Source organism: Stenotrophomonas sp. NPDC077461, from assembly GCF_049545475.1.
In the GTDB taxonomy this organism is placed as follows: Bacteria; Pseudomonadota; Gammaproteobacteria; order Xanthomonadales; family Xanthomonadaceae; genus Stenotrophomonas; species Stenotrophomonas nematodicola.
The window spans coordinates 56517-111164 of the sequence record NZ_JBMWDO010000013.1 but is presented as its reverse complement, the minus strand read 5'-3'; the positions used below and the strand labels follow the sequence as shown (position 1 = coordinate 111164).

Sequence of the window (54648 nt, the reverse complement as noted above, 5' to 3'; positions counted from 1 at the left end):
CTGACCAGCGCCAGGACTGGCTCAAGGCCAACCCCATCGTCGAGCCGCCCGCCGCGCCCAGAAAGCCCTGAGCGCCGCGCCGCCGGGCCATGCTCAGCCGGCGGCGTCCGCGCCCTGCCAGCGGGTTCTGGCCTGCAGTTCGTCGGTCCAGTCGAAGGCGATTGCACCGTCCTTGAGGAACAGCGCGACGAAGTTGTACAGGTTGCGCGCGTACATCTCGCTGGCGTGCACGGCCCCCTGGCTGGCCAGGTTGAGCGGACCGTCGACGGTGATGCCGTCCAGGTCGATGGTCTGCCCCGGCACGGTCGCTTCGCAGTTGCCGCCGGTCTCGGCGGCCAGGTCCACCACCACGCTGCCCGGCTTCATGCCGCGCACCATCGCGGTGCTGAGGATCCGCGGTGCAGGGCGACCCGGCACGGCCGCCGTGCACACCACGACGTCCACCAGGCGCAGATGGTCGCCGAGCCGGCGCTGCTGTTCGGCCCGCTCGTCCTCGGTCAGCGCGCGGGCATAGCCGCCTTCACCGGCGGCGCTGACTCCCAGGTCAAGGAATTTGCCGCCCAGCGATTCGATCTGCTCGCGGGTTTCCGGGCGCACATCGAACCCTTCGACCTGCGCGCCGAGCCGGCGCGCGGTGGCGATCGCCTGCAGTCCGGCCACACCGGCGCCCACCACCAGCACCCGCGAGGGGCGGATGGTGCCGGCGGCCGTGGTCAGCATCGGGAAGAAGCGCGGCGCGCGCTGGGCCGCGATCAACATGGCCTTGTAGCCCGCCATGCCGGCCTGCGAACTGAGCACGTCCATCGACTGCGCGCGCGTGGTGCGCGGCAGACGCTCCAACGGAAAGGCATGCAGCGCGCGCGATTGGATGGTCGCCGCACGGCCTGCGTCAGCCTGCGGGTAAAGCATGCCCACCAGGGTGGCGCCGGTCTTGAGCTGGGCCCACTGGGCCGGGGATGGCGGCTGCACGCACAGCACGATATCGGCCGTGGACAGGCCGCCGGCGTCGGCCACCTGCGCGCCGGCGTCCAGATACGCCGCATCCGGGAAACCGGCCGCCTGTCCGGCACCGGCCTCAAAACGAACGGTCGCGCCGAGCGCAGCCAGCTTGCGCGCCGTCTCCGGCGTCATTGCCACGCGCCGTTCCCCCGGCGCGCCTTCCTTGACCACCAACACCTCGACAGCCATGCCTGTCCCCGTCGTTCAGCGGATAGTGCCGTGATCGTAACCTGATCGGTGGGCGCCGGGTCGGCCTAGTGGACGGTGGCGTTCTTGGTGTCCAGGCGGTCGATCACGCCCTGCATGGCGCTGTCGAAGGCGCCATCGTCGATATGCGCGCGCAGGCGGCCCAGCCGCACCATCACCGCCAGTTCTTCCGGCGAGGCCACGCAGAAGCGCACGCCGCGGCGGTTGACGAACAGCAGACGCGAGGAGATCGGGCTGACCCAGGACAGCTTGCCGGCCTGCACCTTGCCGTCCTTGTCGACGAAGTCCAGCCAACTGCCGATCTCCATGCCGCGGAAGCGGTCGGCATCGGCGTTGTCGAAGTCGCTGACATCCACCTTGCTGCCCAGCTCCACCGCCGGGGCTTCCTGCGCGGGCGGTGCCGGCAGCACCACCTGCGGCAGTTCCGGCAGCGCGCGCTCCAGTTCCGGGCGCGATTCGGCGATGCCCTGCAACGTGTCATGCAACGCGTCGATGGCGCTGGTGGCGGCATCGGCGTGCACGCCCACACTGGCAAACACCTTGCGCAGCGCCGGGTGCCAGGCCTGCAGCCAGGGCTTGCCGACGATCTTGCGGCGCGCTTCGGCCACCTCTTCCAGCAGCCCGTCGGCCAGGGCCAGCGCCTCACCCACCGACGCGCCGTCTTCTCCTTCGCGCAGCACACTCAAGGTGAGGTGGTGCTGCCACGGCTGGCGCAGGAACTCGCCGATGGCCTGCGGCAGGGTGGCATCGGCAATGCGACGGTCCAGTTCGGCGGCCGCCCGGGTGCGCGCCATTTCCAGCTTTTCCTGACCGCGCTGGGTCTCGGCCGCACGCCGCTCGGCGATTTCGATCCGGCGCCGATGCTGGGCCAGGAAATCGCGGAATTCTTCTTCCAGCGTAAGGAAGATGGCGAGGTTCTCGTTGAACTCGGCCACCAGCCGCTCGATGATCTCCTCGACCTTGCCCATCAGCACGCGCTCGGCCTGGCTTTCGCCGGTATTGCCTTCGCACGCTTCGGCCAGCGAGTTGAGCAGCTTGCGCGCCGGGTGGGTCTTCTGCACGAACATGCGGCGGTCGAGCATGGCGACCTTCACGAACGGCACCACCAGCCGACCGATCAGCTCGCGCGAGCGACCTTCCAGGTCGCGCTCGTCCAGCATCACATCAAACAGCATGCCGACCAGGTCGATCGCGTCCTCGTCCTGCGGGTCCAGCCGGGCCTGGCCCGGGTCGACACCGAGGCGCGTGGCACCGGACAGCACTTCGCTCTTCAGGCGCTGGGCCAGCGATTCGCCGTCCTCGCCGATCGCCGCGCGCAGGGTGGCGCTGGGCGTGGCCTGGAGCAGCGACAGCACCGACATCATTTCGCGTTGGCTGAGCGGACGCTGCTGGCCCACCGCCACACTCGCGGCGGAGGTGGCGTCTTCGCGCACATGGCGGGTCTGCTGCAGCAGTTCATGCAGCGCTTCCAGCAACATGCCCTGGTTGCCGCTCAGACCCTCGGCGCCGTCCGCACCGCCGGCATGGCTGCTGGCGCCGTGCGAGGACTGCATGCGGCCACGGCTTTCGGCCCAGCGGTCGGCAAACCGCCTGGCCCAGGCCGGCGCGGTCGCGTCGTCATTGCCGTGCTGCGCCGTGTCCAGCGCGTCGACCAGTTCGTCCAGCTCGTCGCGCGGCGTCGGCGGGCGCGGGGCCGGGCGACGCGGCGCGGCCATCTGCGGCATCACGCCGGCAGCGGCCAGTTGTTCGTCCACTTTTTCGTAGCGCTTGCCGATCGGGGCGTGCAGGTCGCGCTCGCACAATTTGATCAGCACCAGCCGCACTTCCGGGGCCAGCTCACAGCCGGCGAAGGCCTCGTGGATGGCCACACCGATGTGTTCCGGGCTGATCGGGTTGGTGTCCGCGTTCAGCTCCAGGCCCCCGGCAATCATGCCCAGGCGGCGGTCCAGACGGGCCAGCACCGGCTTCCAGTCGCGCAGCAGCACGGTGGCGAAATTGCGCACGGCCAGCCGCGATTCCAGCACGTGCTCGGGCACCAGGCTCAGGCCGTCCTCGATCTGACCGGCCAGCGTGGCCTCGGCCGACAGGGGCTCGCCCTGCTCCAGCGCCGACCAGGCGCGGGCCAGATGGGTGCGGAAGCCGACCACGATGTCGTCGCGGCGGCGGCGCAGTTCGCGCATGCCGTCCAGGAACAGCAGCTGCGACGCGCCTGCGGTGCCGGCACGGTCGAACAGCACATCGTCAAAGCGCGCCAGTACGGTCGCGAACGACTCGGCCAGCGCGGGCAGCGCCGCGTCGCGCGCAAGCGTCAGCAGCGCGGCGTTGCGACCCGGATGGCCCGTAGCAGTGGGCGTGGCGATCATGCGAAAAGGCTCCCCACCCTCGCAGGCACTCTAAGCAGCGTGAATACAGCCGACGCAGGTACACCCCATGCACCCGCATACGGATCGTAGGCCGGCCGGCCGGTAGCGGACAGTGAAGCAGTCCTCACTTCATACCTCATGACCGGGGCGCCGGCAGGCCTTGTATCGTACGGGGAGCGGTCGCGGGAAGCGAGTACAGCCACGTGAACGACTTCCGTTAATTAGGTGATGTTCATCACGTTTTGTCGCAAATTGCACCGAGAACGCCCAAAGCCGTGTCACAAACTGCCGCGACTATACTGAGAGGCCCGTGAAAGCCGATCGAGATCCCATGCTGCTTCCCGCTGCGCTGCAGGCGCTGGACATGCGCCGTTCCGTCCCCGCCCGACACCTGGGCGAGCCCGGGCCGGACCCGCAGACGCTGGCGCGGATGCTCGCCTCGGCGGTGCGGGTGCCCGATCACGGCAAGCTGGTGCCGTTCCGCTTCCTGCGGATCACTGGCGATGCACGTCACACTCTGGGCACCTTCCTGGCCGAACGCAGCCGCGAGCGCGACCCCAACGTGGCCCAGGCCCAGCTGGAGAAAGACCGTCAGCGGTTCTCGCACGCCCCGCTGGTCATTGTGGTGGTCACCCGCCACACGCCCAGCCCCAAGGTGCCCGCGCAGGAACAGCTGATGACCGCCGGCTGCGTCTGCTTTGCCCTGCTGCAGGCCGCGCAGGCGTTCGGCTTCGGCGCCCAGTGGCTGACGGCCTGGATGGCCTTCGACCCGGCCGTCCATGCCCACCTGGGGCTGGCCGACAACGAGGGCATCGCCGGTTTCATCCATATCGGCACGCCGAAGACCGAGGTGCCCGAGCGCGACCGTCCGGACCCGGCCGCCCTGCTGCAGGACTGGAATGGCTGAGATGAGCGTTCCGTCCCCCGTGGTGGCACCGCGCCCGCCGCTGTATCTGGTGGATGCCAGTCTGTATGTGTTCCGCGCCTGGCACTCGATGCCCGACGAATTCCAGGACCAGCAGGGCTGGCCGACCAATGCCGTGCACGGTTTTGCCCGCTTCCTGCTCGACCTGCTTGAACGCGAACGCCCGCGGCATATCGCCATTGCCTTCGACGAGGCGCTGGACAGCTGTTTCCGGCACCGCCTGTATGCCGCCTACAAGGCCAACCGCGACCCGGCACCGGATGCGCTGCGCCGCCAGTTCGCGCACTGCAAGGCGCTGTGCGTGGCGCTTGGGCTGGCGGTACTGGCCCACCATGAGTACGAAGCCGACGACCTGATCGGCAGCGCCCTGCACGCGCGCCGCGAGGCGGGCATGCGCGGGGTGATCGTCTCCGCCGACAAGGACCTGTCGCAGCTGCTGTTCGAGCACGACGAACAGTGGGACTACGCACGCAACCAGCGTTGGGGCATGGCCGGGGTCAAGGCCCGCCACGGCGTCCATGCCCACCAGATCGCCGATTACCTGGCGTTGTGCGGCGACGCGGTCGACAACATCCCCGGCGTGACCGGCGTGGGCGCCAAGTCCGCGGCGGTGCTGCTGGCCCACTTCGGCAGCCTGGACACGTTGTACGAACGCATCGACGAAGTGCCGTTCCTGCGCCTGCGTGGCGCCGCGCAGATGGCGGTGCGCCTGCGCGAGCAGCGTGAGCACGCCTTGTTGTGGCGGCAGTTGACCACCATCGCGCTGGATGCGCCGCTGGACGGCGGCCCTGCCGACTTCAGCCGGGTCAGCGCCGATGCGCAGATGCTGCAGGGCCTGTGCGATGCGCTGCGGTTCGGGCCACTGACCCGTCGCCGCCTGTTCGCCGCCGCCGGCCTGTCCGATTCCCCTTCCGTAGCCAGCGAGATCGCATGAGCCCCAACACGCAAGCCCCCAAGGTCGTCTACGAAGGCAAGTACCAGCGCATGGTCGTGCGCGGTACGTGGGAATACAGCGAGCGCACCCACGCCGGCGGCCTGGCCGCGATCATCATCGCCGTCACGCCCGAGGACAACGTGCTGTTCGTCGAACAGTTCCGGGTGCCGCTGCAGGCCAACACCATCGAGATGCCGGCCGGCCTGGTCGGCGACATCGACGCCGGCGAGTCGATCGAAGTCTCGGCGGTGCGCGAGCTGGAAGAAGAAACCGGCTGGACCGCCGCACATGCCGAGGTGCTGATGATCGGCCCGACCTCGTCGGGCGCGAGCAGCGAGCAGATCGCGTTCGTGCGCGCCACCGGCCTGCGTCGGGTCGGTGCCGGTGGTGGCGATGACAGCGAGGACATCACCGTGCACGAAGTCCCGCGCGCCCGCGCGGCGGCGTGGCTGGTCGAGAAAATGGGCCAGGGCTACGCATTGGACGCCAAGCTGTGGGCCGGGCTGTGGATGATCGAGCACCACCTGGACGGTACCCCGCGTGGCTGATGCGTTTGTCCCGCCGCTGCACGCCGCCACGCTGCTGGGACCCTCGGATCCCGCGCCGTTCACGGTGCACCCGGCCCGGGGCCGCTCGCCGTTCGTGTTGATTGCCGACCATGCCGGCCAGCAGGTGCCCGCGGCGCTGGCCGATCTGGGGCTGCCGCAGGCCGAGCTGGACCGGCACATCGGCTGGGACATCGGCATCGCCGGGGTCACCCGTGCCCTGGCGGGCCTGCTGGGTGCCTGGGCCATCGAGCAGACGTACTCGCGGCTGGTGATCGACTGCAACCGCCCGCCCGGCGCGCCGGGCCGGTTCGCGCCGGTCAGCGACCACACCGTGGTGCCCGGCAACCAGCGCCTGGACGCCGCCGCGCAGGAGGCTCGGGTACGCGAGATTTTCGACCCCTATCACCAGCGCATCAGCGCCGAGCTGGATGCGCGCTCTGTCGCCGGCACCCGGACGATTCTGATTGCCATGCACAGCTTCACTCCGGCAATGCAGGGCGTGGCGCGGCCGTGGCACGCCGGCGTGCTGTACCAGCGCGATGCGCGCTTCGCGCATGCACTGCTGCACGCGCTGCAGGCCGAGGGGGATCTGGTGGTGGGTGACAACCAGCCCTATGCGGTCAGCGACGCCACCGACTATGCGATCCCGGTGCATGCCGAAGCGCGTGGTCTGGCGCACGTGGAACTGGAAATCCGCCAGGACCTGATTGCCGACAGCGCCGGGCAGCTCGCCTGGGCGCAACGTCTGGCACGCGTCTTCAACCAGCTCGAACCCGCCTTCCGCTGACACCCGGCGCTGCTCCGCTCCGACAGCACCCCGCATTGCGCCCGTAGAGCCGGGCTCTGCCCGGCTGCTCTCCGTTCCGGCACCGAAAAACCCCGCATTGCGCCCGTAGAGCCGGGCTCTGCCCGGCTGCTCTCCGTTCCGGCGTCGGCAACCCCGCGCTTCGCGCGCCAGCCGACCAACGGTCGGCGCTACCCGGAAGCTGCGGCTACGCGGTAGCGCGTTGATCGGCCGGGTCTTCCTGCGGCCGCAGCCACAGCGCCACCGCGACGCCCAGCAGCGCAAAGGCGGCCGCGCCGTATTGCGCGTTCACCAGCCCCTGCAGTGCGTCCGGGCCGGTGCCCGCCGCCGATGCGCTGCGTCCGGCATTGGCCAGCATCACCAGCAGCGCCAGGCCCAGCGCGCCACCGATCTGCTGGGCAGTGGCCGCCATGCCGGAGGCCACGCCCTGCTGCGCAGCCGGCACGCCCTGCCCGGCCACAATCCACATCGCCGTCCAGGTCATGCCCTGCCCGAGGCTCAACACCACGATGCCCGGCAGCAGCGGCCAGTATGTCGCGCCATATGGCAGCGCGACCGCCACGGCCGCGATACCGATCGCGCCGGCCGCCATGCCCCGTGCCAGCACCTGGCGGGGCGAGCGACGGGCGAGCATGCGTTCGGTGATGCGGATGCCGACGGTGCACACCAGCGTCGGCGGCAGGAATGCCAGCCCCGCCTGCAGCGCGCTCCAGCCATAGCCATCCTGGTAGTACAGCGCCAGAAAGTAGTACTGCACGCCGAAGCTGCTCATGAACACGAACGTCAGCAGCATCGCGGCCCGCAGGCTGCGCAGACGCAGCAGGGCGAACTGCATCAACGGATCGCGGCTGCGCTGCTCGATCTGCACGAAGGCGACCAGCAGCACCACCGACAGCGCCAGGCAGCCCAGCGTGCGCGGCGCCAGCCAGCCCCACTCCGGCCCCTGCACCAGGGTGGTCACCATCAGGCTGCCGCCCAGGGTGACGGTGAGGCAGCCGGCCAGGTCGAACGAGCGCCCGGCCTGCGGCGCGGAGTCGCGCGGCAGCCACCACCCGCCCAGCAGCGCACAGGCGCTGGCGAACGGCACGATCACCAGCAGCACCGAGGCCCAACCGAAGCTCTGGGTGAGCACTCCGCCGAGCAGCGTGCCCAACGCCAGGCCACCGGCGCTGGCCATCGACCAGATCGCCAGCGCACGGTTGCGTGGCGCGCCCTCGGCGTACAGCGTGTTGATCAGCGACAACGTGGCCGGGAACAGCAACGCCGCGCCGATGCCCTGCACCGCCCGGGCCGCGATCAGCAGCCACGCACTGGTGCTGAAACCACCGACCAGCGAGGCCAGCGCGAACAGCGCCATGCCGAGCCGATAGACCCGGCGGCGCCCGAGCAGATCGGCCGCGCGGCCGCCAAGCAGCAGGCAGCCGCCGAAGGCCACGGTGTAACCGCTCACGATCCATTGCAGCTGCTGCGCATTGATCCGCAGCTGCACCCCCATCTCGTGCAGGGCCACAAAGATGATGGTCGCGTCGAGCGCGATGATCAGCTGGGCCATTGCCAGCAGGGTCAGCGCCAAGCGCGGCGGGAAGGAACGGGGAGCGTCGGTCATGCCAGTCGGTACGGGGGAAAGGCGGGCAGTCTCATTGATGACGCAAGACAAATAAACCCGGATACTTCGATTTCTGTCATGCATTTTCGCATCAATCGAGGGCGGACATGGATCTCAATGCGGTGCGCATGCTGGTACAGGTCGCCGAGGCGCGCAGTTTCACCCTCGCCGCCGGCCAGCTCGGGGTCAGCCAGTCGGGGCTGTCGCGCGCGATCAGTCGGCTGGAAGGCACGCTCGGTGTGCGCCTGCTCCACCGCAACACACGCAACGTCAGCCTGACCCCCGACGGGCAGCAGTTCGTGGCGCACTGCGCGCCCCTGCTGAGTGGCCTGGAGGATGCCGAGCGGCGCCTCGGCGACCGCCCGTGCACGCCGTCGGGCGTACTCAAAGTCACCGCCCCCTCGATGTTCGGTCGCAAAGTGCTGGTGCCGCTGGCCGGCCAGTTGATGGGTGCGCATCCGCACCTGCAGTTCGACCTGGTGCTCAACGACCGCCTGGTCGACCTGGTCGAGGAAGGCTTCGATGCCGCCCTGCGCACCGGCCCGATCAGCGACGTGCGCATGGTGGCGCGGCCGTTGCGGCCGTTGCACTGGGTGACGGTGGCCTCGCCGGCTTACCTGGCCCGGTGCGGTGCGCCGGCCACGGTGGACGATCTGCACGGGCATGGCTGCCTGGCGGTGCGCAACCTGCGCAGCGGGCGGCTGGTGGACTGGCAGTTCCGCGACGGCGACGGGCTGCGTGACGTCACCCCACCGGCGCGGATGGTGTTCGACAGTGGTGATCCGCTGGTCGAAGGCGCACTGGCCGGCGTCGGGATCGTGCAGGTGATGGACTTCGCGGTGGCCGATGCCCTGGCTGACGGCCGCCTGCAGCGCGTGCTGCAGCCTTTCGAGGGCCGCAGCCGCGCGTTGTCACTGGTGTACCCGCCGTCGCGGCAGGCCTCACCGAAGCTGAAGGTGCTGGCCGAGGCGCTGCTGGCCGGCCACTGGTAGCAGCAGCGCGTGCCGCCCCATCGATGAGGCGCATGCCCCACCGGTGGGATCGGCCGATCAGCCGGCGAAACGGTCGGTGGCGCGCACCAGCGCGTCCACATTCTCCGCTTCGAACGCCGAGTGGCCCGAGGCCGGGCTGATTTCCAGCGTCGATGCCGGCCACGCCTTGTGCAGCTCCCAGGCATTCTGCAGCGGGCACACCACGTCATAGCGCCCGTGCACGATCACGCCGGGAATATCGGCGATGCGGTGCGCGTCGCGCAGCAGTTGCTCTTCCACCTCGAAGAAGCCGCCGTTGACGAAGTAATGGTTCTCGATGCGGGCGAACGCCAGCGCGAACTGCGGGTCTTCATGGCTGTTCACGAAGTCGTCGTCCACGTGCAGAAAGCTGGTTGCCCCTTCCCACACGCTCCACGCCTTGGCGGCGGCCAGGCGGGTGGCTTCGTCGTCACTGGTCAGGCGGCGGTGGAAGGCCGAGATCAGGTCGTGGCGCTCCACGGCCGGAATCGGCTTGAGGTAGTGCTCCCACGCGTCCGGGAACAGGCGGTTGGCACCTTCCTGGTAGAACCACTCCAGCTCCCAGCGGCGCAGCATGAAGATGCCGCGCAGCACCAGTTCGGTCACGCGCTGCGGGTGGGTCTGGGCGTAGGCCAATGCCAGGGTGGAGCCCCAACTGCCGCCGAACACCTGCCAGCGATCCACCTTGAGGTGCTCGCGCAACGTCTCGATATCGGCCACCAGGTCCCAGGTGGTGTTGTCCACCAGGTCGGCGTGCGGCGTGGAACGGCCGGCACCGCGCTGGTCGAACAGGATGATGCGGTACTTGGCCGGGTCGTGGAACTGGCGCATTTTCTCGCTGCAGCCACCGCCCGGGCCACCATGCAGCATCACCACCGGCTTGCCGTCGGGGTTGCCGCACTGCTCGAAGTACAGCGTGTGGCGATCATCGACCTTCAGGCTGCCGACGTCGTAGGGGGTAATGGCGGGGTACAGCGTACGCATGACGGAACTCCGTTGTTGGGGACAGGCACGCACGGGCGGGTTCACCACTCGCGCGGGCTGATCAGGTCTTCGACATCCACATCGAACCCGTAGCTGCGCGCGATGAAATCGACATCGCTGCCGATGTTGTCGCGTGCCACGGATTCCAGTTCGCTGCCCTGCGCCTCGAATGCTTCGCCGAGCACGTTGAATTCAAGCGTGGCGGCGTGGGTCAGCGCGCACAGCGCCGCCGCATCGGCGGGCGGCTCGCGCTCGATGCGCTCGCACAGGCGCAGCAGGATCTGCCGGCCCTGTTCAACCAGGGGCGCGGGAAAATAGCTGTCCTGGCGCATGTCGTGCAGGAACGGGTGGGCCATAACCTTGGCATTGCGAAGCAGCATGGCGCGTCCTTTCGGGTGGAACGCCATTCTACCCACGGCATTGTTGCCGCCGGGTTCAAACCCCGCCGGGCAGACAGCCGCAGGTCACGCGCTCGCGCTGTTCGAGATCGCGGACGGTGGACACGTGATCGAAGCCAGCCTGTTCGAACAGCGCGCGGATCGCGTCGCCCTGATCCCAGCCATGTTCGATGAGCAGCCAGCCGCCGGGCATCAGGTGCGCGCCGGCGCCGGCGACGATCACGCGGATGTCGTCCAGACCATCGGCCCCGGATGCCAGCGCGCTGGCCGGTTCATGGCGCAGATCGCCCTGCAGCAGGTGCGGGTCGCCGCTGGCGATGTACGGCGGGTTGCTGGCGATCAGCGCAAAGCGCTGACCGGCCAACGGTGCATACCAGGACCCTGCGACGAACACCACGTTGTGCACGCCGTTCGCTGCGGCGTTGCGGCGCGCCATCTGAAGGGCCTCGGCGCTGGCGTCGGTGGCGGTGATGCGGGCGTGCGGCCGTTCGCTGGCCAGCGCCAGGGCGATCGCGCCGCTGCCGGTACCGAGGTCGGCCACCTCCAGGGCGGTCTCCCGCGGCAGCCGATCCAACGCCAGCTCGACCAGCAGCTCGGTTTCCGGGCGCGGAATCAGCGTGGCCGGGCTGACCGCCAGATCCAGCGTCCAGAAACCGCGTCGGCCAAGCAGGTAGGCAACCGGCTCGCCGGCCTGGCGGCGGGCCAGCAGGGCCTGGAAGGTCGCTACGGCGTCGGCGTCGAGCAGATCGGTGGCATGCGCGAACAGCCAGCCGCGCTCCCGCCCGAGCACATGCAGCAGCAGCAGTTCGGCCTCGTGCCGCCCCTCCACGCCGGGCAGGGTGGCGGCGGCTTCGGCCAGCAGCTGTCGAACGTCGCGCGGGGCGGCAGTCATGGCGGGGATCGTGCAGGAACGGGCGCGCAGTGTAGTGCACCGTCACCGCGCGCCTGCAGCCGGTGGCGACGCCGCCTCCCCGTGCGCCACAGGCGGGCTGACCGAGCGGTTCATTCAGGTTTCACCTTGGGCGGATACACGCGGGCTATGGCACCGATCAGCCGCGGCGGCGGCGATGTCATTGCGCTGCAATGCATTCGGGCGATATCGACCCGAGGGTTCATCTCTGGATCAGCTCATTTCGATAGACTATGTCTATCGTATAGATGCAATCAATGGATTGTCCTTATGGGAACGGAGCCGCTAACCTGTGCTGGTCGCTTCACCCACCCCTTCACCAAGAGGAACAACGATGTCGCTCATCAACACCCAGATCCAGCCGTTCGAAGCCAACGCCTACCAGAACGGCGAGTTCATCAAGGTCTCCGACAGCACCCTGAAGGGCCAGTGGTCCGTGCTGATCTTCATGCCGGCCGCGTTCACCTTCAACTGCCCGACCGAAATCGAAGACGCCGCCGACCATTACGCCGAGTTCCAGAAGGCCGGTGCCGAGGTGTACATCGTCACCACCGACACCCATTTCTCGCACAAGGTGTGGCACGAAACCTCGCCGGCCGTCGGCAAGGCCCAGTTCCCGCTGGTGGGTGACCCGACCCACGCCCTGACCAACGCCTTCGGCGTGCACATCCCGGAAGAAGGCCTGGCCCTGCGCGGCACCTTCATCATCAACCCGGAAGGCGTGATCAAGACCCTGGAGATCCACTCCAACGAGATCGCCCGTGACGTCTCCGAAACGCTGCGCAAGCTCAAGGCTGCCCAGTTCACCGCCGCCAACCCGAACCAGGTGTGCCCGGCCAAGTGGAAGGAAGGCGAGAAGACCCTGACCCCGTCGCTGGATCTGGTCGGCAAGATCTAAGCAACGCCTCATCCCCATTCCCGCTTCGACGGGAGTGGGGGTGAACCCAAGCCGGTGCCGCCACGCGCCCGCTTCGGTTCACCCCCCTGCTGCGCAGATGCACCTTCGGGGTTCGTCGACGCTGTCCCCTTGCCTGAATCAAGGAGTTTTTTCGATGTTGGATGCCAACCTCCAGTCCCAGCTCAAGACCTACCTGGAACGCGTCACCCGTCCGATCCAGATCACGGCCCACGTGGACGATGGCGCCAAGTCGCAGGAGATGCTGGAGCTGCTCAACACCCTGACCACCCTGTCGGCGCAGATCCAGCTGGACGTGCGCCGCGATGGCAGCGAGCGCACCCCCTCCTTCGCGCTGACCACCCCGGGCCAGGACATCCACCTGGCCTTCGCCGGGCTGCCGATGGGGCACGAGTTCACCTCGCTGGTGCTGGCCCTGCTGCAGGTGGGCGGACACCCGTCCAAGGCCACTGCCGAGCTGATCGAACAGGTGCGCAACCTGGACGGCGACTACCGCTTTGAAACCTATTTCTCGTTGTCCTGCCAGAACTGCCCGGACGTGGTGCAGGCGCTGAACCTGGCGGCGGTGCTCAATCCGCGCATCCAGCATGTGGCGATCGACGGCGCGCTGTTCCCGGCCGAGGTCGAGGCGCGTCAGATCATGTCCGTGCCCACCGTGTATCTCAATGGTGACGTGTTCGACCAGGGCCGCATGAGCCTGGAACAGATCGTGGCCAAGCTGGACACCGGCTCGGGCAAACGCGACGCCGAGAAGATCGCCGCCAAGGCGCCGTTCGACGTGCTGGTCGTCGGCGGTGGCCCGGCCGGTGCCGCAGCGGCGATCTACGCCGCGCGCAAGGGCATCCGGACCGGCGTGGCCGCCGAGCGTTTCGGTGGCCAGGTGCTGGATACGATGGCCATCGAGAACTTCATCTCGGTCAAGGAAACCGAAGGCCCCAAGCTCGCCGCCGCCCTGGAACAGCATGTGCGCGAGTACGAGGTGGACATCATGAACCTGCAGCGCGCCACCGCACTGGTGCCGGCCGGTGATGACGGCCTGGTCGAGGTCCAGCTGGAGAACGGCGCGTCGCTGAAGTCGCGCTCGGTGATCCTGTCCACCGGCGCACGGTGGCGCCAGATGAACGTGCCGGGCGAGGAGCAGTACCGCAACAAGGGCGTGGCGTATTGCCCGCACTGCGACGGTCCGCTGTTCAAGGGCAAGCGCGTGGCGGTGATCGGCGGCGGCAACTCCGGCGTCGAGGCGGCCATCGACCTGGCCGGCATCGTGTCGCATGTGACCCTTCTGGAATTTGATGACAAACTGCGCGCCGATGAGGTCCTGCAGCGGAAGCTGCGCAGCCTGGGCAACGTCACCATCATCACCAGCGCCCTGACCCAGGAAGTCCTGGGCGATGGGCAGAAGGTGAGTGGTCTGGTATATCAGGATCGTATCGGCGGCGATGCGCATCGGATCGAACTGGAAGGTATTTTCGTGCAGATCGGCCTGCTTCCCAACACCGAGTGGCTGAAGGACACCGTGGCGCTCTCTCCGCGCGGCGAAATCCTCATCGACGACCGTGGCCAGACCAGCGTTCCGGGCGTATTCGCAGCAGGAGATTGCACCACCGTTCCGTACAAGCAGATCGTCATCGCGATGGGGGCCGGCTCGACCGCCGCACTGAGCGCCTTCGATCACCTGATCCGCACCTCCGTTCCCAAGAGCAGCGGCGCTGTCGCCGAAGCTGCCTGATTTGCGTCGCTCCCGGCTGCATCGGGAGCGTCTTCTGCCCGCTGGGTAAACCACGCCATCACCCGGTCCATACCCCTAGAGGTCTAAGGATGAACCTACGTGATCTGAAGTATCTTGTGGCCCTGGCCGACCATCGCCACTTCGGCCGCGCCGCTGCCGCCTGTTTCGTCAGCCAACCCACGCTTTCCACCCAGATCCGCAAGCTGGAGGACGAGCTGGGGTTGCCACTGGTCGAGCGTGCGCCGCGAAAGGTCATGCTGACCCCGGCCGGCGTGGAAGCGGCAGCGCGTGCACGCACGATCGTTGCCGAAGTAGAGCAGATGAAAGAGGCTGCACGACGCAGCCGCGACCCTGAAGCGGGCACCGTTCGTCTGGGCATCTTCCCGACCCTTGGCCCGTACCTGTTGCCGCACGTCATCCCCAACATCCGCGAGCGCTTCCCGCACCTGGAACTGCTCCTGGTGGAAGAGAAAAGCGACGAGCTGCTGACCCGCCTGCGCGAAGGCAAGCTGGATGCCGCCCTGCTGGCGCTGCCGCTGGACGATGACCAGCTGCACGCCGAGTTCCTGTTCGAGGAACCGTTCCTGCTGGCGGTATCGGGCAAGCATCCGCTGGCACGGCGCCACCACCTGGATGTGCAGGAGCTGTCGGCGCAGAAGCTGCTGCTGCTCGAAGACGGCCACTGCCTGCGCGACCAGGCGCTGGCGGTGTGCCGCCTGTTCGGTGCCAACGAAAAATCCGAGTTCCGTGCCACCAGCCTGGAGACCCTGCGCCAGATGGTGGCCGCCGATGTGGGCATCACTCTGATGCCGACGCTGTCGGTCAAGCCGCCGGTACCGCGGTCGGAGAACATCCGCCTGCTGGATTTCAACGGCGACGACCGCCCCAGCCGTCGCATCGCGATGGCCTGGCGCCGCAGCTCGGCCATGAGCGGCTTCCTGGATCAGCTCGCCCAGCAGTTCAAGCGGTTGCCGCAGGAGCTGTTCACGCTGCAGGCCGGCGACAGCGGCGTGCTGCCGGCCGTCGTCCCGCAGCGGCCGGCCTGAGGCTGGCTGAACCACCCGACGGGCAGGTGGATCGGCACGGGTCGCATCCGCCTGCGATTGTCAGCACAATAGAACCAGGCGGCGCCAGCAGGCGCCGCCTTTTGCATGGGCCATTCACAAATACGCAAGGAGCTTCACCATGTCCACATCCAGCGGACTGCCGCCGTCGATCATTGTTTCCAGCCACGATATGGATCGCCTGGAAGCCATGCTTGACTCCCCCGCCGTCGGCCAGACGCCGGCCGCGCTCGCGCTTGCCCAGGAGCTCAACCGTGCCACGGTGGTGGCAGCGGACGCGATGCCCGCAGGCACCGTCATGATGCATTCGCGCGTGGAGTGCGAAGATGAGCTGCAGAACGAAAAGCACGTCCTGACGCTGGTCTACCCCCGCGAAGCCGACGTGGAACAGGGCAAGGTCTCGATCCTTGCGCCGGTGGGCACCGCCCTGCTGGGCCTGTCGGTCGGCCAGAGCATGGACTGGGATGCCCCGGGCGGCCGCAAGCTGCGCCTGCGCGTCACCGCCGTCCACAACCCGAATTCCTGAACCGCGCTGCGTTGCGCGCCGGTTCTTCCGTCCCCTCCAGGAGTGGCAATGAACACCGTTTCTCCGTCCAAACTCACCCAGCTGCGTGATCTCTCCGTCGTCGTGGCCGATACCGGCGACTACGAGGCGATCAAGCGCTTGAAGCCGGTCGACTGCACGACCAACCCGACGCTGGTGAAGAAGGCGCTGGACCTGCCGGTGTACGCGGACCTGATCGAACGCGAGCTGGCCTGGGGCCGTGAGCAGACCGGCGAGCGCGAGACCATCGTGCATGCCGTCGCCGACCGTCTCACCGTGGGCGTGGGCACGCTGCTGAGCACGCTGGTGCCGGGCCGGGTGTCGACCGAAGTCGATGCCGACCAGGCCCACGACACGGCGGCCACGGTGACCAAGGCACGCCAGTTCATCGCGATGTACGAGGCCGCCGGCGTGCCGCGCAGCAAGGTGCTGATCAAGATCGCCGCGACCTGGGCCGGCGTGGAAGCCGCGCGCCAGCTGCAGAGCGAAGGCATCGACTGCAACCTGACGCTGATCTTCAATCCGACCCAGGCGCTGGCCTGCAGCGAGGCCGGCGCGTTCCTGATTTCGCCGTTCGTCGGCCGCATCCTGGATTGGTACGTCGCCAACGGGCAGACCCCGGCCACGATCGACGACGATCCGGGCGTGGTGTTCGTGCGCGGCGTCTACGCCGAGTTCAAGCGCCGCGGCTCGCCGACGGTGGTGATGGGCGCGTCGTTCCGTTCGACGGCGCAGATCGAGGCACTGGCCGGGTGCGACCGCCTGACCATTTCGCCGGACCTGCTGGAGAAGCTGGACGCCGACCACGGCGACCTGCCGCGCAGGCTCGTCGCCGGCGCGGTCGAAGCGGTCACCGCGCCGCCGATCGACGCCACCCGGTTCGCGACCGACCTGGCCGCCGACCCGATGGCCACCGAGAAGCTGGCCGCCGGCATCGATGCGTTCGCCAAGGACCTGGAGGCACTGCGCCAGACGATCCGCGACCGGCTGTAAGCGGCATCGCGTCTCTGGGCGCCAGGGCGGGACGGATGCAGCACGTGCATCCGTCCCGTTTTCGTTTGCGGAGGCTTACGCCCCCACCCCGATCGGGCAGCTGACGCCGGTGCCGCCGATGCCGCAGTAGCCGTTCGGGTTCTTGGCCAGATACTGCTGGTGGTAGTCCTCGGCGTAGTAATACGCAGGGGCGGGAAAGACGATGTCGGTGGTGATCGCGCCAAACCCGGCCTCGGTCAGCCGCTGCTGGTAGGCGGCGCGGCTGGCCAGCGCCGCCTCGTGCTGGGTCTGGCTGGTGGCGTGGATCGCCGAACGGTACTGGGTGCCGGTGTCGTTGCCCTGGCGCATGCCCTGGGTCGGGTCGTGGTTCTCCCAGAACACCTGCAGCAGCTCAGGCAGGCTGATGATGGCGGGATCGAACACCACCTCCACGATCTCCGTGTGCCCGGTCAGGCCGGAACAGACCTCTTCGTAGGTCGGGTTCGGGGTCACTCCGCCGGCATAGCCCACCGAGGTGGAGTATACGCCCGGCAAGGTCCAGAACGTGCGCTCGGCCCCCCAGAAGCAGCCCATTGCCACGCGGATGCGCTGCAGGCCGGCAAAGCCGTCCTTGAGCGGGTGGCTGTTGACGTAGTGCTGGTTGTGCAGCGGCAGGGGATGCTCCCGGCCCGGCAGGGCCTCGTCCGGGCGCGGCAGGCGCTGTTTGAACGCGCCGATGCCCAACAGGCCCTTGGCAATTCCCAACATGGCGGTCTCCTAGGCCGGCAAGAGACCGGCGCTTTCGTCATCGTCGAATATGGGGTCGTGCTGCGGTCCGCCCAAGTCCAGGCCGGCCACGATCGCCTCGGCCTCCGGGCGGGCCAGGTCCGGTACGCAGACCCGCAGCACACCGAACAGCGGCAGCTCGCCCATGCCGCCCAGCAGCGATTCGCCGAACACGAAGGCCGGAATGCCGGCGTCCTCCAGGGCATGCTTGACCAGGTGGGCATCGAACAGGTTGTCGGCCTGGTAGATCACGTGCATGGGCGGGCTCCGGCGGGGTCGGCCCAGCATACCCCCGAGGGCTGAAGCCGTGCCGACCAACCGTCGGCACCTGCCGTTTAGCCTGTCGCCGTGCGACAGGCTAAACTGTTGGTCTTTCTGCCTTTCAGACTGCGACCGCGCATCATGTCCGAGCCTACCGCCGCCCCCACCGACGCCCTTCCGGAAACCCACGAAAAGCGGGATTTCATCCGTCAGATCGTCCGCGAGGACCTGGCCGCCGGCAAGCATGCCGCGATCAAGACGCGCTTCCCGCCCGAGCCCAACGGCTACCTGCACATCGGCCATGCCAAGTCGATCTGCCTGAACTTCGGCATTGCCGGTGAGTTCGGCGGCGTGTGCAACCTGCGTTTCGACGATACCAACCCGGCCAAGGAAGACCCCGAGTACGTGGCGGCGATCCAGGACGACGTGCGCTGGCTGGGCTTCGAGTGGAACGAGCTGCGCCACGCCTCGGACTACTTCGATGCGTACTACCTGGCCGCACAGAAGCTGATCCGCGACGGCAAGGCCTATGTGTGCGACCTGTCGGCCGAGGAAGTGCGCGCCTACCGCGGCACCCTGACCGAGCCGGGCCGCCCGTCGCCGTTCCGCGAGCGCAGCGTGGAAGAGAACCTGGACCTGTTCGCGCGCATGCGCGCCGGCGAGTTCCCGGACGGTGCGCGCACCGTGCGGGCCAAGATCGACATGGCCAGCGGCAACATCAACCTGCGCGACCCGGCGCTGTACCGGATCAAGCACGTCGAGCACCAGAACACCGGCAACGCTTGGCCGATCTACCCGATGTACGACTTCGCGCATGCGCTGGGCGACTCGCTCGAAGGCATCACCCACTCGCTGTGCACGCTGGAGTTCGAAGACCACCGCCCGCTGTACGACTGGTGCGTGGACAACGTGGACTTCGCGCACGACGACGCGCTGACCGCGCCGCTGGTGGAGCGCGGGCTGCCGCGCGAAGCGGCCAAGCCGCGCCAGATCGAATTCTCGCGCCTGAACATCAACTACACGGTGATGAGCAAGCGCAAGCTGATGGCGCTGGTCACCGAGCAGCTGGTCGATGGCTGGGAAGACCCGCGCATGCCGACCCTGCAGGGCCTGCGTCGCCGCGGTTACACCCCGGCCGCGATGCGCCTGTTCGCCGAACGGGTGGGCATCAGCAAGCAGAACTCGCTGATCGATTTCAGCGTGCTCGAAGGCGCTCTGCGTGAAGACCTCGACGGCGCCGCCGCGCGTCGCATGGCGGTGGTCGATCCGGTCAAGCTGGTACTGACCAACCTGCCGGAGGGCCACACCGAAACGCTGACCTTCTCCAACCACCCCAAGGACGAGGCCTTCGGTACCCGCGAGGTGCCGTTCGCGCGCGAGCTGTGGATCGAGCGCGAGGACTTCGCCGAGATTCCGCCGAAGGGCTGGAAGCGCCTGGTGCCGGGCGGCGAAGTGCGCCTGCGCGGTGCGGGCATCATCCGCTGCGACGAGGTGATCAAGGATGCCGACGGCGCCATCATCGAGCTGCGCGGCTGGCTGGACCCGGAATCGCGTCCGGGCATGGAAGGCGCCAACCGCAAGGTCAAGGGCACCATCCACTGGGTCAGCGCGGTGCACGCGGTGCCGGCGGAAATCCGCCTGTACGACCGCCTGTTCTCGGTCCCCAACCCGGACGACGAATCCGACGGCAAGACCTACCGCGATCACCTCAATCCGGCATCGCGCCGCACCGTTGCCGGCTATGTCGAACCGGCCGCGGCCAGCGCCGCTCCGGAGCAGTCCTTCCAGTTCGAGCGCACCGGCTACTTCGTTGCTGATCGCCGCGACCACACCGCGGCCACCCCGGTGTTCAACCGCAGCGTGACCCTGCGCGACACCTGGTCGGCGTAAGCCATCCGCGCCGGTGCCTGGCACCGGCCTCCGTCCAGCGGCGCCCTGCACCGGCAGGGCATCCGCCCCGGCATCCCCGCAACCGGCGCACCCTCGGCGCCGGCAGGCCCGTGGCCGCGTTCAGCGCGGACACGGCATCCCTACGCACGGCCCGATACACTGCCGCTGCTCCATCCCAGAAGAGGCCCACGCCCCGATGCTGTACGCGCAAGTCCACCTCACCCTGCCCGCCTGGATCCACGACCGGATCGATCTCAGCCGCGCCTATCCTGGCGATGCCGACAAGGTCGCGCTGGCGATCGAGCTGTCGCGCCTGAATGTCGAGGCGCAGACCGGCGGCCCGTTCGGCGCGGTGGTGTTCGGCCCGGACGACCGCGTCATCGCCGCCGGCGTCAACCGCGTGGTGCCGCACAACACCTCGCTGGCGCATGCCGAAAACATGGCCTACATGCTGGCCCAGCAGCGCCTGCAGACCCCGCGGTTGAACGACGTACTGAGCCCGGTCACGCTCGCCACGTCGTCCCAGCCCTGTTGCCAGTGCTATGGCGCGACCGTATGGGCCGGCATTGACCGCCTGCTGATCGGTGCCAGCGCACAGGATGTGGAAGAACTCACCGCGTTCGACGAAGGTCCACTGCCGGCAGACTGGGTGGGCGAGCTCAACCAGCGCGGCATCGAGGTTGTGCGCGACATCGAGCGCGACGCGGCACGCGCCGTGCTGCGCCAGTACGGGGAGACCAACGGTGCGCATTACTGACCGCCGCGCCTCGGGCGCGATTCGATGACCGGCCTGCTGTGTCTGTGCCGCCAGGGCTTCGAGCCTGAACTGGCCGCTGAACTGTCCGAGCGCGCCGCCCATGCGGGCATCGCCGGGTATGCGCGTACCCAGCGCAACGATGGCTACGTGCTGTTCGCCACCGGGGAAGGCGCCGCCCTGTCCAAGGCGTTGCCGTGGCGTTCGCTCATCTTCGCGCGGCAGAAGCTGGTGGTGCTGGCCGAGCTGCCGCAGCTGGACGCGGCCGACCGCATCACCCCGATCATGGCCGCGCTGCAGGGCCAGCAGCGGTTCGGTGACATGTGGGTGGAGCACCCGGATTCCGATGAAGGCAAGCCCTTGGCCGGCCTGGCCCGCGCGTTCGGCAATGCGCTGCGCCCCGCACTGCGCAAGGCCGGCCTGTTGACCGACAAGGCCAACACCGCACTGCCGCGCCTGCACATCGTGTTCGTGGACGGGCGCCATGCCTTTGTCTGCGTCGCCGACACCCGCGACAGCGCGCCGTGGGCGCTGGGCATCCCGCGCCTGAAACTGCTGCCCGATGCGCCCTCGCGCTCGGCACTGAAGCTGGATGAGGCGCTGCTCACCCTGATGACGCCGGAAGAGCGCGAGAAGCTGGTGGTGCCGGGCATGCGCGCGGCCGACCTTGGCGCCGCACCCGGCGGCTGGACCTGGGTGTTGACCCGCCAGCACGTCCACGTGATCAGCGTCGACAACGGCCCGCTGCGCGACCATGTGCTGGAGACCGGCCTGGTCGAGCACCTGCGCGCCGACGGCTTCCACTGGCAGCCGGAGACGCCGCTGGACTGGATGGTCTGCGACATGGTCGAACAACCGCGCCGGGTCGCCGAACGCATGGCCACCTGGTTCCGCGAGGGCTGGTGCCGGCATGCGATCTTCAACCTCAAGCTGCCGATGAAGAAGCGCTGGGACGAGACCCGCATGTGTCTGGAGCTGTTCCAGGCGCAGGCAGACAAGCCGCTGGTGGTGCGTGCCAAGCAGCTGTACCACGACCGCGAGGAAATCACGGTGCTGGCGTCGCCGTTGCGCTGACCCGCGCGGCGGCCCCCTTTTCTTGGAGATCGCGATGCGACGTCTTTCCAGCCTGGTCCTGTTTCTGTGGGTGCCAGGCGTAGTGTTTGCCCAGACCCCTGCTCCGCCGCCGGCCATCAGCGAACCGCTGCGCGACGTGCCGGTCAGCGTGCGCACCCAGCCGCTGGCACAGGGCAAGGTCACCCATCAGGTGACGCTGCCTGCGCCGGCCGGCGAGGCCGAGATCACCGTGCGGTCGGTGCAGCCGGTGGCCGTGATTGGCCAGTACCGGTTTGCTTTTCAGGCACTGGACAGCGATGGCGACGGTTTCATCAGCCGCGAGGAGGCACAGGCCAATCCCGCGCTGGCCGATGAATTCAGCGCCCTGGATGTAAAGCGTCGCGGCAAGCTCGACCGCGCCGACCTTGCCGGCTGGCTGGCCGACTAGGCCCCCGCTCACGCGGCCGGCGTCACACCCCGGCCGCGCGCTTCCAGAACATCGATACCAGTGGCGGCAGCTTGCCGGCACACCCCAGCGCGCGGCCGCGCGCCAGGGTGAGATGCATCTCATCGTTGGAGAACACCGTGTTGATGGCATCGAAGCCATAGGCGGCGACGGTGTTCTCGCTGCGTCGTTCGCGTGCCCACCGCTGCAGCCGGTGCGGCGACATCCCGTCCTGGCGGCGCTGCCGCGCATCGCGGAACAGGGCGCGCAGCGCGGCCACATCGCGCAGGCCCAGATTCACCCCCTGCCCGGCCAGCGGATGCACCACGTGTGCCGCATCGCCCAGTGCGAGGATGCGGCCGGTCATGTAGGCGGTCGCCAACTGGCGGCGCAACGGAAAGGCCACACGCCGCGAGGCCGGCTTCATCCGCCCGAGTCGACCGGCGAAGGCCGCAGTCAGTTCCTGCCCGAACGCCGCATCGTCCAAGGCCAGCACACGCTCGGCCTCTGCGTCGGGCAAGGTCCAGACGATCGAACTGCGGTGGGTACCGATCGGCAGTACGGCCAGCGGACCGGTCACCAGGAAACGCTGCCAGGCCGTGGCCTCGTTGTCGTGTTCGGTGTCCACATAGGCCACCACGCCGCGCTGGCCGTAGTCCTGGCGGGCGACCTCCAGCCCCGCCAGCCGGCGCAACGTGGACTCGGCGCCATCGGCGGCGATGGCCAGCGAAGACTCCAGGCGACGGCCGTCCTCCAGCCGCAGCCGCACGCCCTGTGCGTCCTGCTCCAGTGCTTCCACGCGCGCGGGACAGCACACCTCCACGCCAGCCGCCGGCAGCGCCGCCCACAGGCGGTCGACCAGCAGATCGTTCTCGACGATCCAGCCCAGTTGCGGCCGGCCGAGGCGATCGGCATCGAACCGCAGCTCGTCGCCACCGGCCGCGTCCCAGACCCGCATGCGCCGATAGGCACACGCCCGCGCACGGCTGACCGCTGGCCACACGCCCAGCGACTGGAGCAGCTGCGCGTTGTCGGGCGCAAACGCGTACACGCGCAGGTCCGGCTGCTGCGGCTGCCACTGTGCCGGCTCGCGTCCTTCGACCAGGGTCACCTCCAGCCCGGCATCGGCCAGCGCCAGCGCGCAGGTCGCCCCGACCACGCCGCCGCCCACCACGATCACATCGCGCGCACGCCGGCTCATGCGGCGCCCTCCCGGCACAGCGCCGGCACCTCGCCGCGGAACCCCATCGCGCCGCCGACCAGCATCGACTGCATCGGCGTGGCCTGCGCGGCCAGCAGGCCGAGGCTGCGCAACGGCCGCATCAACGGCGCCGGGTTGCTGGTCAGCCGGGCCAGCCCACCGGAGAAGGCGATGGTCTGCGCGCGGTCTTCCGCGCGGCGGGCCACGTGCGCGGCCAAGAGGGCATCGCTGCCCGGATCACCGGCAGCGCCCACCAGTTCGGCCAGGGTCAGCGCATCGCGCAGGCCCAGATTGAAGCCCTGCGCGCCGAGCGGGTGGATGGTCTGCGCGGCATTGCCCAGCAGCACCGCCCGCTCACCCACCAGCGACTGCGCCAGTACCTGGATCAGCGGGTAGGCGCTGCGCGGGCCGCTCTCCAGCAGCCGTCCGGCCCGCCAGCCGATCGCGTCCTGCAGGCGCTGCAGCCAGGCGGCATCGTCCAGCGCCAGTACCGCCTCGGCCTGCGCGCGGGCCACCCCGTGCACCGCACCGTAGTGGCGGTCGCCGCGCGGCAACAGCGCCGTGGGGCCGGTGTCGGTGAAACGCTCGTAGGCCGTGCCGTCCGGCGCGCGCGCCGCGCGTACCCGTGCGACGAACAGGGTCTGCTCGAAATCATGATCGTCCACGCCGATGCCCAGCGCGTCGCGGACGCCGCTGCGGGTGCCATCGGCGCCGACCACCAGCCGCGCCAGCAGGCAGCGCTCGCCGCCGTCATCGGCGATGAAGACCTGGCGGTGGCCGTCGACCGTTTCGCCAAGGCGGATGAAGCGGGCCGGCCGGTAGCGGGTCAGGCGGGTCAGTTCGTCCAGGCGGATTTCCAGCGCCTGGCCGAAATCACGCGCCACCACCACCTGACCGAACCACGGGCGCTGGTACTGCGCCGCCTCCATCTGCACGCGGCCGAAATCGCCCGCGCGGCTGACGTGGATGCGGGTGATCGCGCCGGTGCCGGTGGCCAGCCGCTGCATCACGCCCAATGCGGTCAACGCGTTGACCGTGGCGGCGGCAAAACTCAGGTTGCGCTGGTCGAACACGGCCGGCAGCGTCCCCGCAGGCGTAGCTTCCACCAGGCCGACGTCGCGTCCGGCGCGGTCCAGCGCGATGGCCAGACTGGCACCGACCAGCCCACCGCCTACGATCACCACATCATGTCGTTCACTCATGCCGCCATGATAAGCGGCCACTGCGGTCCGCGCCGCCCCGCCGTAGCGGCCATCGTGTCCGGTGCGCCCGGCCGGGCCGGGCGGGGGCTAGAATGGATGCTGAATCCCCTCCCGTCGCCGCCATGACCTCCACCGCTCAACGCGCCTTCGTCCTGTCCGTGCTCGTGCTGCTGATGGCGGCCACACGGGTCAATCATTTCGCCGCGACCCCGGATGCCTCATGGGCGGTGTTCTTCCTCGGCGGGTTCTACCTGCGCGCCTGGACGCGCTGGGCGTTCCCGCTGCTGATGGCGCTGGCCCTGCTGGTGGACGTACTGGTGATCCGCAGCGCCGGCATGGCCTACCTGCAGCACTACTGCGTCTCGCCGGGCACCTGGATGCTGCTGCCGGCCTACTTCGCACTGTGGGCCGGCGGCATGCTGCTGCGCCAGCACTATCGGGGCGCGAGCTGGGCGGCACTGGGCAAGGGCGCACTGCTGCTGGTGGCCGCAGTGGCGGTCTGCCACCTGTTTGCCCAAGGCGGTTTCTACTGGACCAGCGCCAACGTGTCCCAGCCGACCCTGGCCGGTTGGGCCAGCAACTACGGCGAGTGGTACCTGCCCTACCTGCGCACCGCCGCGATCTACGTCGGCCTGGCCGCGGCGCTGCAGCTGGCCACCGAACAGGTGGCCAAGCTGCTGCAGGCGCGCCGCGACATCCTGCACTGAGCGCCGGAGCCACCGTGGGCAATCGCCTTTCCCGCATCTATACGCGCACCGGTGACGATGGCAGCACCGGCCTGGGCGATGGCAGCCGCGTGCGCAAGGATGCCGCCCGGGTCCAGGCCTACGGCACCGTGGACGAGGCCAACTCGGCGCTGGGCGTGCTGCTGGCGGTTGCGCTGCCGGACGACGTACGCGCGTTGCTGACCACGATCCAGCACCAGCTGTTCGACCTCGGCGGCGAGCTGTGCATCCCCGGCCATGCCGCCATCCATGCCACCGACATCGAGGCGCTGGAGGCCCGGCTGGACCACTTCAATGCCGACCTGCCGGCCCTGAAGGAGTTCATTCTGCCCGCCGGTGGCGAGGCCGCCGCACGCTGCCACCTGGCCCGCACCATCGTGCGCCGTGCCGAGCGCGAGACGGTCACCCTGGCCGCCCTGGAACCGGTGCGCGTCGAAGCGATCGGCTACCTCAACCGCCTGTCGGACCTGCTGTTCGTGCTCGCGCGCGTGCTGGCGCGCGCCGATGGCCAGGGCGATGTGCTGTGGCGCCACGAGCGCCGGCACGCCTGAGCCCCTACCGGAACCCCTGCCCGCATGCTGGTTTTCACCCATCCCGCCTGTCTGCAACACGATCCCGGCCGTGGCCACCCCGAAAGCCCCCAACGCCTGCAAACGGTCCTGGACGCCCTGGAAGCGGCATTCCCCGACCAGCTCGACTGGCGCCAGGCCCCGCCGGCGAAGCTGGGTGAGCTGGCCCGGGTCCACGACAGCGCGCTGATCGACCTGGTCCTGCAGCCGCAGACCGAGCCGCTGCGCCTGCTCGACATGGACACCATGACCTCGCCAGGCTCGGCCAGTGCGGCCCTGCACGCGGCCGGGGCCGGCGTGGCCGCGGTCGATGCGGTGATGCTGGGCGCGGACCCGGTGGCCTTCTGCGCGGTCCGTCCGCCGGGCCACCACGCCACCGCGACCACCGCGATGGGCTTCTGCCTGTTCAACAACATCGCCATCGCCGCTGCGTATGCGCGCGACCGGTATGGGCTGGAACGCATCGCGATCATCGATTTCGACGTCCACCACGGCAACGGCACCCAGGACATCTTCATCGCCGACCCGGGGGTGGCCTACTACAGCACCCACCAGGCCGGGCTGTTCCCGAACTCCGGGCTGCGCCGCGACCGCGGGGCCGGCAACCTGCTCAACATCCTGCTGCCGCCAGGCAGCGGTGGCTTCCGCTTCCGCAATACCTGGGCCGACGAGATGCTGCCGGCGATCGACGATTTCCGCCCGCAGCTGCTGCTGATCTCGGCCGGCTTCGATGCGCACATGCGCGACCCCCAGGCCGACCTGATGCTGGAAACCGAAGATTTCGCCTGGATCACCACCGAGCTGCGTACCCTGGCGCGCCGCCACGGTGGCGGCCGGGTGGTGTCGATGCTGGAGGGCGGATACGACCTCCAGGCGCTGGCCGAATGCAGCGTGGCCCACGTCGGCGCGCTGCGCTGAGCCGGCGCAATCCGGGCCGGCGCTGAACCCGGACCCCTTGTCGCCAATCGCCTTCATTGCCCCTATGCAAGGGATGGGGCAAGCTACGGTCCGTTTTCGCCCGAATCCGATACCGCGTGCGCCGAGCCCTCCGCCTGCTGCCCCTCCCCCTCAGCATCGCCATCTGCCTGCCGGCCCTGGCCGACGAAAAGCCGGTGAGCTGGGGCCTGTGTCCGGCCACTGACGTGCTGCCCGTCTTCAACGATGCTCCCCAAGCCGACAAGGCCGCAGCCGCCACGCGCGACCAGCAGCCCACCGACATCGAGGGCGACCAGCTGACCGGCACCTCGACGGTGCCGCAATACCAGGGCAACGTCGCGCTCAAGCGTGGCGACCAGTTCCTGGGCACCGACCACCTGAGCTTCGACACCGAAAGCGGCAATTACATCGCCGAGGGCAACGTCCGCTACCAGGACTCCTCGATCCGCATGGTCGCCAAGCGGGCCGAAGGCAACCAGGAAGCGGACACCCACAAGATTTCCGACATCCAATACCAGCTGGTGTCCCGCCGTGGCAATGGTGGCGCCGAATCGATCGACCTGCAGGGCGCCGTGGGGCAGATGCACCGCTCCACCTATACCACCTGCGATCCGTCGCAGCCGGTGTGGAAGCTGTCGGCACCGCAGATCGAAGTGGACAACGACGAAGGCTTCGGCACGGCGCGCAACGCCGTGCTGCGCATCGGCAAGGTGCCGGTGCTGTGGGCGCCCTACTTCAAGTTCCCGATCGACGACCGGCGCCAGACCGGCCTGCTGTACCCCCAGCTGGGCCTGTCCGGCCGCAACGGCTTCGATTACACCCAGCCGATCTACCTGAACCTGGCCCCGAACTACGACGACACCCTGATGCCGCGCTACATGAGCAAGCGCGGTTTCATGCTCGACAACGAGTTCCGCTATCTGTACGACGGCGGCCGCGGCGAACTGCTGACCGCCTACCTGCCCAACGACAAGCTGCGCGACAAAGACCGTGGCCGCGTCGAATACACCGGTTATCACAACGTCAACGCGCAGTGGCAGGCGCGGGCAAGCCTGGCCTGGGTCAGCGACGAGCGCTACGTGGAGGACTTCTCCAACCGGCTGCTGGGCGTGACCACGTCCAATCTGCAGAGCCAGGCGGGCATCTACGGTACCGGCGAAACCTGGTCGGCCGGGCTGATGGCCGACTACTGGCAGCTCACGGACTACACGTTGACCGAAGCGGCCCTGCCGTATTCGCGCCAGCCGCGCCTGTACCTCAACTGGGACAAGCCGCTGCTGCCGTGGCTGGAGACCGGCGTCTACGCCGAAGCCGTGCGCTTCACCCATGACGATGTCCACCAGAAGATCCGCGACGACAGCGGCGAGTACGTCCGCAATGGCGTGACCACCCGCATGGACGGCGGTTCGCGCATCGACCTCAAGCCGTACGTCTCCATGCCGTTCAGCGGCGCGGCCTGGTACGTCACCCCGACCCTGGCCTACCGGTACACCGCCTACGACCTGGAACGCGGGCTGGCCGACGACATCCGCCGCAGCCAGCTGACCCCGGAACAGTTGGCGGTTGCCACCCCCGAGCAGCTGCGCGGCAACACCTCGCCCAGCCGCAGCCTGCCGATCGGCACGATCGACGCCGGCCTGTTCTTCGACCGCGAGACCACCATCGGCGGCACCCGCTTCCTGCACACGCTGGAACCGCGCCTGTTCTACCTGCGTACGCCCTACCGCGACCAGAGCGACCTGCCGGTCTTCGATACCCGCGATTTCACCTTCAGCTGGGGCCAGCTGTTCCGCGATTCGCGCTACTCCGGCGCCGACCGCCAGAACGATGCCAACCAGCTGACGATGGCACTGAGCACCCGCTTCATCGATCAGGAGACCGGCAAGGAACGCTTCTCCGGCAGCATCGGCCAGATCCTGTATTTCGATGATTCGCGGGTGACCCTCAACAGCAGCGAGACCCCGGTCGAGAAGGGCAAATCGGCCTGGGTGGCCGACGGCAACTACGCCATCAACGACCGCTGGACCTTGGGCGCCACCTACCAGTGGGATCCCAAGTACAAGCGCGAAGACCTGGCCAGCGTGCGTGCGCGCTACCTGATGTCCAACGACGGCATCATCAACCTGAGCTACAGAAGCCGCCTGAATCCGCAGGCGTCGAACACCACGACCCGCTTCGACCGGACGCTGCTGGAGCAGGCCGACCTGTCCTTCCTGTATCCCATCAACGAGCGCTGGAGCCTGGTCGGCCGCTACTACTACTCCATCAAGGACAGTGCCCCGCTGGAAATCATCGGCGGCGTGCAGTGGGACAGCTGCTGCCTGGCCGTGCGTGCGGTGGCCCGACGCTATGTGCGCAACCGCGAGGGCGACCTGAACAACTCCTTCCAGATCGAGTTCGTCCTCAAGGGCCTGAGCTCCATCGGCCAGAACACGGACCGCACCTTGCGCCGTGCTATTCTCGGTTATTACCGCGACGACCTGTATCTCGTGCCGCCCAGCAACACCGGCGCGTCGCGGGACGACTACGATCCGAACCAGATCCCATGACCAAGACCCTTCCCGTTCTTCTCGCTTCCCTGCTGGCGGTGTCCACCGCATCGGTGCCGTTGCAGGTCCTGGCCCAGCAGAGCCAGCCGCTGGATCGAATCGCTGCCGTGGTCGACGAAGACGTCGTGCTGCAGAGCGAACTGGACCGTGCGATCCAGAACATCAAGGCCCAGTACGCCGGCCGCGAGGGCCAGCTGCCTCCGGATGACGTGCTCAGCCGCCAGGTGCTCGAGCGACTGGTCCTGGTCAAGCTGCAGGTCGCCCGCGCCGAAAGCAGCGGCATCAAGATCAGCGATCAGGAACTGAACCAGGCCCTGAACGCGATTGCCCAGCAGAACGGCTCCAGCCTGGACGCCCTTCGCCAGCGCCTGGCCAAGGACGGGATCGATTTCAACGACTTCCGTGCCTCGGTGCGCGATGAAATCACCGTGCAGCGTCTGCGCCAGAGCTTCGCCCAGAGCCGCATCAGCGTCAGCGAGGGCGAAGTGGATGCCGCGCTGAAGCAGCAGGCAACGGTGGGGACCCAGTATCACCTCGCCCACATCCTGATCGGCCTGCCCGAGGGGGCCAATGCCGACCAGATCGCCACCGGCCAGAAGAAGGCCGACGGCGTGAAGGCACTGCTGGACAAGGGCGAGCTGGACTTCAACGCGGCCGCCGTGCGCTATTCCGACAGCCCCAACGCGCTGGAAGGCGGCGACCTGGGCTGGCGTACGCTGGATGAAATCCCCAATGCGTTCGCGCAGATGATGAGCCAGATGAAGGCTGGCGACGTGATCGGTCCGCTGCGCGGCCCGAGCGGCTTCCAGCTGCTGAAGCTGGTGGAAGTGCGTGATGCCAATGCGGCGGCCGGCACCGGCAACACCGTCACCGAGTACCACGCCCGCCACATCCTGGTGCGCGTGAACGACCAGCAGGACAACGCCGCAGCCAAGGCCAAGATCGAAACGCTGCGCGCCCGCATCGCTGGCGGCGCGGACTTCCAGGCCGTGGCCAAGGAAGCCTCCGAAGACAACAACAGCAAGGGCCAGGGCGGCGATCTGGGCTGGTTCCCGGCCGATGCGTTCGGTCCGGACTTCGGCCGCCAGGTCGAAAGCGTCGCCGACGGCGGCGTGAGCCAGGCCTTCCGCACCGACGCTGGCTGGCACATCGTGCAGCGCGTGGCGACCCGCCAGACCGATGCCACCAACGACAACCAGCGTGCGCAGATCCGTGAAACGATCGGCCGCCGCAAGCTGGAGGAAGAGTACAACCGCTTCCTGCAGGAACTGCGCGGCGAAGCCTATGTCAGCTTCCGCAGCGGCGACCGGGCGGAAAACACCGCCACGCCTCCGCAGTCCTGATCGATGATCCCGCAGCTCGCGCTGGTACCGGGCGAGCCGGCCGGGATCGGTCCGGAACTCTGCCTCCGCCTCATCCAGCAGCCGCGCACCGATTGCCGGCTGCTCGCCTTCGCCGACCCGGACACCCTGCGGGCGGCGGCGGCGGCACTCGCGCTGCCCCTGCAGCTTCTGCCTGAAGACGCCATCGCCCGCGAGCCGGGCGATCTGCCGTTGTGCGAGGTGCGCAACACCACCCCGTCGCGCTTCGGCGAACCGGATCCGGCCAATGCCGGCGCCGTGATCGGCGCCCTCCTCCAGGCCGGCCAGGCCTGCCTGGACGGTCGTCTGGACGGCGTGGTCACCGGCCCGGTGCACAAGGCCGTGATCAACCAGGGCGGCATCGCCTACAGCGGCACCACCGAGCTGCTGGCCGGCCAGGCCGGGGTGGAGGTGGTGATGATGCTCGCCAACGACATCGTGCGCGTGGCCCTGGCCACCACGCACCTGCCCCTGCGCGCGGTCGCCGATGCGATCACCGCCGAGGGCCTGACGGCCACCCTGCACACCGTGCACGCCGCGCTGCGCCGCGAGTTCGGCATTGCCACGCCACGCATCGCCGTGCTCGGGCTGAATCCGCATGCCGGCGAGGACGGGCACCTGGGCCGCGAGGAGCTGGACCTGATCATCCCGCTGCTGGACCGGCTGCGGGCGCAGGGCATGGACCTGGTTGGCCCGCTGCCGGCCGACACCGCCTTCCTGCCGGCCAGACTGACCGGCTTCGACACCGTGCTGGCCATGTACCACGATCAGGGCCTGCCGGTGCTCAAGTACAGCGGCTTCGAACAGGCCGTCAACATCACCCTGGGCCTGCCCTACCCGCGCGTGGCGGTCGATCACGGCACCGCGCTGGAGCTGGCCGGCCGGGGCATCGCCGATCCCTCCAGCCTGCTTGCCGCCACGTCCCTGTGTGCCCGGCTGGCGCGCCAACGTAAACTGGTGCCATGACTTCCCCGTATTCCCCCTCCGCCGCCGGGTTCACCGCGCCGGCCAAAAAGCAGCTCGGCCAGCACTTCCTGGCCGATCGCAGCTACATCGACAAGATCGTGCTGGCCGTGAACCCCAAGGACGACGACCGGCTGGTCGAGATCGGCCCGGGTCAGGGCGCGATCACCCTGCCGCTGCTGCGCCGCCATCCGCGCCTGACCGTGATCGAGTTCGACCGCGACCTGATCGCACCGCTGACCGCCGCCGCCGCGCCGTTGGGCGAGCTGACCATCGTGCACCGCGACGTGTTGCAGGTGGACTTCACCGAGCTGGCCGACGGCGGGCAGATCCGCCTGGTCGGCAACCTGCCCTACAACATTTCCTCGCCCATCCTGTTCCATGCAATGGAACACGCCGCGGTGATCCGCGACATGCACTTCATGCTGCAGAAGGAAGTGGTGGACCGCATGGCGGCCGAACCCGGCAGCAAGGTCTATGGCCGGCTGAGCGTGATGCTGCAGGCCTGGTGCAGGGTGACCTCGCTGTTCGTGGTGCCGCCGGGTGCGTTCCGGCCGCCGCCGAAGGTGGATTCGGCCGTGGTGCGGCTGGTGCCGCGCGATCCGGCCACGGTCGGCATCCTCGACCGCAAGCGCTTCGCCGATGTGGTCCGGGCCGCCTTCGGGCAGCGCCGCAAGACCCTGCGCAACGCACTCAACAACGTGGTCAGCGCCGCACAGTTCGAGACCGCCGGCGTGCGCAGCGATGCCCGCGCCGAACAGCTCGAGGTGGCGCAGTTCATCGCGCTGGCCAACGTTCCGCACCTGGACGGCGACGACGTACCCCAGGGTTGAACGCGACGCCACGCGCCAGCCTGCGCTGCGCTCACCTCAACCTGCACAACACCCTCTAAACTGCCTGCATGAACGACGCTGCAAACTATGCGATCTCGGTCGAGGTCGCTCCGCGCTTTCTCGACGACCAGTCCACGCCGGAGGACGGACGCTATGCGTTCGCCTACACGATCCGCATCCACAACGAGGGCCGGATCGCGGCGCGGCTGGTGGCGCGGCACTGGCGCATCACCGATGCCAACGGCCGTATCGAGCATGTGGATGGCGATGGCGTGATCGGCGAGCAGCCGCGCCTGCGGCCGGGTGAAGACTTCCGTTACACCTCCGGTGTCATGCTGGAAACGGAACACGGCACGATGCAGGGGCACTACGACATGGTGGCCGACGACGGCACCGAGTTCGCCGCACCGATCGCGCCGTTCGTATTGACCGTTCCGCGCACATTGCACTGATGGAGGCGCACGCATGAGTGTCTGGGCCATCGGCGACCTGCAGGGCTGCTACGACGTCACCCAGCGGCTGCTGGAGAAGATCCGCTTCGATCCGGCGGTGGATACGCTGTGGTTCTGTGGCGACCTGGTCAACCGCGGCGGTCAGTCGCTGGAAACGCTGCGACTGGTGCATTCGCTGCGCGACAGCAGTGTGGTGGTGCTCGGCAACCACGATCTGTCGCTGCTGGCCGTGGGCGCGCGGACCGAAGAAGAGCAGCGCAAGGTCAACCCGGATCTGCTGCGCATCGTGCAGGCCGAGGACCGCGACGTCCTCCTGGACTGGCTGCGGCTGCAGAAGCTGGCCCACGTCGACCGCGACCTGGGCTGGATGATGATCCATGCCGGGCTGGCGCCGAAGTGGACCACCCAGCTGGCCGAGAAGCATGCCCGCGAAGTGGAAGTGCAGCTGCACGGCAGCGGTTACCGCAAGCTGTTCCGCAACATGTATGGCGACAAGCCGGCGTGGTCGCCGGGCCTGTCCGGCTACGACCGCTCGCGCGCGATCATCAACCTGTTCACGCGCATGCGCTACTGCACGCCGCGCGGCCGCATCGGCATCGAGGACAAGGGCACGCCGGGCACCCAGGAACAGGGGCTCTACCCCTGGTTCGAGGTGCCGGGCCGGGTGGAGCGCGACCTCAAGATCGTGTGCGGTCACTGGTCTGCGCTGGGCCTGACCATCACTCAGGGCGTGCACGCCATCGACACCGGTGCGGTGTGGGGCGGCAAGCTCACCGCGCTGCAGCTGGACACCGACGAACTGCGCGTGGTGCAGGTACCCGGCCGCGATGTCCCCAAGCCGGTCTCCGCGCCGCGACCGCCGGCACGCCGGCCGGCCAGCGAAGGCACCTCCGAAGGCCGACCTGCCCGCCAGGGCGGCCCTGGCCAACGTGACCGCCACCGCGGCACGGGTCGCCCGACGCCGCAGGTACAGGCGCAGGCCCATCCCCGGAACGCGGACGTCACCAGCGACAGCGAGTGAGGCCACAGCCGGTCCTGGCGACCGGCCCGTGCTTCAGCGACGGCGGTAGTCCACGAAATCGAACGCCACCGCGTGCCGGGCATCGGCCGGATGGTGTTCGCGCGCCACTTCGACCCACAGCGCCGGGTCAACGGCCGGGAAGTGGGTATCGGCGGCGACGACGGTATCCACCCAGGTCAGGTGCAGGTCGGTGGCCTGCGCCATGACCAGGGCGTAGATCTGCCCGCCCCCGATCACGCACAGCTCGTCGGCCCCATCGGCGCGGGCCTGCTGCAGCGCCTGTTCGACCGATTCGACTGCCTGCATGCCCTCGAACGGCACCTCGCCGGTGCGGGTGAGGACCAGATTGCGGCGGCCCGGCAACGCGCGGCCCAGCGATTCGGCGGTACGCCGGCCCATCAGGATCGGCTTGCCCACGGTCAACGCCTTGAAGCGCTTGAGGTCGTCGGGCAACTGCCACGGCAACTGGTTGTCGTGGCCGATGCCGTGCTGGCGGTCGAGGGCGGCAATCAGGGAGAGCTTCATGGCAGGTCGAATCCGGGCGGCACGGCGGCGCACAGTATACGAAGTGCCTGTTGGCGCGCGGCGAGGCCACCGGCGGCGAAGCGAAGGGCAGCCGGCTCGACGCTACCGTGCCGCGCAGCGCGCGCGCTCGGCGCGGATTGCGGCGAGCTGGCCGTCGAATCCGGCGATGTAGTCGGCGTCTTCCTCGCGGCGCGCCTGCAGCAGGTCGACGCGGTCGTTGATGACATCGGCGAGCGCCGGGGTGTCGAGCATCGCCGCCCCGAGCTCAAGCGGGGGCACATGACCAATGCGCCCGTTGAGCCTGCGCAGCTGATCCAGCGAGAACGCCGAGGCGACCACCTGGTCAACCTGCGCCAAGTGCCCCGCTTCCTGCATGGCCGGGCGCAACGGCGCGATGTAGGTCGCCGCGATCGGCGCCAGCGCGGCCTCTGCCGCGTGCCGGCAGGCCTCGGGCAGGCCCTCCGGTTCGTCCCCGGTGAAGTTGTCCAGGATCGACGCCTCGATGTCGTCCAGCAGCGCGCGGGTGTAGATCGCCAGCACGTCGTGATTGAGCCGTTGCGCCAGCGACAGCGCTTCCTCGCCAGGCCCGGCCAGCGCAGGCAGTGCCAGCGCGCCGCATACCAGGGCCGCCACGGCCCGCCACCTCCGATGTGTCACCTGCATCCTTGACCGTCCATCTCCATCTCCAGGGCCGGTCACCCTACACCAGCCCGCGCGCCCGGGGCGAGCCTCAGGCGGCGCCCCCGGCTGCGCTCAGACCGCGACCGGCGCCTTGATTGCCGGGTGCGGGTCGTAGCCGTCGATGCGGATGTCGTCGAACTGGAAGCCGAACAGGTCGGTGACCTGCGGATTCAGCCACAGCGTGGGCAGCGCGCGTGGCGTACGCGACAACTGTTCGCGGGCCTGCTCGATGTGATTCGAGTACAGGTGCGCATCGCCCAGCGTATGCACGAAATCGCCCACGCCCAGCCCGGTGGCTTGGGCGACCATGTGCGTGAGCAGCGCGTAGCTGGCGATGTTGAACGGCACGCCTAGGAAAATGTCGCCGCTGCGCTGGTAGAGCTGGCAGCTGAGCTTGCCGTCGATCACGTAGAACTGGAACAGGTTGTGGCACGGCATCAATGCCATCTGCGACAGTTCGCCCACGTTCCAGGCACTTACCACCAGGCGCCGCGAATCCGGATTGCGCTTGATCTCCTCGACCAGCCACTGCATCTGGTCGATCGAACCGCCGTCGGCGGTGGCCCAGCTGCGCCACTGTCTGCCGTACACCGGACCAAGATCGCCGTTGGCATCGGCCCACTCGTCCCAGATGCGGACCTGGTTGTCCTTGAGGTAGCCGATGTTGGTATCGCCCTTCAGGAACCACAGCAGCTCGTGGATGATCGAGCGCAGGTGCAGCTTCTTGGTGGTGACCAGCGGAAAGCCCTCACCCAGGTTGAAGCGCATCTGCCAGCCGAACACGCTGCGCGTGCCGGTGCCGGTACGGTCGGATTTCTCCGCGCCGTGGTCCAGCACGTGCTGCAGCAGATCCAGATACGGCTTCATGCCTTCGCTCCGGCCGGCGACGCCGGCAGTTGCGGCTGCAGCACCGGCGCGCGGCGCGACAGCACCAGCAGCACCAGGCCGAACACCACCAGCGGAAGGCTCAGCAGCTGGCCGCGGGTGAACCAGTCGAAGGCCAGATACACGCCGTTGTCGGGCATGCGCACGAACTCGACCGCGAAGCGGAAGATGCCGTACATCAGCGCGAACAGGCCCGCGATCACATAGCGATGGCGCGGCTTGGCCGACACCGCCCACAGCACCACGAACATCACCAGGCCTTCCAGCAGGGCTTCATACAACTGCGACGGATGGCGGGCGTACTGATTGAGCGCGCCCGTGGCGAACTGCGCCTTGAGCGTGGCGGCATCGAGCGCATTCAATGGCGCCGGCAGACCGCTGGGGAACACCACACCCCAGGTGCCGTCGGTGTACTTGCCCCACAGCTCGGCGCCGATGAAGTTGCCGATGCGGCCGAAGCCCAGGCCCAGCGGCACCAGCGGGGCCATGAAATCGATGGTGTCGAACAGGTGCAGGCGATGCCTGCGCGACCACCACCACGCCGCGAACAGCACGCCCAGCAGGCCGCCGTGGAAGCTCATGCCGCCATCCCACACCTTGAACAGCAGCAGCGGGTTGTGCAGGAAGTCGCCCAGCGCATAGAACAGCATGTAGCCCACGCGCCCGCCCACCACCACGCCGAGCATGGCGTAGAACAGCAGGTCGGAGAAGCCGTCGGCATTCACCCCCGGCAGGCGCCCGGCCGCGATGCGGCGACGCCCCAGCCACCAGGCCGCCATGAAGCCGAGCAGGTACATGATGCCGTACCAGTGCACTTTGACCGGCCCAAGCGAGATGGCGATGGGGTCGATGTCGTGGAAATAGATCATGGGCGATGCCTTGCAGGTAAGCGGCTATTCTCGGGGTACGGCCGCGCTACCTCAACCGAGCAGTTGGGGGGTGTTGGGCAGACCGTCATCCTTTGACCCGGTGCCGGGCGGATAGTGCCCGGCCAGCAGGTCGGACACTTCGTTGATCGCCTGCAGCACCGCGTCCTGCAGTTCACCCTGGCGCAGACGTGCCTGCATGTGGGCGCAGATCGCCTGCCACTGGGCCTGGCCGATCCGCCCGCGCAGGCCACGGTCGGCCACCAGTTCGATCGCGTGGTCGGCCAGCAGCAGGTACACCAGCACGCCGTTGTTGTGCTCGGTATCCCACGTGCGCAACTGGGCAAAGGCGGCTTCGGCGCGCTGGCGCGGGCTGACCCGGTGCCACAGGGCCATCAGCGGCAGGTCGCTTTCCACGGCAAACATCACCTGCCCGCCGTGGCGCCGTTCGCCGGCCGTGATCGCGTCGGTGATCGCCTGCAGCCGGGCTGGCGGGAAGGCGCGCCGCACCGACGGGGAGAAAAGATGTCGCCACCAGCGCATCACCAGCCTCCCGAGGCGCCACCGCCTCCTGAACGTCCGCCCCCACCGCCCCAGCTACCACCGCCGCCGAAGCCGCCGCCTCCTCCACCCCAGCCCCCCCCGCCGAAGCCACCGCCCCCGCCCCAGCCCCCACTGCGGGCAAAGCGGCCGGCCTTGCTCGAGGACAGACCGATGAACAGCGCCACCAGCCCGGCCAGGCCACTGGCCAGCCACAGCGAGGTGAACAGGAACGCGGCGACTGCCGCGCCGGCACCGCCCAGCAGTCCGCGCAGCGGGCGTGGCACCCCGCTCAACAGCGCACGCAGGACGCTGCCGACGAAGAAGCCGATCACCAGGGCAAAGGTCCAGCCGTCGCCATCCGGGTTGCGGGTGGCGCGGTGGTCGCTGACCGGTGCCGGCAGCTCCTCGCCGTCGATCAGTGTGACCAGCGCGCCGGTGGCCGCGGACAGGCCGCCGGCATAATCGCCGGTGCGGAACTGCGGGGCCAGGTACTCCTGGATCACGCGATTGGCGATCGCATCGGGAATCGCGCCTTCCAGCCCGTACCCCGGTTCGATGCGCACCCGGCGATCATCTTTGGCCACTACCAGCAGCACGCCGTCGTCCACGCCCTTGCGGCCGATCTGCCACTGCTCGAACACGCGCTGGGTGTACTGCTCGATCGATTCGGGCTGGGTGCTGGGCACCATCAGGATCTGCAACTGGCTGCCCTTGCGCTGCTGCAGGGCCAGCGCCTGGGCTTCAAGCGCCTGCGTCTGCGCGGCATCCAGGGTGCCGGTGGTGTCCACCACCGGCGAGGTCAACGGCGGAATCGCCGCCTGCTGGGCCCACGCCGCCGGCGCCAGGCACAGGGCGAGCAGCAGCAGGAAGCGCAGCAGGCGCGCGGTCACGGGCTCAGTGCGCCGGCTGCGGGGTCTGCGGCGCGGGCGCCGGCGCCGGAGCGGGCGCCTGCGAACCGAACTTGACCGCCGGCGGCTGGGAAATCTGCGCCTCGTTCTCGACGGTGAAGTTCGGCTTGGTCGCATAGCCGAAGATCTTGGCCGTGATCACCTGCGGGAACTGGCGGATGAAGGTGTTGTAGTCCTGCACCATCTGGATGTAGCGGCCGCGCGCCACGGTGATGCGGTTCTCCGTGCCTTCCAGCTGCGCCTGCAGATCGCGGAAGCCCTGGTCGGACTTCAGGTTGGGGTAGTTCTCGGTGACCACCAGCAGCCGCGACAACGCGCCGCTGAGTTCGCCCTGCGCCTGCTGGAACTGCTTGAGCGAGTCGGCGTCGTCGGCGTTGACGTTGACCTGGCCGACGCGGGCGCGGGCATTGGTGACGTCGGTCAGCACCTGGCGTTCCTGGTTGGCATAGCCTTCCACGGTCTGCACAAGGTTGGGGATCAGGTCGGCACGGCGCTTGTACTGGTTGAGCACTTCGGCCCAGCCGGCCTTGACCTGCTCATCCTTCTGCTGGATGGCGTTGTAGCCGCAGCCGGACAGCAGGGAGGCCAGTACGGCCAGGAACAACAGTCGGGAGAACGATCGCATGGCCGGCTCCGGCTCTCGATGACGGGAGTCCGGAGCATGCCACGAACGGGGTCGGTGCGCCGTGTTCAGCCAGATGCGACACGGCGGACCGACCCGGCCGTCACCACTGGCCGGCGCCCGGCACGTTGTGGGCCACGGCGCGGCGGCGCATCAGCAGGTTCAGCCATTCCACCAGCACCGAGAAGCCCATCGCGGCGTAGATGTAGGGCTTGGGCACGTGCACGTCCAGGCCATCCAGGATCAGCACCGCGCCGATCAGCAGGATGAAGGCCAGGGCCAGCATCTTCACGGTCGGGTTGGCATCGATGAAGCGGCCCAGCGGGTTGGCGGCCAGCAGCATCACGGCGACCGAAAGCAGGATCGCGGCGACCATCACCGGCACGTGCTCGGCGATGCCGACGGCGGTGATGACCGAATCCAGCGAGAACACGATGTCGATGATGGCGATCTGGGCGATCACCAGGCCGAACACGGCCGAGGCCTTGGTCGTGGTGGGATCTTCGTCTTCACCGCCGGTGATCAGCTCGCGGATTTCCATGCCGCCCTTGATGATCAGGAACAGGCCGCCCACGATCAGGACCAGGTCACGGATGGAGATGCCCATGCCGGCCACGGTGAACAGGTTGGCCTGCATGTGTGCCAGGTAGGCCAGCGAGACAAGCAGCAGAATGCGGGTGATGCAGGCCACCGCGATGCCGAGCTTGCGCGCGAACGGGCGGCGCGCTTCCGGCAGCTTGCTCACGGCGATCGAGATGAACACCAGGTTGTCGATGCCGAGCACGATTTCCAGCGCGCTCAGGGTCAGCAGGGTCAACCAGACATTGGGGTCGGACAGCAACTCAAGGAACATGGACTTCCATCCTTACAGGGGGGATGACGCGCCGCAGACGCGTCAGAAAAAGTGCGGTACCAGGATCAGGCCCCAGCACACCAGGACATTCATCATCAGCACGAAGACCGCGGCCGACCCCATGTCCTTGGCGCGCCCGGCCAGCTCATGGAACTCGCTGCCGTAACGTTCGATCACCGCTTCGATGGCCGAGTTGGCCAGCTCCATTGCCAGCACCAGCAGCATCGAGCCGATCATCAGCGCACGCTCGACCGGGGTCTGGCCCAGCCAGAGCGCCAGAGGTGCGAGCACCACCAGCAGGTAGACCTCCAGGCGGAACGAGGACTCGTGCAGCCAGGCTGCCCGCAGCCCCTGCCAGGACCACACCGCCGCCTTGAAGATGCGTCGCGGGCCGCGGGGCATGTGCCCCATTTCGTCAGCCACGGCAACGGACTCCACTGCGCGGGGTGGGCCGGAACAGAGGTAACAGCGCACAGCTGGCAGTCATGGGCATCGCTGAATGGGCGGTCAATCCGTCATTTTGCCACAAGCCCGTTGCCGGCACGGACGCAGGCCCGGAATGGCCCGATGGGGCACGGCGGAAACCGGGCGGAGCTTCTATGATGAATGCCCTGCCTGAATGGAGATTGCGATGACGTACCGCCGCCCCCTGCTGCTCGCCCTGGCGCTGGCCTGCGCCCTGCCGGCGCTGGCCGCGCCGCAGGTGCCGGCCCAGGTCTCCAACGTGGCCTGGGCCGGGGACATGGACCAGTTCGCCGCCGCCGACAAGGCGGCGGCGCCGCCGCGCGGCGGAATCGAGTTCATCGGCAGTTCCTCGATCCGCATGTGGGACACCCTGGCCGCCGATTTCCCGGGCCAGAAGGTGTTCAACCGCGGCTTCGGCGGATCGGAAGTGCGCGACAGCACCTGGTACGCCGACCGGATCGTGATTCCGTACGCGCCGTGCAAGGTGTTCTTCTACGCCGGTGACAACGATCTCAACAGCGGCCGCAGCCCGGCGCAGGTGCGCGACGACGTGGTGGCGTTCGTGCAGCGCGTGCACCGCGACCTGCCGAAGACGACCGTGGAAGTGATCTCGATCAAGCCCAGCCCGTCGCGCGCGCAGCTGCTGCCGGCGGTGATCGAAGCCAACGGGCTGATCCGGCAGGCGCTGGCCCGGATGCCCAACACCGGCTACACCGACATCTACACGCCAATGCTGGGTGCCGACGGCCAGCCACGCGCGTCGCTGTTCCGCGAGGACATGCTGCACATGACCCCGGACGGCTATGCGATCTGGCGCGAGGCATTGGCGCCCAAGGTACGCTGCGAATGACGGCAGCGCCCGGCGTTGCCGCAGGTCAGCGGTAGACGATCGTCGCCTGGGTGCCGACGCCGGGTTCGCTGGTCAGGGTGATCTTCCAGCCGAACCGGTCGCACAGGCGGCGCACGATCGACAGGCCCAGCCCCGTGCCCTGCGGGCGGGTCGGGTCGGCCCGGTAGAACGGCTCGAAGGCGCGGGCCAGGGCGTCGGCCGACATGCCGATGCCGGTGTCGCGCACCACCACCCGGTCCTGCTCGACGTCCACCTCGATGCTGCCTTCGTCGGTGTAGCTGCAGGCATTGCGCAGCAGATTGCTGACCACCACCTGCAGCACCCGCGGCGGCGCGTGCAGGTGCACCGGGCCTCCGCTGTGCATGTGGATCTCCACGGGCCGGCCGGCCAGCAGCTCGCGTGCGTTGTCGACCTCGTAACGCACGATGTCGTTGACATCGAACAGTTCGACCTGCGGCTCCACGTCCGCCTCGCGCGCAAGGATCAGGAACGCGTCGATCACCGCCTCCATGTCCCGCCCGGCGCGCTGGATGCGCTGCAGGCCGCGACGCAGGCGCGGAGTCATCTCCGCATCGCCCAGGGCCATGTCGCTGGCGACGCGGATCACGGTCAGCGGCGTGCGCAGCTCGTGACTGGCATCGCGGGTGAAGTTGCGCTCGCGCGCCACATGCGCACTGACCCGCGTGGCCAGCGAATGCAGCGCGGCCGCGAGCTGCCGGGTTTCACCCTGCATGTCCGCCGGCAGCTTGTCCGCCGCCAGGTCCGCCGCTTCCGGATGCCCGGGGTCCCAGCGCGAGACCCGCCGCGCCAGCCAGTTCACCGGCGACACCAGCCGTTTGGAGGCCCGGTAGGTGATCCAGGACGCGCCGTACACCGCCAGCAGGGTCAGCAGCACCGGCACGATGCCGAACCAGAAGGCCAGCATCTCCGCGCGCGAGCGCAGGAACACCAGGTACAGCTGGCCCTCCTCGCGGGCATCGACCAGGACCAGCTGGTCGTCGTCCTTCAGCTCGTGGAACCCCGGCCCCAGCGTGCGCAGGTTGGCCGGCAGGCTCAGGCTGGACTGCCCCGCCTCCAGCAGATAACCGCGGATGTTCTGGGTGTTCGGCGGCGGTTGCGCCGGCGAGGCGTCGTGGAGCTGCCAGAAATAGGCGGCTTCCTCGCGCAACGCGCTGCTGACCAGGCTGTGCTTGATGACCAGCGACACCAGCCATGCGCCCAGCAGGATGCCCAGACTGGCCAGCACGGCTTGGAGGATGAAGACGATACGTATCTTGCGCGGCAGACCGTGCGGCATTACGGGGTCCAGGGCGGTTCGCCGCGATTATAGGAAAGCGCGCCGTGATTCCATCGTGCAAGGAACCCGGACGACCGGGAAGGTGCCAGGTCGTCGAGGGTCCCAGGGCCCCGCAGGGCCCACTCGGTCATACTGTCGTCACGCGATGCGCTCAGCTCATCGGCTGGGCGATATCGGCAATCCGGTAGCCCGCACTCTGCACCGTGTGCAGCAGCGGGCGATCGAACGGCTTGTCGATGATCTTGCGCAGGTTGTACAGATGGCTGCGCAGGGTGTCCGAATCCGGCAGACCGTTGCCCCAGATCTCGCGCTCGATTTCCTGGCGCGTCACCACCCGGGGCGACTCGCGCATCAGGATCGTGAGCAGACGCAGGCCGATCGGCGACAGCTGCAGCTCGGTGCCCGCACGCGTGGCGCGCATGCTGACCGGATCGAGCACCAGGTCGGCGACCTTCAGCACTTCCGAGCCCACCTGCCGGCGCTCGCGGCGGATCAGGGCGCGCAACCGCGCTTCCAGTTCCTGGATGGCGAAGGGTTTGGTCAGGTAATCGTCGGCGCCAAAGCCCAGACCGGTCAGCTTGTCATCGAGCGTGTCGCGCGCGGTGAGCATCAACACCGGGGTGGACTTGCGGGCGTCGTTGCGCAGCCGGCGGCAGACTTCGATGCCGTCCAGACGCGGCAGCATCAGGTCCAGCACGACCACGTCATAGCTGTTTTCCGCTGCCAGGCGATAGCCGTCCAGCCCGTCCTGGGCGTAGTCGACCTCGAAGCCGCGGCCTTCCAGGTATTCACCGATCATCTCGGAGATGTTGCGGTTGTCTTCGACCACCAGCACCAGGCCGGCGGTTTCCTTTGTCTGACGCATGAGAGTCCCTCTTTCTTCAGCTTTGTGAAACATGCCGCATGGGCGGTGGACGCCGTGTGAAGCCGGTCACGACACAATCAGAGCAGGGGTCTCAGCAGGGGCCAGACGTTGTCCAGCACCCGGGGTTGCGCGGCAGCGGTGGGATGCAGACCGTCGGCCTGCATCGATCCGGGCTGCAGCGCCACCCCCTCCAGCAGGAACGGCAGCAGCGCCACTTTGTGCTGCCGCGCCAGATCGGCATAGACCTGCTTGAGCCGCTGCCGGTAGGCCGGGCCGTAGTTGGGCGGCACGTCGATGCCCAGCAGCAGCACGTTGGCCCCGGCCGCCTGGCTGGCCAGGATCATCTTCTCCAGATTGCCGCGCAGCTGGGCGGGGGTCAGCCCGCGCAGGGCATCGTTGCCGCCCAGTTCGATCACCACCACCGAGGGCCGGTGCTTCTGCAGCAGGCCCGGCAGCCGGGTCAGCGCCCCGGAGGAGGTTTCACCGCTGATGCTGGCATTGATGATCGCCGGCGGCGGTTTGATCTGTTGGTTGACCCGCTGCTGAAGCAGGTTCACCCAGCCCGAGGCCGCCGGGATATTGTGGGCGGCACTGAGGCTGTCCCCGACCACCAGCACCGCATGGCGGGGTTCCGGACCTTTGGCACACGCCAGCAGCGGCCACCACAGCAATGCTGCCAGCACCACGATCCACCCGGCCTGATGCCGCTTCCACTTCGCTCGGTACATTGGAGAATCCTCATCGACAGCCTGTCCCCCCGCAGCGCGCCCGTCGCCATTTCCGCCCACGATGTCGGCAAATCCGCCCGTGGCCCGGAGGGTGAAGTCCACATACTGGACAACATCGGCATGACCGTCCATGAAGGCGAGAGCGTGGCGATCGTCGGCGCTTCAGGTTCCGGCAAGACCACCCTGCTCGGCCTGCTCGCCGGGCTGGACCTGCCCAGCCGTGGCCGCATCACCCTGGCCGGGGAATCGCTGGACACGCTGGACGAGGAAGCCCGCGCGCAGCTGCGCGCGCGCGAGGTCGGCTTCGTGTTCCAGAGCTTCCACCTGTTGCCGGCGCTGACCGCCGAAGAGAACATCGCCCTGCCGCTGGAGCTGGCCGGGCGCGAGGATGCGGCGCGGGTGCGCGAAGTACTCGAGCAGGTCGGCCTCGGCCACCGTGCGCGCCACTATCCGCGCCAGCTCTCCGGTGGCGAGCAGCAGCGCGTGGCGCTGGCGCGCGCGTTCGTTGCACGCCCGCGCATCCTGTTCGCCGACGAGCCCACCGGCAGCCTGGACCAGGCCACCGGCCAGCAGATCAGCGACCTGCTGTTCGCGCTCAACGCCAGCAGCGACACCACGCTGGTGCTGGTCACCCACGATCTGCGCCTGGCCCAGCGGTGCGAGCGCATCTACCGCCTGGATGGCGGCCGTCTGGTCGACGCGTCCGTCGGCACGCCGGCATGAATGTCATCCGTCATGCCGCGCGGGCGCTGCGCCGCGAGTTTCTCGCCGGTGACCTGCTGACCGTGTTCGCCGCGCTGGTGCTCGGCGTGGCGGTCATGACCGCAGTCGGCACCCTGGTCAACCGGGTCACGCTGGCCCTGACCAGCAGTGCCGCCGAGATGCTCGGGGGCGACCTCGGGCTGAGCGCACGTGAGGACGTGCCGGCGCGGTTTGCCGACGCCGCGCGCACGCGCGGGCTGGCGAGCACCCGCATGGTCAGTTTCCCCAGCGTGCTGTTCCACGGCGACGACAGCCAGATGGCCAACATCAAGGCGGTCAGCGCGGGCTATCCGCTGCGCGGCGAGCTGCGCGTTGGACGTGCCCTGCACGATGCCGCCAGCGAAACCGCCGGCACGCCGCCACCGGGAGAGGCCTACGCCGATCCTCGGCTGATGCAGGCACTGGGGCTGAAAATCGGCGATGCGCTGGAGTTCGGCGCCGGGACCCTCACAGTCACCCGCGTGCTGCAGGCCGAGCCGGACACGTCCGGCGAGCTGATGCAGTTGTCGCCGCCGCTGCTGGTCAACCGTGTCGATGTCGACCGTGCCGGCCTGCTCGGTCCCGGCAGCCGCGCCTCCTACCGCATGATGTTCGCCGGGCCGCCCGAGGTGATCGCCGACTTCCGTGCATGGCTGGCGCCGCAGGCCAAGGGCTACCGCATCGTCGGCATCGCCGATACCCAGCGTGGCGTCCGCGGCGCGTTTGACCTCGCGGGCCGCTTCCTGTCGCTGGCCGCCCTGCTGGCGGTGCTGCTGGCCGGCGTGGCCACGGCCCTGGCGGCCAACCGCTTTGCGATGCGCCGGATCGACCAGGTGGCCATCCTGCGCTGCCTCGGCGCGCGCCAGCGCGACATCCTGGCCGCGATGGCGCTGCAGTTGGTGATGCTGGCCATCCCGGCCTGTCTGGCCGGCATCGGTCTGGGGCTGGCCGCGCAGGCCGGGCTGGTGCAGGCACTGGGCGGGCTGGTGCCCAACCGCCTGCCCCTGCCGCAGGCGACGCCCGCGTTGAGCGGTGCCGGCATCGGCCTGGTGCTGCTGCTCGGCTTCGGCCTGCCGCCGCTGCTGCGGCTGCGCGGGGTGCCGCCGATGCGCGTGCTCAACCGCAGTTTCGCCGCACTGCCCCCGAGCTCGTTGCTGGTCTACCTGGCGGCGCTGGCCGCCACGGTGGCGCTGACCGTACAGGCCACCGGTGATGTGCGCCTGGCGGCCTGGGTGCTTGGCGGACTGGCGGCGCTGGCCGCGCTCGCGGGCGGCGTGGGCGCGCTGCTGCTGTGGCTGCTGCGTGGCCTGCAGGGCCGCCTGCGTGGGCGCTGGAAGCTCGGGGTGGCGGCGCTGACCCGGCGCCGCGGGCTTGCAGTGATGCAGTTGGTGGGGCTGTCGCTGTCGCTGTGCGCGTTGCTGCTGCTGTCGGTGGTGGGCCCGGGCCTGCTGGCACAGTGGCGCGACCGCCTGCCCAGCGATACGCCCAATTATTTCCTGATGAACATCCAGCCCGGGCAACGCGCGGCCGTGCTGGCGACCCTGCAGGAGCTGGGCGTGATGGCGCCGGGCATCGAGCCGTTCAGCACCGGCCGCCTGCTGGCCGTCAACGACCGCGCGCCGCAGCGGCAGCAGCGCGAGGACAACAGCAACGACGACGACGATGCCAACCGCCCGGTCAACTTCTCCTGGCGGCGCGATTTCCCGCCAGCCAACCAGCTGCTGGAGGGGCGTTTCTGGGCCGTCGGGAGCACGGCGGCGGAGGCATCGATCGAGCAGGGCTGGGCCGAGCGCTATGGCATGAAACTGGGCGATACGGTGACGCTGCAGATGGGCGAACAGGAACGCCGGTTCACCATCACCAGCATCCGCAAGGCCGACTGGGATTCGTTCCGGGTCAATTTCTTCCTGCTGCTCAACGAGGGCGCGGTGGGCGATGCGCCGTACAACCTGATCACCGCGTTCCATCTGCCGCGCGCGCAGGCGCCGGCGCTGGCGGGCCTGACCCGGGAGCATCCCAACATCTCGCTGCTGGACATCGATGGCATTCTCGAGCGCGTGCGCGAGGTGGTCGATCGGGTGACCCAGGCGGTGCAACTGGTGATGGGTTTCAGCCTGCTGGCCGGGCTGCTGGTGCTGCTGGCGGCGCTCCAGGCCACGGCCGGCGAACGCCGCTATGACAGCGCCGTGCTGCGCACGCTGGGAGCGACCCGTTCCCAGCTGCGTGGGGCGGTGCTGGTGGAGTTCGGGCTGCTGGGGCTGCTGTCGGCGCTGCTGGCGGTCGCGACGGCGGCGGTGCTGGGCAGTGTGGTGGCGCGCCAGGTGTTCGAGCTGCAGCTGAGCCCGCCGTGGGGGCCGCTGCTGGTGGGCGGCGCGCTGGGCGTGCTGCTGAGCATGGCGTCGGGCTGGCTGGGCACGCGGCGCATCCTGCGCACCCCACCGGCGCTGGCATTGCGGGAGGCCTGACCGGCCAACCGGCGCGGCGGCCGCATGCTGACACACTGCTGCCGCCGCGCCCGGTATCCTGCGCGCCCCCGTTCCCAGAGATCGCCCGGATGCCCGGCACGTCATTCACCGCCTATCTGTACCCCGTGTTGCTGCTGTTGGGCAGCAACATCTTCATGACCTTCGCCTGGTACGGGCACCTCAAGTACAAAAGCGCGCCGCTGATGACGGTGATTCTGGTCAGCTGGGGCATCGCGTTCTTCGAGTACTGCCTGCAGGTGCCGGGCAACCGGCTGGGCAGCGCGGTGTATTCGGCCCCCCAGCTCAAGGGCATGCAGGAGGTGATCACACTCGTGGTGTTCGCGGTGTTCTCGGCGGTGTACCTGGAGCAGCCGTTGAAGTGGAACCACTATGCGGCGTTCTGCCTGATCGTGATCGCCGCGCTGCTGATGTTCAAGGAATAGGACGGGCCGTCTCGGCCGCCACCCCGTAGCGCCGGGCTCTGCCCGGCTGCGCGCGCAGCGCGCTTTGGGGGTATCGGCCGCGGAGAGGAGAGCAGCCGAGCAGAGCTCGGCTCTACGAGGGGGCTGCAAGCCGACCGTTGGCCTGCTACGCGCAGCGCGCCTGGGTAATTATCGGCCGCCAACCCGTAGAGCCGGGCTCTGCCCGGCTGCGCGCGCAGCGCGCCTGGGGGTATCGGCCGCGGAACGGAGAGCAGCCGAGCAGAGCTCGGCTCTACGAGGGGGCTGCAAGCCGACCGTTGCCCGGCTGCGCGCGCAGCGCGCCTGGGTAACTATCGGCCGCGGAACGGAGAGCAGCCGAGCAGAGCTCGGCTCTACGAGGGGGCTGCAAGCCGACCGTTGGCCGGCTGCGCGCGCAGCGCGCCTTGGGGTATCGGCCGCGGAGCGGATAACAGCCGGGCAGAGCCCGGCTCTACGAGGGCTGCGGTCGGCTTTGCGCGCAGCCCGTGCCCCTGCCCCGCACGGCTCAGCGGGCGGCCTCGGCCGGGGCCGTTTCGACCCACTGGGTGAACACCTTGTCGATCTCGGCGTCCTTGACCTTCCTGCCGTCCTGGATGTCCTGGGCCTGGGTGAACAGCGGGATGATCATCGCCATGCCGTCCAGCGTGGTCTTCAGGTGCACGCCCGGTGCCTTCACAAGGAAACCGTCCCAGCGCTGGCGCACGCTGGCCCAGTAGCCGGCGGTGGCGGTCCAGTAGTCGTAGGCCGGTTTGAAATCGACGTCGGTGGTCCGGTTGTAGTCGTTGAAACCGAACTCGCGCGCGATCTCCTGCTGGCTGCCATCGGCACCGCGCAGGATCTTGGTGTTGAACTGCTCGTGGGTCCAGCCCTTCGGGGTCAGCGTGTGGCGGTTGACCACGGCCAGCGCGTTGTAGTCGCTGCGTCGGGTGTACTCACGACGCGGCAGCGGGCGCCAGCTCAGGTCGCTGGTCCAGGTCGCCACGCCATTGTCGTAGGCCCACCTGCCGGTGCCGCAGTAACGCGGCGCATCGCTGACTTCATAGACACACTGCGTCCATGCACCGGCGTTGACCGCGGTCGGAATCGTGCGCACCTGCCAGGTCTGGTCGGCGCTGAATTCGAACCGGTGCGGCGCTTCGTACACCCAGTCCTGGCGCCAGTGCTTGGTCACGTGGCCGCTCTTGCCGTCCACCAGCAGATGCTGCAGGACGATGCGCCGGGGGGAGTCCTCAACCACGATCACCACTTCATTGCCGCCGCTGCGCACAGCCGGCGCGCGCTCGTAGCCGGGCTTGAGCAGCACGGTCTCATCGAAGGCGAAATCGACGATGTACTCGCCTTTCATCGCCAGGATGCTGTCGTGGTCGCGCTGCAGGTCGGAGGGCTGGGCGTGGACGACACCGCTGCCGGCAAGCAGCAGCCACGCACCGGCTGTCTGGAATTTCATCTGGAGGTCCCTTCTGGAGTGGCTTGCAAGGTGGATTACAACCGGATCAACGGCGGATCGGCGGGATCGGCGCGCGGCCCGTGGCGGGCGGCGGTGGCGCAGCAGCAGTCATCGACCCACAGCTCGCCTTCGGCGCCTTCGACATCGGCGATGTGGCGGGCGATACCCGCACCCAGCGACGACAGCGGGGCCAGGCTGGCCGCCAGGCCGAGGCCCTCCTCGGCCGCGTGCAGGCGCAGCGCGCACATGCGCCACGGCTCGCCGCCAAGACGTACCGCCAGGCGGCGCCACAGGCGCTCGGCCACGCCGCCATCGCTGATCGGCTCCGGCCGTGCCGGGAAGGCACCCACCAGCCGGTCCCAGGCCAGATAGTCGCTGTCGGGCAGCAGATACAGACGCCAGCAGCAGCGGCCGCGGACATCGACGAAGCACAGGCTTTCGCGGATGCCTTCACTGTCCATGCCTTGGCAGGCGTGGGCGGAAACCGCCCGCTTCCAGCCGCCCAGTTCGCTGCTGTCGGGTCGGTACAGGCACAGTACCGTGCCCAGTGCCGCGAGTTGTCCCGGCGTGGGCAAGGCCCTGGCGGGCAGTGCGTGGGCCAGGGGACGGAAGGCGGACAGGGCTCGGCTCATGGCGGCTACCAGCTCACGGCAAGACTGGCCGACACGGTGCGGCCGGGGTTGGTGAAACGGTCGATCACTGTACTGTTGGTCGCCAGCGTCGAGGTGATACCCGAGTAGTCGATGTAGGTGCGGTCGCCCAGATTGAACACGCCCACGTTGAGCTTGGCACCGGGCGCAACGGTCCAGTGCGCCATCAGGTCGAGCACGCCATACCCCGCCGGCGCGAAGGGCGCGACAGTACCGACCGCCGGCGGCAGGCGATCCTTGCGCCTGGCGAAGGTACCGGCCAGCTCCACGCCCCAGGTATCGCGGTCGAACGCGATGCCGAGCGTGCCGCGCAGCGGGTCGATGGATTCCAGCGGCACATCTTCGGTCTTGTTCTGGCCACGCGACCAGGCCACCGACCCGTTGAGCGACCAGCCGGCCAGCGCCGTGCTCAGCTCGCCGAAATCGACGCCAGCCTTCAGCTCTGCCCCGTAGATGTCCGCATCGGCCACGTTCTGCGACTGGAACACGATCAGGCCCTGGGCGTTGATGCCGACCTGGCGCTGGGACTCGATGAAGTCCTTGTAGTCGTTGTAGTACCCGCTCAGGCTCACGTAGGCGGCCGGGGCGATGAAACGCACACCCAGCTCCAGTCCATCGCTGGTTTCCGGCTTGAGGTCCGGATTGGGAATGGCGGTGTAACCGAACATCACGTTGGTGAAGCCCAGGTTGACGTCGTTGTACGGCGGCGAGCGGAAGCCGTGCGCATAGCCGGCGAACAGCGACCACTGGTCGGCGAAGCGCCAGACCATGCCCAGCTTCGGCGACACGCTGGTCTTGGTCAGGCCGGACACGGCCATGCCGGGGTTGTCGGCACCGAAGATGCCGTCCACCTCCGGGCGCAGCTCGTAGTGGTCCACGCGCACGCCCGGCACCAGCGAGACACGGCCGTCGGCGAAACGCATTTCATCCTGCGCGTACAGGCCCAGCTCGGTGGTCCTGCTGATCGGGAAATCACGCACCGGGAAGGCGTCGGGCAGGATCGTGGTGCTGATCGCCCCGTTGGCGAGGACCTGATAGCCATCGCGCTTCTGGCGGGTTTCGGTCCACGCGCCATCGAAGCCGTAGGTCAGCGCATGCTCGACCGCGCCGGTTTCCAGGCCCTTGTGGAACACCGCCTGCAGGCCGTACACACGCTGGTCGAAGTTGAACTCGCGGTGGCGCGTGGTGCGGTTGGCGCGGTTCTCATCGGTGCGCTGGGTGGTCTCGCTGTCCTGACGGTACACCTGCCACGACACGCTGTCGGCGACGCCCATGCCGACGTCGTCCAGCTCGTGGCGGAACGACACGCGCGCACGGGTCTGGTGGTCGCGGGCCTTCATGCCGGTGGTGGTGGTGTGGTCGATCGCCGACAGCACGTTGGTGTCCACGCTGTCTTCGTTGCCTTCCACCGTGAGCTTGAAGCGCTGGGTATCGCTGGGGGCATACACCAGCTTGCTCAGCACGCTGCGGCCATCGCGGTCCTGCGGGTTGGCCGCGGTGCGGGTGCGGTCGTTGCTGCGGACATCGCCGTTGCTCTGGGTTTCCTGGCCCTGGCGATGATTGACGTTGACCATGCCGCTCCAGTGGTCGCCGCCGAAGGCGGTGGTGGCGCTGCCAAGCAGGCCCTGCCAGTCGCCGTCATAGCCGAACTTCAGGCCGACGTAGCTGTTCCTGCCGTCCTTGAGGTAGTCGGCCGGGTCCTTGGTGACGAACGCGACCACGCCGCCCAGCGCGTCGGAGCCATACAGCGAGCTCGCCGGACCGCGCACGATCTCGACCCGCTTGAGGGTTTCCAGATCCGTGAAGTTGCGGTTGGCGTCGGCGAAGCTGCCGATGTCGAACGCCTTCGGCATGGCGATGCCATCGGTCTGGATCAGCACGCGGTTGCCGTCCAGGCCACGGATCCGGAAGCCGCCCAGTCCGAAGCGGGCCGGGCTGCTGGTGACCGACACGCCGGGCTCGTAGCGGACCAGATCCTTGATGTTCTGCGCCAGGTGGTTGTCCAGCTGCTCGCGGTCGATGACATCGACGGTGGCGGCCACGTCGCTCAGCGCGCGCTCGGTGCGCGTGGCGGTGACCTGCACGCGATCGAACTCGCGCGCGTCGTTGACGGAAGAGGGGGCGGCGTCGGCATCGGCATGCGCGGCCATCGGCAGCGCCAGCCACAAGGCGGCGCTCAGGGCAGTCGGTCGGATCGTCATGGGGTGGCGGGAAGCGGCGGGGTGCAGAAGGAGACCCCCGACCCACGCCATCGACCGGAGCCGCCGGCGAGGTGTCGAGGGGGAGAGAGCAGGAGCAGCGCGGGCCCGGGGGGAGGGGCAGGCCCGCGTGGACGGCGCCGGCATTACTTGGTCAGGATCAGCTTGTCGTTGCTGGTATGACGCAGACGGTAGAAGCGGTCGCCGTGCTGGATCAGGATTTCGCGGCGGCCCTTGAGCAGGGCTTCGCTGTCGATCACTTCTTCGGGCGGCACCACGCGTACCGGGCGGTCGCGCAGGGTGAGCGTTTCGGGGCGCAGCAGTACAGCAGCTTGAGTGTTCATCATCGTCTGGACTCGTGCGAGGGACGAGTCAAATGATAATGATTCTCAGTTGACAATCAACAACCATTCTCATTTTGATTGATGGCATTAATGATCGAACCCGTGAGTTCGATTGATCTTATCAATCGAAAGCGGCGTCCACCTGCTGCCAGACGGTCTCGTCCATCGTGTCGAACAGCCGCAGCGCGCCCAGGTTTTCCTGCAACTGCCCCACCCGGCTGGCGCCGAGGATCACGCTGGAGACATTGGGGTTGCGCAGGCACCAGGCGATGGCCAGCTGCGCCGGCGACTGGCCGAGCTGGGCGGCCAGCGCGGTAAAGCGGCGCACCTTTTCCAGCCGCTGTTCGGCCGGATCGCCGAGCACCAGGTCCTTCAGCCAGGCGGTCTGGGCCTGACCGAGCCGCGACTGCGCGTCCACCCCGGCGTTGTACTTGCCGGTCAGCAGGCCCGAGGCCAACGGTGACCAGATGGTGGTCCCCAGCCCGGCATCGGCGTACAGCGGGGCATACTCGCGTTCGACCCGGTCGCGGTGCAGCAGGTTGTACTGCGGCTGCTCCATCGAGGGGGCGTGCAGATGGCCGGCGCGGGCGATATCCACCGCTTCCTGGATCTGCGCCGCCGACCACTCCGAGGTGCCCCAGTACAGGACCTTGCCCTGCCGGATCAGGGTGTCCATTGCCTGCACGGTCTCGGCGATCGGGGTGTCCGGATCGGGACGGTGACAGTAATAAAGGTCAAGATAGTCAACCCGCAGGCGCTTGAGCGCGGCATGGCAGGCATCGGTCACATGTTTGCGCGACAGGCCATGCTGGGTCGGGCGCGGGTCATCCACGGCACCGAAGAAGACCTTGCTGGACACGCAGAAGCCGTCACGCGGCAGGCGCAGGTCGGCGATCACGTCTCCCATCACCTGCTCGGCCCGCCCGCGCGCATAGCCCTCGGCGTTGTCGAAGAAGTTGATCCCGTTGTCCCAGGCGGCCGCGATCAGGTTGCGGGCCTCGTCGCGGGCGATCTGATCCCCGAAAGTCACCCAGGCCCCGAAGGACAGGGCGGAGAGCTTCAGGCCGGTGGAGCCCAGGCGGCGGTAGAGCATGCGATTCTCCTGCTGCAGGCCCGCATCCGGGCCGGATCGATGCCTGCTAGTGTAGCCGGCGCGGGCCCGCAAACCCTTGTCGATGCTGGCCGGATCGGCGCCGATCGGCCCGCGCACGCCGCTTTTCCTTGCTCCGCCCCTGCCGCTGCTCTAGGCTTCCCGTTTTTCGCGGCGCCCCAAGGGAAGTCACATGGTCGAAGGTTTGGGCAGGATTGGCTTCGGCCTGTTCGGGTTGGTGGTGCTGATCGGCATCGCCTGGTTGTTCTCGAACAACAAGCGCGCCGTCGACTGGCGCCTGGTGGTCACCGGTATCGCGCTGCAGATCGCCTTTGCGGCGGTGGTGCTGCTGGTGCCCGGCGGCCGCGATGTCTTCGATGCGCTGGGCAAGGGCTTCGTGAAGATCCTGAGCTTCGTCAACGAAGGCTCCGGTTTCATCTTCGGCAGCCTGATGGACACCAGCAAGTTCGGCTTCATCTTCGCCTTCCAGGTGCTGCCGACCATCATCTTCTTCTCGGCGCTGATGGGCGTGATGTACCACCTCAACATCATGCAGATGATCGTGCGCGGCATGGCCTGGGCGATCACCAAGATCATGCGCGTGTCCGGTGCGGAAACCACCAGCGTCTGCGCCAGCGTCTTCATCGGCCAGACCGAGGCGCCGCTGACGGTCCGCCCCTACATCGCCAAGATGACCCAGTCCGAACTGATCACGATGATGATCGGCGGCATGGCGCACATCGCCGGTGGCGTGCTGGCTGCGTACGTGGGCATGCTCGGCGGCAACGATCCGGTGCAGCAGGCCTTCTACGCCAAGCACCTGCTGGCGGCGAGCATCATGGCCGCGCCGGCAACCCTGGTGGTGGCCAAGCTGCTGGTGCCCGAAACCGGCACCCCGCTGACCCGCGGCACCGTCAAGATGGAAGTGGAGAAGACCTCCAGCAACATCATCGATGCGGCGGCGGCCGGCGCCGGCGACGGCCTGAAGCTGGCGCTGAACATCGGCGCGATGCTGCTGGCCTTCATTGCCCTGATCGCCCTGCTCAATGCGCCGCTGACCTGGTTCGGCGAAATCTCCGGCCTGCAGGCGATGATCGGCCGTCCGACCGACCTGTCGACCATCTTCGGCTACCTGCTGGCCCCGATCGCCTGGGTGATCGGTACCCCGTGGGCCGATGCCACCACCGTGGGGTCGCTGATCGGTCAGAAGGTGGTCATCAACGAGTTCGTCGCGTACTCCAAGCTGTCG

At 68.5% G+C, this 54648-nt stretch carries 56 protein-coding genes (2 of these 56 running past the window's edge); 29 read left to right on the top strand and 27 right to left on the bottom strand.

Translation table 11 applies throughout. From position 1 onward, the window contains the following. Window positions 1-71 carry the end of a DUF3106 domain-containing protein gene (locus tag ACPEH8_RS18540; protein ID WP_136003746.1) on the top strand. 361 nt of this gene lie to the left of the window's left edge, so 71 of the gene's 432 nt are visible here — the last part of the coding sequence; its start codon lies beyond the left edge, outside the window; the stop codon is at window positions 69-71. 22 nt (window positions 72-93) lie between these two features. Here ACPEH8_RS18540 and ACPEH8_RS18535 read toward each other — a convergent pair whose 3' ends face one another. Together ACPEH8_RS18535 and ACPEH8_RS18530 are read right to left on the bottom strand one after the other, a co-directional pair. Then, window positions 94-1188: an NAD(P) transhydrogenase subunit alpha gene (locus tag ACPEH8_RS18535; protein WP_017356620.1), complete on the bottom strand. Its 1095-nt coding sequence runs from the start codon at window positions 1186-1188 to the stop codon at window positions 94-96. A 65-nt stretch (window positions 1189-1253) separates the two neighbouring features. Continuing rightward, window positions 1254-3569, bottom strand: coding sequence for a DUF1631 domain-containing protein (locus ACPEH8_RS18530; RefSeq protein WP_017356619.1), 2316 nt, complete (start codon window positions 3567-3569; stop codon window positions 1254-1256). Window positions 3570-3900: 331 nt separating this feature from the next. On the opposite strand from ACPEH8_RS18530, the gene ACPEH8_RS18525 reads away from it, so the two are divergent. Genes ACPEH8_RS18525 through ACPEH8_RS18510 form a run of 4 tightly spaced genes read left to right on the top strand, consistent with a single transcriptional unit; the run spans window position 3901 to window position 6763 of the window. Continuing rightward, a complete protein-coding gene (locus ACPEH8_RS18525) occupies window positions 3901-4476 on the top strand; it encodes a nitroreductase family protein (protein ID WP_017356618.1) in 576 nt (191 codons plus the stop codon). A gap of 1 nt (window position 4477) precedes the next feature. After that, window positions 4478-5428 carry a 5'-3' exonuclease gene (locus ACPEH8_RS18520; RefSeq protein WP_136003744.1) on the top strand — a complete coding sequence of 317 codons (951 nt, stop codon included), beginning with the start codon at window positions 4478-4480 and terminating at the stop codon, window positions 5426-5428. Further along, a complete protein-coding gene (locus tag ACPEH8_RS18515; protein ID WP_136003742.1) occupies window positions 5425-5976 on the top strand; it encodes an NUDIX hydrolase in 552 nt (183 codons plus the stop codon). Before ACPEH8_RS18520 ends, ACPEH8_RS18515 begins: the two co-directional genes overlap by 4 nt. After that, window positions 5969-6763 carry an N-formylglutamate amidohydrolase gene (locus ACPEH8_RS18510; RefSeq protein WP_136003740.1) on the top strand — a complete coding sequence of 265 codons (795 nt, stop codon included), beginning with the start codon at window positions 5969-5971 and terminating at the stop codon, window positions 6761-6763. The genes ACPEH8_RS18515 and ACPEH8_RS18510 overlap by 8 nt, the downstream gene beginning before the upstream one ends. Window positions 6764-6968: 205 nt before the next feature. Here ACPEH8_RS18510 and ACPEH8_RS18505 read toward each other — a convergent pair whose 3' ends face one another. Then, window positions 6969-8387, bottom strand: a complete 1419-nt coding sequence (locus ACPEH8_RS18505; protein WP_423667768.1) for an MFS transporter — start codon at window positions 8385-8387, stop codon at window positions 6969-6971. Between the two features lie 107 nt (window positions 8388-8494). On the opposite strand from ACPEH8_RS18505, the gene ACPEH8_RS18500 reads away from it, so the two are divergent. After that, complete coding sequence (locus tag ACPEH8_RS18500; RefSeq protein WP_423667765.1) at window positions 8495-9379, top strand: LysR family transcriptional regulator; 885 nt, start codon at window positions 8495-8497, stop codon at window positions 9377-9379. A gap of 57 nt (window positions 9380-9436) precedes the next feature. On the opposite strand, the gene pip is transcribed toward ACPEH8_RS18500, so the two are convergent. The 3 genes from pip to prmC are packed head-to-tail and all read right to left on the bottom strand — an operon-like array spanning window position 9437 to window position 11671. Further along, entirely contained in the window at window positions 9437-10381 is a 945-nt protein-coding gene (gene pip, locus ACPEH8_RS18495; protein WP_017356612.1) for a prolyl aminopeptidase, read from the bottom strand. Window positions 10382-10422: 41 nt separating this feature from the next. Beyond that, window positions 10423-10761: a DUF5713 family protein gene (locus ACPEH8_RS18490; protein WP_136003738.1), complete on the bottom strand. Its 339-nt coding sequence runs from the start codon at window positions 10759-10761 to the stop codon at window positions 10423-10425. Window positions 10762-10816: 55 nt separating this feature from the next. Continuing rightward, window positions 10817-11671 (bottom strand): peptide chain release factor N(5)-glutamine methyltransferase, encoded by an 855-nt coding sequence (gene prmC / locus ACPEH8_RS18485; protein ID WP_313218670.1) that lies wholly within the window; start codon window positions 11669-11671, stop codon window positions 10817-10819. A 352-nt stretch (window positions 11672-12023) separates the two neighbouring features. On the opposite strand from prmC, the gene ahpC reads away from it, so the two are divergent. The 5 genes from ahpC to ACPEH8_RS18460 all read left to right on the top strand — a co-directional run bounded on the left by ahpC (window position 12024) and on the right by ACPEH8_RS18460 (window position 16935). Further along, window positions 12024-12587: an alkyl hydroperoxide reductase subunit C gene (gene ahpC / locus ACPEH8_RS18480; protein WP_017356609.1), complete on the top strand. Its 564-nt coding sequence runs from the start codon at window positions 12024-12026 to the stop codon at window positions 12585-12587. 154 nt (window positions 12588-12741) lie between these two features. After that, a complete protein-coding gene (gene ahpF / locus ACPEH8_RS18475) occupies window positions 12742-14334 on the top strand; it encodes an alkyl hydroperoxide reductase subunit F (protein ID WP_017356608.1) in 1593 nt (530 codons plus the stop codon). An 89-nt stretch (window positions 14335-14423) separates the two neighbouring features. Further along, window positions 14424-15380, top strand: coding sequence for a DNA-binding transcriptional regulator OxyR (gene oxyR / locus ACPEH8_RS18470; RefSeq protein WP_017356607.1), 957 nt, complete (start codon window positions 14424-14426; stop codon window positions 15378-15380). Window positions 15381-15519: 139 nt separating this feature from the next. Next, a complete protein-coding gene (gene rnk, locus ACPEH8_RS18465; RefSeq protein WP_017356606.1) occupies window positions 15520-15924 on the top strand; it encodes a nucleoside diphosphate kinase regulator in 405 nt (134 codons plus the stop codon). Window positions 15925-15972: 48 nt separating this feature from the next. Continuing rightward, a complete protein-coding gene (locus ACPEH8_RS18460) occupies window positions 15973-16935 on the top strand; it encodes a transaldolase (RefSeq protein WP_136003735.1) in 963 nt (320 codons plus the stop codon). Between the two features lie 75 nt (window positions 16936-17010). Here ACPEH8_RS18460 and msrA read toward each other — a convergent pair whose 3' ends face one another. Together msrA and ACPEH8_RS18450 are read right to left on the bottom strand one after the other, a co-directional pair. Continuing rightward, window positions 17011-17661, bottom strand: coding sequence for a peptide-methionine (S)-S-oxide reductase MsrA (msrA, locus tag ACPEH8_RS18455; protein WP_313161285.1), 651 nt, complete (start codon window positions 17659-17661; stop codon window positions 17011-17013). A gap of 30 nt (window positions 17662-17691) precedes the next feature. After that, window positions 17692-17958, bottom strand: coding sequence for a DUF2007 domain-containing protein (locus tag ACPEH8_RS18450; RefSeq protein ID WP_017356603.1), 267 nt, complete (start codon window positions 17956-17958; stop codon window positions 17692-17694). Window positions 17959-18102: 144 nt separating this feature from the next. On the opposite strand from ACPEH8_RS18450, the gene ACPEH8_RS18445 reads away from it, so the two are divergent. From ACPEH8_RS18445 to ACPEH8_RS18430, 4 genes are all read left to right on the top strand, one after another. Continuing rightward, a complete protein-coding gene (locus ACPEH8_RS18445; protein ID WP_017356602.1) occupies window positions 18103-19851 on the top strand; it encodes a glutamine--tRNA ligase/YqeY domain fusion protein in 1749 nt (582 codons plus the stop codon). Between the two features lie 196 nt (window positions 19852-20047). Continuing rightward, window positions 20048-20608, top strand: a complete 561-nt coding sequence (locus tag ACPEH8_RS18440; protein WP_017356601.1) for a nucleoside deaminase — start codon at window positions 20048-20050, stop codon at window positions 20606-20608. A gap of 24 nt (window positions 20609-20632) precedes the next feature. Further along, the gene (gene rlmM / locus ACPEH8_RS18435; RefSeq protein ID WP_017356600.1) at window positions 20633-21679 is read left to right on the top strand and encodes a 23S rRNA (cytidine(2498)-2'-O)-methyltransferase RlmM; all 1047 of its coding nucleotides are present in this window, start codon (window positions 20633-20635) and stop codon (window positions 21677-21679) included. A gap of 34 nt (window positions 21680-21713) precedes the next feature. After that, on the top strand, window positions 21714-22106 hold the full coding sequence (locus ACPEH8_RS18430) for a hypothetical protein (protein WP_026070852.1): 393 nt from the start codon (window positions 21714-21716) through the stop codon (window positions 22104-22106). 22 nt (window positions 22107-22128) lie between these two features. Here the strand turns inward: ACPEH8_RS18430 and ACPEH8_RS18425 are convergent, their stop codons facing one another. Together ACPEH8_RS18425 and ubiH are read right to left on the bottom strand one after the other, a co-directional pair. Next, window positions 22129-23304 carry a UbiH/UbiF family hydroxylase gene (locus ACPEH8_RS18425; protein ID WP_313275670.1) on the bottom strand — a complete coding sequence of 392 codons (1176 nt, stop codon included), beginning with the start codon at window positions 23302-23304 and terminating at the stop codon, window positions 22129-22131. After that, window positions 23301-24506: a 2-octaprenyl-6-methoxyphenyl hydroxylase gene (gene ubiH, locus ACPEH8_RS18420; RefSeq protein WP_166472629.1), complete on the bottom strand. Its 1206-nt coding sequence runs from the start codon at window positions 24504-24506 to the stop codon at window positions 23301-23303. The genes ACPEH8_RS18425 and ubiH overlap by 4 nt, the downstream gene beginning before the upstream one ends. 122 nt (window positions 24507-24628) lie before the next feature. On the opposite strand from ubiH, the gene ACPEH8_RS18415 reads away from it, so the two are divergent. The 9 genes from ACPEH8_RS18415 to ACPEH8_RS18375 all read left to right on the top strand — a co-directional run bounded on the left by ACPEH8_RS18415 (window position 24629) and on the right by ACPEH8_RS18375 (window position 33915). Next, window positions 24629-25213, top strand: coding sequence for a hypothetical protein (locus tag ACPEH8_RS18415; protein ID WP_423667762.1), 585 nt, complete (start codon window positions 24629-24631; stop codon window positions 25211-25213). A gap of 14 nt (window positions 25214-25227) precedes the next feature. After that, window positions 25228-25782, top strand: coding sequence for a cob(I)yrinic acid a,c-diamide adenosyltransferase (locus ACPEH8_RS18410; RefSeq protein WP_017356473.1), 555 nt, complete (start codon window positions 25228-25230; stop codon window positions 25780-25782). Between the two features lie 24 nt (window positions 25783-25806). Next, window positions 25807-26718: a histone deacetylase family protein gene (locus ACPEH8_RS18405; RefSeq protein WP_423667759.1), complete on the top strand. Its 912-nt coding sequence runs from the start codon at window positions 25807-25809 to the stop codon at window positions 26716-26718. 116 nt (window positions 26719-26834) lie between these two features. Further along, window positions 26835-29285 carry an LPS-assembly protein LptD gene (lptD, locus tag ACPEH8_RS18400; protein ID WP_017356471.1) on the top strand — a complete coding sequence of 817 codons (2451 nt, stop codon included), beginning with the start codon at window positions 26835-26837 and terminating at the stop codon, window positions 29283-29285. Continuing rightward, the gene (locus tag ACPEH8_RS18395; protein ID WP_017356470.1) at window positions 29282-30628 is read left to right on the top strand and encodes a peptidylprolyl isomerase; all 1347 of its coding nucleotides are present in this window, start codon (window positions 29282-29284) and stop codon (window positions 30626-30628) included. The genes lptD and ACPEH8_RS18395 overlap by 4 nt, the downstream gene beginning before the upstream one ends. A gap of 3 nt (window positions 30629-30631) precedes the next feature. Next, window positions 30632-31612 (top strand): 4-hydroxythreonine-4-phosphate dehydrogenase PdxA, encoded by a 981-nt coding sequence (gene pdxA / locus ACPEH8_RS18390; RefSeq protein ID WP_166472628.1) that lies wholly within the window; start codon window positions 30632-30634, stop codon window positions 31610-31612. Continuing rightward, on the top strand, window positions 31609-32442 hold the full coding sequence (gene rsmA, locus ACPEH8_RS18385) for a 16S rRNA (adenine(1518)-N(6)/adenine(1519)-N(6))-dimethyltransferase RsmA (protein ID WP_423667756.1): 834 nt from the start codon (window positions 31609-31611) through the stop codon (window positions 32440-32442). Before pdxA ends, rsmA begins: the two co-directional genes overlap by 4 nt. Before the next feature lie 68 nt (window positions 32443-32510). Then, window positions 32511-32894 (top strand): Co2+/Mg2+ efflux protein ApaG, encoded by a 384-nt coding sequence (gene apaG, locus ACPEH8_RS18380; RefSeq protein WP_017356467.1) that lies wholly within the window; start codon window positions 32511-32513, stop codon window positions 32892-32894. A 13-nt stretch (window positions 32895-32907) separates the two neighbouring features. Continuing rightward, window positions 32908-33915, top strand: coding sequence for a symmetrical bis(5'-nucleosyl)-tetraphosphatase (locus ACPEH8_RS18375; RefSeq protein ID WP_313160331.1), 1008 nt, complete (start codon window positions 32908-32910; stop codon window positions 33913-33915). A gap of 33 nt (window positions 33916-33948) precedes the next feature. Here ACPEH8_RS18375 and ACPEH8_RS18370 read toward each other — a convergent pair whose 3' ends face one another. The 9 genes from ACPEH8_RS18370 to ACPEH8_RS18330 form a co-directional block, all read right to left on the bottom strand. After that, the gene (locus ACPEH8_RS18370; protein ID WP_017356029.1) at window positions 33949-34440 is read right to left on the bottom strand and encodes a dihydrofolate reductase; all 492 of its coding nucleotides are present in this window, start codon (window positions 34438-34440) and stop codon (window positions 33949-33951) included. A gap of 102 nt (window positions 34441-34542) precedes the next feature. Then, entirely contained in the window at window positions 34543-35073 is a 531-nt protein-coding gene (locus tag ACPEH8_RS18365) for a hypothetical protein (RefSeq protein ID WP_017356028.1), read from the bottom strand. A gap of 120 nt (window positions 35074-35193) precedes the next feature. Further along, on the bottom strand, window positions 35194-35988 hold the full coding sequence (locus tag ACPEH8_RS18360; RefSeq protein ID WP_017356027.1) for a thymidylate synthase: 795 nt from the start codon (window positions 35986-35988) through the stop codon (window positions 35194-35196). Further along, on the bottom strand, window positions 35985-36875 hold the full coding sequence (gene lgt / locus ACPEH8_RS18355) for a prolipoprotein diacylglyceryl transferase (RefSeq protein WP_017356026.1): 891 nt from the start codon (window positions 36873-36875) through the stop codon (window positions 35985-35987). The genes ACPEH8_RS18360 and lgt overlap by 4 nt, the downstream gene beginning before the upstream one ends. A gap of 51 nt (window positions 36876-36926) precedes the next feature. After that, window positions 36927-37415 (bottom strand): TPM domain-containing protein, encoded by a 489-nt coding sequence (locus tag ACPEH8_RS18350; RefSeq protein ID WP_017356025.1) that lies wholly within the window; start codon window positions 37413-37415, stop codon window positions 36927-36929. Continuing rightward, window positions 37415-38305, bottom strand: coding sequence for a TPM domain-containing protein (locus ACPEH8_RS18345; RefSeq protein ID WP_153164887.1), 891 nt, complete (start codon window positions 38303-38305; stop codon window positions 37415-37417). Before ACPEH8_RS18345 ends, ACPEH8_RS18350 begins: the two co-directional genes overlap by 1 nt. A gap of 4 nt (window positions 38306-38309) precedes the next feature. Further along, a complete protein-coding gene (locus ACPEH8_RS18340) occupies window positions 38310-38948 on the bottom strand; it encodes a LemA family protein (RefSeq protein WP_136003723.1) in 639 nt (212 codons plus the stop codon). Between the two features lie 100 nt (window positions 38949-39048). Next, complete coding sequence (locus ACPEH8_RS18335) at window positions 39049-39798, bottom strand: TerC family protein (RefSeq protein ID WP_017357185.1); 750 nt, start codon at window positions 39796-39798, stop codon at window positions 39049-39051. Window positions 39799-39840: 42 nt separating this feature from the next. Next, complete coding sequence (locus tag ACPEH8_RS18330) at window positions 39841-40221, bottom strand: diacylglycerol kinase (protein ID WP_153164889.1); 381 nt, start codon at window positions 40219-40221, stop codon at window positions 39841-39843. 208 nt (window positions 40222-40429) lie between these two features. Between ACPEH8_RS18330 and ACPEH8_RS18325 the strand changes: the two genes are divergently transcribed. Continuing rightward, window positions 40430-41113, top strand: coding sequence for an SGNH/GDSL hydrolase family protein (locus tag ACPEH8_RS18325; protein ID WP_423667754.1), 684 nt, complete (start codon window positions 40430-40432; stop codon window positions 41111-41113). A gap of 25 nt (window positions 41114-41138) precedes the next feature. On the opposite strand, the gene ACPEH8_RS18320 is transcribed toward ACPEH8_RS18325, so the two are convergent. The 3 genes from ACPEH8_RS18320 to ACPEH8_RS18310 all read right to left on the bottom strand — a co-directional run bounded on the left by ACPEH8_RS18320 (window position 41139) and on the right by ACPEH8_RS18310 (window position 44003). After that, window positions 41139-42410: a sensor histidine kinase gene (locus ACPEH8_RS18320; RefSeq protein WP_136003715.1), complete on the bottom strand. Its 1272-nt coding sequence runs from the start codon at window positions 42408-42410 to the stop codon at window positions 41139-41141. 151 nt (window positions 42411-42561) lie between these two features. Further along, a complete protein-coding gene (locus ACPEH8_RS18315) occupies window positions 42562-43275 on the bottom strand; it encodes a response regulator transcription factor (protein WP_017357189.1) in 714 nt (237 codons plus the stop codon). Window positions 43276-43352: 77 nt separating this feature from the next. Beyond that, window positions 43353-44003 (bottom strand): arylesterase, encoded by a 651-nt coding sequence (locus tag ACPEH8_RS18310; RefSeq protein WP_017357190.1) that lies wholly within the window; start codon window positions 44001-44003, stop codon window positions 43353-43355. A gap of 120 nt (window positions 44004-44123) precedes the next feature. On the opposite strand from ACPEH8_RS18310, the gene ACPEH8_RS18305 reads away from it, so the two are divergent. From ACPEH8_RS18305 to ACPEH8_RS18295, 3 genes are all read left to right on the top strand, one after another. Further along, window positions 44124-44726, top strand: a complete 603-nt coding sequence (locus tag ACPEH8_RS18305) for an ABC transporter ATP-binding protein (protein WP_017357191.1) — start codon at window positions 44124-44126, stop codon at window positions 44724-44726. After that, a complete protein-coding gene (locus tag ACPEH8_RS18300) occupies window positions 44723-47209 on the top strand; it encodes an ABC transporter permease (protein WP_153164891.1) in 2487 nt (828 codons plus the stop codon). The genes ACPEH8_RS18305 and ACPEH8_RS18300 overlap by 4 nt, the downstream gene beginning before the upstream one ends. Window positions 47210-47298: 89 nt before the next feature. Beyond that, window positions 47299-47652, top strand: coding sequence for a DMT family protein (locus ACPEH8_RS18295; protein ID WP_136003706.1), 354 nt, complete (start codon window positions 47299-47301; stop codon window positions 47650-47652). Window positions 47653-48175: 523 nt separating this feature from the next. Here the strand turns inward: ACPEH8_RS18295 and ACPEH8_RS18290 are convergent. The 5 genes from ACPEH8_RS18290 to ACPEH8_RS18270 form a co-directional block, all read right to left on the bottom strand. Then, window positions 48176-49117, bottom strand: coding sequence for a DUF6607 family protein (locus ACPEH8_RS18290; protein ID WP_166472624.1), 942 nt, complete (start codon window positions 49115-49117; stop codon window positions 48176-48178). A 35-nt stretch (window positions 49118-49152) separates the two neighbouring features. Continuing rightward, window positions 49153-49749, bottom strand: a complete 597-nt coding sequence (locus ACPEH8_RS18285) for a Hemin transport protein (RefSeq protein ID WP_136003702.1) — start codon at window positions 49747-49749, stop codon at window positions 49153-49155. Between the two features lie 5 nt (window positions 49750-49754). Then, window positions 49755-51968 (bottom strand): TonB-dependent hemoglobin/transferrin/lactoferrin family receptor, encoded by a 2214-nt coding sequence (locus tag ACPEH8_RS18280; RefSeq protein WP_423667751.1) that lies wholly within the window; start codon window positions 51966-51968, stop codon window positions 49755-49757. 143 nt (window positions 51969-52111) lie between these two features. Then, window positions 52112-52309, bottom strand: coding sequence for a hemin uptake protein HemP (hemP, locus tag ACPEH8_RS18275; RefSeq protein ID WP_019182448.1), 198 nt, complete (start codon window positions 52307-52309; stop codon window positions 52112-52114). Between the two features lie 121 nt (window positions 52310-52430). Continuing rightward, a complete protein-coding gene (locus tag ACPEH8_RS18270; RefSeq protein ID WP_017357219.1) occupies window positions 52431-53402 on the bottom strand; it encodes a potassium channel beta subunit family protein in 972 nt (323 codons plus the stop codon). Between the two features lie 190 nt (window positions 53403-53592). On the opposite strand from ACPEH8_RS18270, the gene ACPEH8_RS18265 reads away from it, so the two are divergent. Next, window positions 53593-54648: the 5' portion of a NupC/NupG family nucleoside CNT transporter gene (locus tag ACPEH8_RS18265; protein WP_017357218.1), read on the top strand. 243 nt of this gene lie beyond the right edge of the window; only the first 1056 of its 1299 coding nucleotides appear in the window; its start codon is at window positions 53593-53595; its stop codon lies off the right edge, out of view.

Excerpts from the sequence above, each read along its gene's own strand:
- ACPEH8_RS18450 (WP_017356603.1), bottom strand. The coding sequence starts at position 17,958 with ATGCACGTGATCTACCAGGCCGACAACCTGTTCGATGCCCACCTGGTC.
- ACPEH8_RS18415 (WP_423667762.1), top strand. The coding sequence starts at position 24,629 with ATGACCTCCACCGCTCAACGCGCCTTCGTCCTGTCCGTGCTCGTGCTG.
- ACPEH8_RS18520 (WP_136003744.1), top strand. The coding sequence starts at position 4,478 with ATGAGCGTTCCGTCCCCCGTGGTGGCACCGCGCCCGCCGCTGTATCTG.
- prmC (WP_313218670.1), bottom strand. The coding sequence starts at position 11,671 with ATGACTGCCGCCCCGCGCGACGTTCGACAGCTGCTGGCCGAAGCCGCC.
- ACPEH8_RS18530 (WP_017356619.1), bottom strand. The coding sequence starts at position 3,569 with ATGATCGCCACGCCCACTGCTACGGGCCATCCGGGTCGCAACGCCGCG.
- lgt (WP_017356026.1), bottom strand. The coding sequence starts at position 36,875 with ATGATCTATTTCCACGACATCGACCCCATCGCCATCTCGCTTGGGCCG.
- rsmA (WP_423667756.1), top strand. The coding sequence starts at position 31,609 with ATGACTTCCCCGTATTCCCCCTCCGCCGCCGGGTTCACCGCGCCGGCC.
- ACPEH8_RS18535 (WP_017356620.1), bottom strand. The coding sequence starts at position 1,188 with ATGGCTGTCGAGGTGTTGGTGGTCAAGGAAGGCGCGCCGGGGGAACGG.
- ACPEH8_RS18375 (WP_313160331.1), top strand. The coding sequence starts at position 32,908 with ATGAGTGTCTGGGCCATCGGCGACCTGCAGGGCTGCTACGACGTCACC.
- pip (WP_017356612.1), bottom strand. The coding sequence starts at position 10,381 with ATGCGTACGCTGTACCCCGCCATTACCCCCTACGACGTCGGCAGCCTG.
- hemP (WP_019182448.1), bottom strand. The coding sequence starts at position 52,309 with ATGAACACTCAAGCTGCTGTACTGCTGCGCCCCGAAACGCTCACCCTG.
- ACPEH8_RS18350 (WP_017356025.1), bottom strand. The coding sequence starts at position 37,415 with ATGCGCTGGTGGCGACATCTTTTCTCCCCGTCGGTGCGGCGCGCCTTC.
- ACPEH8_RS18270 (WP_017357219.1), bottom strand. The coding sequence starts at position 53,402 with ATGCTCTACCGCCGCCTGGGCTCCACCGGCCTGAAGCTCTCCGCCCTG.
- ACPEH8_RS18310 (WP_017357190.1), bottom strand. The coding sequence starts at position 44,003 with ATGTACCGAGCGAAGTGGAAGCGGCATCAGGCCGGGTGGATCGTGGTG.
- ACPEH8_RS18525 (WP_017356618.1), top strand. The coding sequence starts at position 3,901 with ATGCTGCTTCCCGCTGCGCTGCAGGCGCTGGACATGCGCCGTTCCGTC.
- ACPEH8_RS18325 (WP_423667754.1), top strand. The coding sequence starts at position 40,430 with ATGACGTACCGCCGCCCCCTGCTGCTCGCCCTGGCGCTGGCCTGCGCC.
- ACPEH8_RS18440 (WP_017356601.1), top strand. The coding sequence starts at position 20,048 with ATGCTGTACGCGCAAGTCCACCTCACCCTGCCCGCCTGGATCCACGAC.
- ACPEH8_RS18500 (WP_423667765.1), top strand. The coding sequence starts at position 8,495 with ATGGATCTCAATGCGGTGCGCATGCTGGTACAGGTCGCCGAGGCGCGC.
- ACPEH8_RS18295 (WP_136003706.1), top strand. The coding sequence starts at position 47,299 with ATGCCCGGCACGTCATTCACCGCCTATCTGTACCCCGTGTTGCTGCTG.
- ahpC (WP_017356609.1), top strand. The coding sequence starts at position 12,024 with ATGTCGCTCATCAACACCCAGATCCAGCCGTTCGAAGCCAACGCCTAC.
- ACPEH8_RS18490 (WP_136003738.1), bottom strand. The coding sequence starts at position 10,761 with ATGCTGCTTCGCAATGCCAAGGTTATGGCCCACCCGTTCCTGCACGAC.
- ACPEH8_RS18315 (WP_017357189.1), bottom strand. The coding sequence starts at position 43,275 with ATGCGTCAGACAAAGGAAACCGCCGGCCTGGTGCTGGTGGTCGAAGAC.
- ACPEH8_RS18425 (WP_313275670.1), bottom strand. The coding sequence starts at position 23,304 with ATGAGCCGGCGTGCGCGCGATGTGATCGTGGTGGGCGGCGGCGTGGTC.
- rnk (WP_017356606.1), top strand. The coding sequence starts at position 15,520 with ATGTCCACATCCAGCGGACTGCCGCCGTCGATCATTGTTTCCAGCCAC.
- ACPEH8_RS18405 (WP_423667759.1), top strand. The coding sequence starts at position 25,807 with ATGCTGGTTTTCACCCATCCCGCCTGTCTGCAACACGATCCCGGCCGT.
- ahpF (WP_017356608.1), top strand. The coding sequence starts at position 12,742 with ATGTTGGATGCCAACCTCCAGTCCCAGCTCAAGACCTACCTGGAACGC.
- ACPEH8_RS18285 (WP_136003702.1), bottom strand. The coding sequence starts at position 49,749 with ATGAGCCGAGCCCTGTCCGCCTTCCGTCCCCTGGCCCACGCACTGCCC.
- rlmM (WP_017356600.1), top strand. The coding sequence starts at position 20,633 with ATGACCGGCCTGCTGTGTCTGTGCCGCCAGGGCTTCGAGCCTGAACTG.
- ACPEH8_RS18515 (WP_136003742.1), top strand. The coding sequence starts at position 5,425 with ATGAGCCCCAACACGCAAGCCCCCAAGGTCGTCTACGAAGGCAAGTAC.
- ACPEH8_RS18305 (WP_017357191.1), top strand. The coding sequence starts at position 44,124 with ATGACCGTCCATGAAGGCGAGAGCGTGGCGATCGTCGGCGCTTCAGGT.
- ACPEH8_RS18300 (WP_153164891.1), top strand. The coding sequence starts at position 44,723 with ATGAATGTCATCCGTCATGCCGCGCGGGCGCTGCGCCGCGAGTTTCTC.
- oxyR (WP_017356607.1), top strand. The coding sequence starts at position 14,424 with ATGAACCTACGTGATCTGAAGTATCTTGTGGCCCTGGCCGACCATCGC.
- ACPEH8_RS18505 (WP_423667768.1), bottom strand. The coding sequence starts at position 8,387 with ATGACCGACGCTCCCCGTTCCTTCCCGCCGCGCTTGGCGCTGACCCTG.
- ACPEH8_RS18280 (WP_423667751.1), bottom strand. The coding sequence starts at position 51,968 with ATGACGATCCGACCGACTGCCCTGAGCGCCGCCTTGTGGCTGGCGCTG.
- ACPEH8_RS18460 (WP_136003735.1), top strand. The coding sequence starts at position 15,973 with ATGAACACCGTTTCTCCGTCCAAACTCACCCAGCTGCGTGATCTCTCC.
- ACPEH8_RS18335 (WP_017357185.1), bottom strand. The coding sequence starts at position 39,798 with ATGTTCCTTGAGTTGCTGTCCGACCCCAATGTCTGGTTGACCCTGCTG.
- ubiH (WP_166472629.1), bottom strand. The coding sequence starts at position 24,506 with ATGAGTGAACGACATGATGTGGTGATCGTAGGCGGTGGGCTGGTCGGT.
- ACPEH8_RS18370 (WP_017356029.1), bottom strand. The coding sequence starts at position 34,440 with ATGAAGCTCTCCCTGATTGCCGCCCTCGACCGCCAGCACGGCATCGGC.
- ACPEH8_RS18320 (WP_136003715.1), bottom strand. The coding sequence starts at position 42,410 with ATGCCGCACGGTCTGCCGCGCAAGATACGTATCGTCTTCATCCTCCAA.
- ACPEH8_RS18290 (WP_166472624.1), bottom strand. The coding sequence starts at position 49,117 with ATGAAATTCCAGACAGCCGGTGCGTGGCTGCTGCTTGCCGGCAGCGGT.
- pdxA (WP_166472628.1), top strand. The coding sequence starts at position 30,632 with ATGATCCCGCAGCTCGCGCTGGTACCGGGCGAGCCGGCCGGGATCGGT.
- ACPEH8_RS18445 (WP_017356602.1), top strand. The coding sequence starts at position 18,103 with ATGTCCGAGCCTACCGCCGCCCCCACCGACGCCCTTCCGGAAACCCAC.
- ACPEH8_RS18395 (WP_017356470.1), top strand. The coding sequence starts at position 29,282 with ATGACCAAGACCCTTCCCGTTCTTCTCGCTTCCCTGCTGGCGGTGTCC.
- ACPEH8_RS18430 (WP_026070852.1), top strand. The coding sequence starts at position 21,714 with ATGCGACGTCTTTCCAGCCTGGTCCTGTTTCTGTGGGTGCCAGGCGTA.
- apaG (WP_017356467.1), top strand. The coding sequence starts at position 32,511 with ATGAACGACGCTGCAAACTATGCGATCTCGGTCGAGGTCGCTCCGCGC.
- ACPEH8_RS18360 (WP_017356027.1), bottom strand. The coding sequence starts at position 35,988 with ATGAAGCCGTATCTGGATCTGCTGCAGCACGTGCTGGACCACGGCGCG.
- ACPEH8_RS18340 (WP_136003723.1), bottom strand. The coding sequence starts at position 38,948 with ATGCGATCGTTCTCCCGACTGTTGTTCCTGGCCGTACTGGCCTCCCTG.